The sequence below is a fragment of the Olsenella sp. oral taxon 809 str. F0356 genome (assembly GCF_000233535.1).
In the GTDB taxonomy this organism is placed as follows: domain Bacteria; phylum Actinomycetota; class Coriobacteriia; order Coriobacteriales; family Atopobiaceae; genus Olsenella_I; species Olsenella_I phocaeensis.
Genome location: NZ_JH376563.1, coordinates 815,668 through 873,338, shown reverse-complemented (window position 1 = coordinate 873,338; position 57,671 = coordinate 815,668). Strand labels below are relative to the sequence as shown.

Genomic DNA, 57,671 nt, shown 5'->3' with positions numbered 1-57,671 from the left:
ATATTCATCGCGCACGCCGTTGCGCACAACGACGAGGCTTGCCAACTGGACAAACGTCGAACGCCATGTGCGTTATGACGTGCAAGGCGAGAGGGGCGTGCGTTCATGCGTGGAGGACGTGCCGCTCCGGACGGCAGCACATCGGCCGTGCCCCAGTCGCCCCGCACCCCCATGCGCCCCAGCCACCCGCAGCCGCCGCCATGCACCGCCCATCCCGCAGCCGCCACTCACCATGCGTTCCGGCCCCTCCATGCATCCGACGCAATTCACCCTTGACTCCCCTTTCCAAGCTCCCTACAATCCAACTCAAGTTATGAGTGATTGCTCATATACGCATCATCTAGGGAGCGCACCATGGAAGAGAAGGAAAACAGGGTCAAGCTCGCACGCATCCTGACGTCTGCGGGGCTCCTCGTGGCAGCGGCGATAGCCAGCCGCCTCGCGAGCCTCGGCCTCTGGCAGCAGCTGCTCCTATACCTGCCTGCCTACCTCGTGGCGGGCTACGACGTGGTGCTCGAGGCGCTGGAGTGCGTCGCGCACGGCGAGCCCTTCGACGAGGACCTGCTCATGACCATCGCCACCGTGGGTGCACTCCTCATCGGCTTCCTCCCCAACGGAGAGCCCGAGTTCGCCGAGGCAGTCTTCGTGATGCTCTTCTTCCAGGTAGGCGAGCTCTTCGAAGACCTGGCCGAGGACCGTGCACGAGACTCCATCAGCGAGCTCATGGACATCCGACCCGACGTGGCAAACCTCGAGCGCGACGGCGAGCTCGTCTCGCTCGACCCCACGGAGGTGCACGTGGGCGACGTGGTGCTGGTTCGCCCGGGCGAGAAGGTCCCCCTGGACGGCATCGTCCTGGACGGCCGCTCGAGCCTCAACACCGTAGCCCTGACCGGCGAGAGCCTGCCCCGCGACGTGGCGCCCGGCGACGACGTGGCCAGCGGCGTGGTCAACGTGAGCGGCGCCCTGCGCGTACGCGTGAGCAAGGAGTTCGACGAGTCCACCGCCTCGCGGATCCTGGACCTGGTGCAGAACGCAAGCGAGGGCAAGTCACGGAGCGAGAGCTTCATCAGCCGCTTCGCCCGCGTGTACACCCCCATCGTGGTCTTTGCCGCCATCGCGCTGGCCATCGTCCCGCCCCTACTGTCGGGCGACTTCGCGGCGAGCCTCTCGGTCTGGCTGCTGCGCGCGCTCACCTTCCTGGTGGTCTCGTGCCCCTGCGCGCTGGTGATCAGCATCCCGCTGACCTTCTTCGGCGGCATCGGCGGGGCGGGCCGGCGCGGCATCCTGATCAAGGGCTCCAACTACATGGAGGCGCTGGCCAAGGCCCAGACCGTGGCGTTTGACAAGACAGGCACCCTGACCCAGGGCAGCTTCGAGGTGGAGGCCGTGCACCCCGACGCCATCGACGCCAACAGCCTGCTGCACCTCGCGGCCCACGTGGAGCGCTACTCCATGCATCCCGTCGCCGTGACGCTGCGCAACGCCTACCCCAACGAGCATGATGACTGCGACGTGAGCGACGTGGAGGAGGTTCCCGGCCAGGGCGTGCGTGCCATGGTGAACGGCAGGCAGGTCGTGGCGGGCAGCTCTCGCCTCATGGAGAGCGTCGGCGCCCAGTGGAGGCCCTGCGACCATAAGGGCGCCATCATCCACGTGGCCGTAGACGGCGTCTATGTGGGTCACATCGTGGTGGCCGACCAGGTCAAGGCAGGTGCGAGGGAGTCGTTGGCCCGTATGAGGGCCGAGGGGGTCCAGCGCCTGGTGATGCTCACGGGGGATGGTGGCGAGGTGGCCGAGCAGATCGGCGGCTCGCTGGGCATCGACGACGTGAGGGCAAACCTCCTGCCAGGCGACAAGGTGGCCGCCGTCGAAGGGCTCATCGCGAGCAAGCCCGAGGGCACGACCGTGGCCTTCGTGGGCGACGGCATCAACGACGCACCGGTCCTGGCGCGCGCGGACGTGGGCATCGCCATGGGAGCCATGGGTTCCGACGCTGCCATCGAGGCTGCGGACGTGGTGCTCATGGACGACGGCCTGGACAAGATAGCCGAGGCCATTCGCATCGCCCGGAAGACCCTGGCGATCGCGCGGCAGAACATCGCCTTCGCCATCGGCGTGAAGCTGGCGATCCTGGTGCTGGCAGCGCTGGGGCTGGCCCCCATGTGGCTCGCGGTGTTTGGTGATGTGGGCGTCATGGTGCTGGCGGTACTCAACGCGAGTCGGACGCTTCGGATCTGAGGGGCGATGACGCACTCGCGCGTGAGTCCAACAGAAGGGGCCAACTGACAGGAACCGCAGGTGAACCGGATGGGTTGCCTGCGGTTTTCTCACTTATGCCGCGGCAGCCGCCCTCGCTTGTCTACCTTTGTCTGTCCCCGCTACCGTTCTCTATGCCGATTCCTGATTCCGGCATCGGTGACGACCATTCTCTATGCCATCTCCTGACCCTAGTCGCATTCTCTATGCATTTCCCTGAAGCCGTCCGACAAAAGCCCAGGTAGATTTCTGTCGGGTTCAGGAATCGGCATAGAGAAGAGGATGGAATCAGAGAGATGCATAGAGAACAAACGAACGGGGGGAGAAAGGGACGGGGGCGCGGGGGGACGGGGAGGCGCAGGGGGATGACTCCGGAAAGGCGAGAGATGCCAGCGGAGAGAAGCCTCCCTACCGGCGCCTGTCGCGCCGTCCGCGCAAGCCCACGACCAGCGCGACCACGCCCACGACGCAGATGGCAGCGCTCAGCTTGATCATGCCCCAGCTGGCGTCGCCGGTCTTGGGCAGCCTGAGCCCCAGGACGGTCGGACCCTCGGGCTCCTTCTCCCCCGGCCGGCTCGGCTGGCCTGGCTCCACCGCCCCCGCAAAGCTGTGACGATAGGCGATGGCGTCGGGCTTCTCTCCCTTGGAGTCCCTGACCTCGACCCAGCCGATGCGCAGACCTGAGGCGAAACCGGGGTCGCTCTGGACGCTCACGCGGATGTCGTACGTGCCATTGCCCACGCTCAGGCCCTCGGCGGAACTGGAACCAGCGACGCCCAGGCAGCTCAGTCTGTAGGAGTACTCGCCCACGTGGTCGAAGGCAATCCTTTCCGGAGCGGCGGAGCCCGTGGCAGAAAGCGCGATCGACTGGGTCGCGTCGCCCGTGAGCGCGAAGCCGTACCTTCCGCCGTCCGCATCCGCGGGCAGGGGCGCGCCGTCGACGGCAGCCAGCTCGTACTCGAACGTCCCGTCGACGCCTTCGGGTACCCGGCCCGTCACCACGAAGCTCTGCGCCACGTCAATCGAAAGCGGCCCCTTGGCCAAGGCCACACGCACGGGCAGCAGGGAGGCCACGAGCGCCAGCAGGCAGGAGGCAAGCGCAAGCATGGAGCGAGAGAGACCCCGCGTCGGGTCCGTAGCGTTCTTCCTCACGAGCGATCACCCTTCCTTGCGCCTCGGCTCCCCTTGCGTCCCCGCGAGGGAGCGCCAACCACCCAGGCCAACAGCAGGAACACCAAAAGTCCCAGGCCGATCTTCGCCCAGAGCGCGAGCCCCTTACCCACCGTGCCCGCGAGCGTGCGGTCGACGGACTCCTCCGTGAAGTCGTTCTGGAAGGTCTGGTCGACGACCTTCGCCACCACGATGTGCCGGTCGTTGGTACCAGACCCGCAGGTGGAAAGGACGAGCATGTGGTCGTCCGGAGTCAGCGCCCCATCCACCCACTGACCCGCATGGGACTTGAGGTAGGCAAGGAACTCCTCCGTCGAGGGAGAGCTCCCCACCGATGTGCTGTACACGACCTCGTCGTACGCGTCTACGAGCAGGTAGGCGCATACCTCGACGCCGTGGTTGGCACCCCCGTAGTAGATGTTGCCATGGCGGTGCCGGTTGAAGTACTCACCGTCCCCGAAGCGGTCCAGGTCGCCAAACATGAGGGAGTTCTCCATGTGGTGGCCAAAGACGATGGTGCTGGGCGCGGAGAAGTCCTTTGGGCTGCGATAGTCCAGGAAGAGCGAGCCTGAGAGGGCAAACTCCCCCATGGGGTTGACGTTGAGGTACTGGTCGTTGTCCTTGCCCTGCACCAGGGGGTAGTCGATCCCCGTGCCATAGAGCGTGAGCCAGCCCAGCACGTCGGGGTTCCTGGCTTCGAGCTCCTCGAAGCTGGGATCGTCGTTGGAGCTGGGGCGGTAGGACTCGAACTGCTCGCGGTCCGCCTGCTCGACCACGCGGTTGTTGTCGAGCACCGCGTAGGCCGTGAAGCAGACGATGAGCATCAGTACGGAGAGAACCACCCCGTCGACCAGCCAGTTTGTGAGTCGGATGGCACCAAGGGCCAGCCGACGGGGCAGTTGGCGATTCATCTAGCGCTCGAGCTTCCTCTTGGCTGCGCCATAGAGCACGACGCCGGCCACGGCCACGCCGCCCATCAGGACGAAGGGCAGGTTGTTGAGGACGATGCCCGTGGGGGTGACGGACTCCTTGTTGTTGGTGACGGTGGCGCCGTTGGCAGCGTCATCGGCAACAGCCTTCGCCTCTGCGAAGACGCCCGTGGTAGTGTAGCCGTCCTTGTTGGCCTCGGACTCCTCCACGCTGTACTTGGTGCCGATGACCACGTTGTCAAAGGTGACGGTCTGGCCATGCTTCAGCTTGAAGGTGACGGTGCCGTCGGCGTTCTGGATGCCCTCGACGCCACTGGCGGTGATCTGACCCACGCTCCAGCCGGCAGGAACGTTCGTGGGCGCGGTGAACTTGACCGTGAAGTTCCAATCCTTGTTGTGGTCGCCAGAGCCGCCCGTGACGTTCTTGGTGACCTTTACGGCATTCTTGGAAGGTTGGCCCGGAGTGTCTGGGGTGGTCTTCTCGGTGAAGGTGTTTTCGAACTTTACATCGCCCTGGGAAACCTTCGTGCCAACCGCGCTGGTGGTGGGATTCTTCTCGAAGGTCACGCTCTTGACGGCGACGCCAGAGTTCCCGTTCTCCACGTAGACGCGCATGAGGTACTTGTCGGTGCTGTCCACCATCGTGCCACTGGCGCCGTCGGTGTTGGTGATGTCTTCCGCCTTGGTGGCATTCTCGCTGATCAGGTAGGCATAGACGCCAGCGTGGGTGTAGGTCGGAAGGGTGACGGCCTGCGCCTGGGACTTGTCTGCGCCATCACCAGTGGCCTCGAGCGTGATGTCGCCGATCGTGGGGATGAGCCCGTCGGTCGACTCCGAGCTGCCGCCGTTGCCCGTGTCCACCGTAACGCCCTCGACCTTGAAGGTGAACTTGGCCTTGACGTGCGACCCCTCGTTGGTCTTCAGCACCTTGGTGATAGAGACGTTCCCGCCGCTGATGACCTTGCCCGCCGCATCCCCGCCGACGCCATAGCCAAGCTCCGCCGCCAGCGCGGGCGTGATCCCTCCGAGCGCGAGAGCGGCCGTCAGGGCCACTGCCGCAAGCCTGCTCTGCATCCTCATGTTCAAATCCCTTCTGTTCGCGCCTGCTAGACGCGTCCTACCCTTGCTATGTACGCGGCCGCTAGAAGTTCCTCCTCCTGACGACCGTCATTACCTCGCCCTCGGTGCCCGTGTCGATGTCCACCAGGCCGTAGATCCTGCTGTCCTTCGACTCGGGGCGGTTGTCTCCCATGACGAAGACCTGTCCCTCGCCCACCGTCACCGGGTACGTGATTCCGGCCGAGAACGGCAGCGTCTGGGTGTAGATGCCGTCCTCCGCCTGGCGGTACCCGTTGAGGACCAGCCCGTCCTCAGAGAACTCGACCTTGTCACCGGCCACGGCTATGACACGGCGGACCTCCTTCTTGCCCTCGTCGTTGACCACTATGAGGTCGCCTGCGGAGTAGTCCTTCTGCAGGCGGTAGTACACGATCAGGTCACCCTCCTTGAGGGCTGGGCTCATGCTCTGGTCCGGGGCCTGGAACAGGCCAAAGAGGAAGAGGAACACCATGGCCACGAAGCCCAGGACGAAGGCCAGCTTGAGCACCAGGAGGACGAGCTCTGCGACCAGGGGCGCCTGAGGCTCGGACCCGGCGTCGGACGTGGAGGCATCGGCACCTTCCACGGGCTGCGCGGCAACGGTGACAGCCGCGCCCTGCGTCGTGGGCTCGCGTCGCAGGTGCGCCTCCTCGCCTGGGAGGGGACTCTGTGCGTAGTGCCTCGGCATCACGCACCCCACCCGGCATTCCTGCGACGGGTGACGATCACTCCGGCGATGGCGATCGCCCCGCCAACGCCAAGTGCCAGGGGGAGAGAGGCCCGGCCCAGCGTCGCCGCAGCGATGCCGGTGACGGGAATCGGATTCTTGGTGTTGGTGAAAGTGACCTTCGAGGTAATTGTGTTATCCGAAGTGTTGTTCACCGTTACATTAGATTCCGTCAACTTGTAACTGCAGATTATTCCGTCTCCAGCAGTGACATCCTGGATAGTCCACCTAGCCGTATAGCCAGGCGCCTCCGCTTCCTTAACAGTCACCTCGTCTCCGTAATGGAGGTCATAGGTAAGCCCATTCGAATCAGCAAGCTTTGCGAACTTGCCGGCTTCGCCATTGCTCAGTTGTGCATTGGCAGAATATGTCTTGCCGTCGTGGGTAACGCTGACCACAAAGTCGAACTTCTTGGTGAGGTCAGCCTGCTTGCCCTCAATCTCCTTTTGAACAATTAACTCGACCGGCCTTGGCTCCCACACTGCATAGAGAACGTTGGCATCCTGCCCCGCGTCCCACGCCAGACCAGAGAGATTATCAGCGGCATAGCCCTTTTCGGATGCGAGCTTGGGATCGGACGCAACCGCGAAAGCAGCCGAATCGGCAGAGGCGCCCCAGCCTACGAAGTCGTAGCCCGTACGCGTCGGGGCGGCGGGGACGGTAATTCTGTCGTTGAGGTTGGTCACACCCTTGATTTTGGTTCCCTCGCTGAAGCTTCCGCCGTTGGCGTCAAAGATGGTCTTTACCGTCGAAGGACTGCCCTTGTCGCCGTACTCAGCACGCAGCTGCACGGTATAGGTGTAGCTGGGATGCTCTGGGGTGTTGTCATCGTTTTCAGTGACTCTCGCGTTGTCCTTGAGCACCGTGAACGTGTCGCCGGGGAACACCGTCTGCTTTGTGCCAGACACGTCCGTCACGTCGACATACCTACCCTGGCCCTCGTCCCACGTCTGGATGACCCAGTACATGAACAGCTTGCCGGCGGGTGCCGTCGACGCTGCACCGGCGACGGCCATGGAATTATCGAGGTAGAGCATGGTGTCGCTGGGAGCATTCTCGCCGCCGTTGCTGTCGTATGTGACCCCGATGCCGTTGGCGCCCGTCAAAGTCTTGCGCCACTTGGCATACAGGTCGAGCTTGCGCATGACCCAGGGACTGTCGACGTCCTCGTTGGTCGTCGCGCCATTGCCCCACTTGTCCATGGGGTCGGTCATGTCGACGTTCTTGTCGTAGGGGATGGTCACGGCATCGCTGAGCAACGTATCCGCACTGAACACCTGGGTGCAGCCGGGGTCCGTATACCAGCCCACGAAGTCGTAGCCCTCGCGGATGCCCGTAGGCAGCGACACCTTTTCACCGTATGTGATGAGCGAGGTCATGGGGACGTCAGAACCCCAGTCGAGCGTGTTGTCCGTTCCCGCGTTGGGATGAAGGAAGACACGATAGCGGTTCCTGACCCACTTGGCATAGACGGTAACGCCGTTCTCAGGCATCGTGCTGAAGGTGTAGGGGCGCGTGCACTGCTCGTCCAGGTACCACCCAGCAAACGAGTAGCCCGCATGGGCAGGAGTGGGCTGGTAATAGTTGCTTCCACCCGCGTTGTAGGAGCTGAGGTCGTCACCGTAAGACATGGAGTCCGTGACTCTCAGCAACGTGTGACTGATGTTCTCGAGCACGATGTTGTTGCTATCCACGTACACGCCATCCATGTACTGGACGTTGTAGGTGTCACGGGAGTAGTAGAAGCGTATCGAGTAGCCGTTCGACACGTTGAGGGACACTTTATCGCTGCTGCCGAAGGACGGGTCGGACGTGAGTTGGGTGAATCCAGCAATGTCGTGGAAGTCCTCCGACTTTGTGGAGTACAAGGTCACTCGGCTCGCAATCTGCAGGTGCAGGTGCTGGTTGTACTGCTTGCCCCGATAGGTAACGTCGCCCGTCTCGCCGGGAGCCACCTCGGTGTAGTAGTACAGGTGATTCATGTGGCCCGCACCGTAGTTACGGAGCCTTAAGGTCGTGTTCTCGGCCGGCATGATTTCGAGCGAGTGAACGTCGCCCGTCGTGAACACCTGACTGTTCTGTGGCGTCCAAACGTATCCGTCATAGCTCGTCCCGTCATTCCCAACAATGGGGAAGTTCTGCGAGATGTCCTGCCCGTACAGGGCCGTGATGGTCTTGACCGTCTGGATGCTGTTCTGGCGGACATAGCGCTGGCCGGTGTAGCGGTAGGTGTTGCCGCCTTCCGTGTATGTCCAGATATAGCCGTAGTAGGGGTAATAAGGGTAATAATCGTAGGTCAGAGGGACATAGCTGCCGTTCACATAGCCGTACTGCTCGCCGTAGGCGCCGAAGGTCGGACTGTAGGTGTCGACGGGAGCTTGGAACGACAGGGTGTACTCCGTGCGGTCGTAGTACACGTTGAGAACCGCGGTGCCCTCGGGCGTTATCCTGACGCCCTGGTCGAAGTGGTCCAAATGAAAGCCGGCATAGGTTTCGGGGTTGCCATCGATTGTCGCGTATGCCGCGTTGCTGCTACCCCCCTGCACGACCGTGTCGATGACACTGCCCACGCTTCCGTTGAGCATGACGTACTTGCTGAAGTCATAGCCATTTCCCGCCACGTTCTGCTTCCACACGACCACGGTGTAGTCGGCCGTGTCGCTGTGGTCCCACTTGGCATAGATGGTCGTGTTGTCCTCGATGGAGCTACCGAAGTGGAACTCGTTTCCGGGAGTGCAGTCCTTGTCCGTGTACCAACCGGAAAAGGTGTAGCCGGCACGCTTGGGTGCGATGCCCGGTTCCTGGGTTGGCTCGCCGCTCTTCACGAACTGGGGTGCGTTGTAGGTGGCATCCTTGCCGTTCTCGTCAAAGACGAGCCAGTGACCTTCGGGGGCATTGACGGAGAACACCACATCGCCGGTCAACGTGAGCGGCGAACCGTTTGGATAGCAGGCACCCGACGTATAGTCCGCGATGTACGTACTTCCGGAGCTCACGTCCCAGCCTTCGAAGTTCTGAGAGGAGCTTGCCGGCGTGTACGCCATGTTGACGGTATAAGAGAGGGAGTCCTCATTGCGGTCGAGGTAGGTCGTCGTGGAGCCAAGCGACACGTTGTGCTCGTCGAGGTACGAGACGCTGATGGACTTGAGGACGATGGGATACAAATCTAAGGTGTCACCGTCTTTGAAGGTCTCGCTCGCGAGTGCACTGGTCGCAAGCGAACGCACGTCAGCGATGGTCTGGGGCGCCGTGTCCTTCGTGTAGTTGGCATCCGTCGTCCAGCCGCGGAAGCTCTTGCCCTGCGGCACCGTGCCCGCGCCCGGATCGTACACGACGGAGTCCACGTCATCGGTCTTCTTGACCAGAATGGACGTGACGTCATCGGAATCCGCCTTATGGAACCTCACCTCGAGACGCGCGACGTCGCCCGTGTCCACAATCGCATAGATCGAGAAGTGGTTCGCCTCGAAGACCTGCTCGTCAGCGTCGGCCTTGATGGTCTTGACCTCCTCGACCTTTAGGGATGCCTCGGCCGTGGGTCCAACAGTCGAACCCGTGGGAGCGGGATCCTCGGTGCTCTCGCGCTGCTGGCCCTCGCTCTGCGGACTCGCGGGCGCGGTACTCTCGCCTCGGTCATTTCCTTGGTCCGTGGCAGCCGTATCGGCTGCACTGGTCGCGTCAATCGCACCGGCCGAGGCTGTCGTGTCGTTCACATCTGTCGCGTCAATCGCATTGGCCGAACCGGCCGCGTCGGTCACGTGGTACACCAGGACGCCATCGTTCTGCATGCCAGTCTTCGAGAAGGTCACCTTCACGCTTCCGTTGGGCTGGACCTCGTTGCCATTGGAATCGCGCAGGGTGACGTCGATCGCCTTGATGGACGTGGCGCTGTTGCCGCCGTCCTGGAGCTTGCCGTTCACGACGTCGATGACCTTCTGGTCGTCAACAAGCCGCGCCTCGACGGTGGTTCCCTGCGGCAGCACGTCTACCTGGGCCTCGATGGTGACGACGGTCTCGTCGTCCATGGTGGTGCCAAGCGTGTGTATGCCGGTCTCCTCCGCACTTGCGAGCGTCGAGACCTGGCGGCCGAAGCCCAGCGCCGCCACGAGGCAGGCGATGATGACCGCGGCAAGAAGCCCGGGAGCCCTCTTGTTCGAAACCATATCCACCGTCCAAGCATCTGCATATATGCTGTGGCAGACGGTATACGATCATTACAATATGCTCTACGCGAACACTTTAAGGTACTTTATAGGTACTCCCATATTAGCCATACGAACTGCTGTTTTGCTGCATTTTTTCTCAAACTCATAGTAAGTGTCACTTAAATAGTAGCATTTACGCTGCTTACCTTTGACAAAAGATTATAAGAACAATATTCATTGACTTCGCAACGCGAGTCAGGACTTGGCCGTATGACTGGCCCAGAAAGTCGTCTGCGCACCTGCGTCATGCGCAAACGACGCATGAACTGCACGCCACGTCACAAGAGGCCAGGTCAAACGAGAGTGGCGCGCATGCCACGGATCGTTTGCGCGCCGCATGCCGGACCCGAACACGGCCCCGCGCCCCCGTCCCAGCAAGCGTTCTCTATGCCGATCCCTGACCCAGCATCGTTGGCGGCCGTTCTCTATGCCTTCTCCTGAACCTGCCTGCGTTCTCTATGCCTTCTCCTGAACTCGGCAGAAATCTACCTGGGCTTTTGTCAGAAAAAGTCAGAGAAATGCATAGAGAACGCAGGGTGAGAGGGGTGAGGCAAAAAGGCAAAGAGGCAGAGGAGCGAAGCAGCGGAGAGGCGAGGAAGCCGACGTCGGAGCAATCTTCGGCTATGTCGTCTCGGTCGCGACCAGCGCCCGAACCAGCTCCTCGCTCACCTGGTAGCGACGTGCGACGTCGGCGTCCCCCTGCACGGCGAAGCTCACGTCGCGACCCGAGGCGGCGGCATCATCGACCAGCGCTCGGCAGGAGGAGTGCAGCTGCCCCACGCCCGTGAACTCCCTCAACTCCCGCGCGTTCCCCGCATTGACGCCGGACCCGGGCAGTATCTGCAGCTCGTCTCCCAGCTGCACCTGAAGCTCGCGAATCAGCTCGCGCCCCTCCCAGGCCGTATGCCTCTGCCCGCTGGTGAGCAGGCGGTCCACGCCCAGCCCAACCAGCAGCCGGGCCGCAGCAAGCGGCTCGTCCGCCAGGTCGAAGGCCCTGTGAAAGACCGCCGTCGCCCCATACGAGTGCACCAGGGACACCATCTGCGCCGTTCTCGCCTCGTCAAGGTGACGCGGCGCGTCCAGCGCCCCGAAAGCGATGCCGTCCGCCCCCTCCTCGAGCAGCATCGTGGCCTCGTCCAGGAGCTGCCGCCACTCAAGCCCCCCATAGCAGAAGCCCCCGCCTCGTGGCCGTGCCATCACCACGACCTCGAGGCCCGTGGACTCCCTCACCAGCCTCAGGCTGGCCACGCTGGGGGTGAGCCCACCCAGCTCGAGGGCCGAGTTGAGCTCGATGCGCCGCGCGCCCCCGCGCCAGGCGGCAAGGGCGTCCGACGCGCTCCCGCAGCAGACCTCGATCATGGCAGCGACAGCCCCTCTCCCCTAGTCCCTCGTCAGCTTGCGATGGATGCGGTGCGGACGAGCCGCGTCCGGCCCCAGGCGTGCGATGCGGTCGCGCTGGTAGTCCTCGAAGTTGCCCTCGAACCAGGTCCAGGCGCCGGGGTTCTCGTCCGTGCCCTCCCAGGCCAGGATGTGCGTGGCAATGCGGTCCATGAACCAGCGGTCGTGGCTGGTGATCACCGCGCAGCCCGGGAACTCGAGCAGCGCCTCCTCCAGCGACTCCAGGGTCTCGGTGTCGAGGTCGTTGGTGGGCTCGTCAAGCAGGAGCAGGTTGCCGCCCTGGCGCAGCGTGAGGGCCAGGTTGAGGCGGTTCCTCTCACCGCCAGATAGCACTCCCGAGGGCTTCTGCTGGTCGGTGCCCTTGAAGCCGAAGGCGCTCACGTACGCGCGGCTGGGCACCTCAGTCGTGCCCACCTGGATGAAGTCGTTCCCGCCCGAGACGACCTCCCAGACGTTCTTGTCGGGGTCGAGCCCCTCGCGCCCCTGGTCGACGTACGAGAGCTGGACGGTCTCGCCCAGCTCGAGGGTGCCGGAGCTGGGCCGCTCCTGACCCACGATCATCTTGAAGAGCGTGGACTTGCCCACGCCGTTGGGGCCAATGACGCCCACGATGCCGTTGCGGGGCAGGCTGAAGCTGAGGTCGTCGATGAGCACTCGGTCGCCGAAGGCCTTGTGCAGATGCTCGACCTCCAGGACCTTGGAGCCCAGGCGCGGGCCCACGGGGATGTGGATGTCGGTGAAGTCGACCTTGGTGGCGCGGCGCGCCTCGGCCTCCATCTGCTCGTAGGCGGCGAGACGGGCCTTGCTCTTCGCCTGGCGGGCCTTCTGGGAGCTGCGCACCCACTCGAGCTCCGACTTCATCTTCTTGGCGCGGCGGGCGTTCTGCTTGGACTCCATCTCGAGGCGGGCGGCCTTGGTCTCGAGGTAGGTGGAGTAGTTGCCCTTGTAGGGATACAGCGTGCCGCGGTCCACCTCGCAGATCCACTCGGCCACGTTGTCAAGGAAGTAGCGGTCGTGGGTAATGGCCAGGACGGCGCCAGGGTAGCCCTTGAGGAACTGCTCGAGCCAGAGGACCGACTCGGCGTCGAGGTGGTTGGTGGGCTCGTCGAGGAGCAGCAGGTCGGGCGCCTCGAGGAGGAGCCTGCAGAGCGCGACGCGCCTGCGCTCGCCGCCCGAGAGGTGGCTCACGTCCTCGTCGGGGTCGGGGCACTGCAGGGCGTCCATGGCCTGGCTGAGCTGGCTGTCGAGGTCCCAGCCGTTGGCGGCGTCGATCTGGTTCTGGAGCTCTCCCATCTCGGCCATGAGGGCGTCGAAGTCCGCATCGGGGTCGGCCATCTCGTTACCGATCTGGTTGAAGCGGTCTACCTTGGCGATGATGTCGCCGAAGGCCTCGCGAATGTTCTCCCCCACGGTCTTGGACTCGTCCAGCGGCGGCTCCTGCTGCAGGATGCCCACGCTGAAGCCAGGCGCCAGGCGTGCCTCTCCGTTGGAGATCTCTTCCATGCCAGCCATGATCTTGAGCAGCGTGGACTTGCCCATGCCATTGGGGCCCACGACGCCGATCTTCGCGCCGGGATAGAAGCCCATCGTGACGTCATCGAGGATGACCTTCTCGCCGTACGCCTTGCGGACCTTGTACATCTGGTAGACGAACTCTGCCATGGGGACTCCTTGGGTTGGGGGTGGGGACGCGGCCTGCCGGCGCGTGCGCGCGGGACGGCGCATGTCTTTCTTGCGCGACCGCCTGCGGTCGACCGGTCGGTTGCTCGTTCACCATTCTATGTGAGGTCGGCCATCCGGGCGAGAGGGGCGCGGCGCACGGGGGCGCAATGGGCGCAGCGCACGGGGGCGAGAGGCCGGCACTGGACGGGCGCTGGAAGCGGGCTACTGACGAGGTCGCGCGCCGCCCTCGCCTGCGGCCACTCGGGCCTGCGGAAACCGCTCGCCTCAGCCGCTGCGGTAGTCGAGGTAGCCGAGGAAGCGCTTCGCCGCCAGGGGCAGGCGGTCGAGGTCGCGATAGACCACGTTGATCGAGCGGTGCGCGACCGGGTCGAGCTGCCGCACCGCGACGTGGTAGGGGTTGCGGCGCAGGATGAGCGCGGGAAGGACGGCCAGGCCCAGGCCGCTCTCGACCATGGACATGATCGCGTAGTCGTCGAAGGTGGTGAAGCGGACGCGCGGCGTGAGGCCTGCGCGCGCGAAGACGGAGCGCACCTCCTCGTCGCCCGACTGCTCCAACATGATGAAGGGCTCCTCGCAGAGGCGGGCGAGCGGCACGGGGGCGGAGGTCGTCGCGAGCTCGTGGCCCTCGGGAAGGACGGCTAAGAGCTCGTCATCCTCGAGCCAGCGCGCGCCCAGCGACGCGGGGGCGGGCGCGTAGGGCAGGAAGCCCAGGTCGACGCGGCCCTCCTCGCACCAGCGCTCGATTTCGGGGAAGTCGCCCAGGAGCATCTCGTACTCGATGTTGGGGAAGTCCCGCTGGAAGCGCTTGATGATGCGCGGCAGCCAGTGCGTTGCCACGCTCGAGAAGGTGCCGATGCGAACGGTGCCCGTCTCGAGGCCGTTGATGTCGTCCACCTGCATGCTCAGGCGGCGCGCGCCCTCGCAGACCTCCTCCACGAAGGGCAGGAGTCGCTCGCCCTCGGCGGTGAGGCGCACGCCACCATGGCCTCGCTCGAGCAGGCTCACGCCCCAGGCCCGCTCGAGGTCGGCGACCATGCGACTGACGCCCGACTGCGAGTAGTCGAGCGACCTGGCTGCCCGGGTGATGCTGCCCAGGCGGACGGTCTGGAGAAAGGCCTGGTACTTCTGGATGTTTGACTCCACGGCGACCCCGTTTCCGGCACTCGTCCATGCATCACAAACCTGCATGCCAAACATGATAAACATTCGCTTTTAATATGTTTCGACGCGTGCGAAAGTTTGATGGCTGATTTGTTCGCACGAGCTCGGAGGACCCTTCCACTATGTCGCGAGATTTTGGGAAGTACCTGGCATCGCTTCTGCTCTTTGGGTCCAACGGGATCATAGCCAGCCAGATAGACCTGCCCAGCGGACAGGTCGTCCTCCTGCGCACGCTGCTCGGCTCGCTCGCCCTGTGCGCGGCACTCGGCGCGAGCCTGTGGCGGCGGCGCTCCGGTGCGGATGGTGCCGCGAGCCAGGACGCAGCACCTCTCGCCTGCCTGGAGCACCCCCGGCAGGCGGCGGCGCTCGCGCTCTCCGGGGCCGCGCTGGGAGTGGGCTGGATCTTCCTCTTTGCGGCGTATCGCCTGGTGGGTGTGGGGGTGGCGTCGCTCGCGTACTACTGCGGGCCGGTCATCGTGATGCTGCTCTCCCCCCTCCTCTTTGGCGAGAGGCTCACTGGTCCCAAGCTCGCGGGCTTTGGCTGCGTGGTCTTGGGGGCCTTTCTCGTGGTCGCGCAGTGCGGCGGCAGCGCGCCCGACCCGCGCGGCCTCGCTCTGGGCGGGGCCTCCGCCCTCATGTACGCGGTGATGGTCGTGTTCTCGAAGCGGGCGCCCGAGGTGGGCGGCATGGAGGCGGCATGCGTGCAGATGCTGGCGAGCTTCGCCGCGGTCGCCGCCTGGTCGATCGCGACGGGCGGACTCGTGACACCCGGCCAGGTCGCGGGTGCCAACCTGCCGGCCGTGCTCGTGCTGGGACTGGTCAACACCGGGCTGGGCTGCTACCTGTACTTCTCCTCGCTGGGCAGGCTGCCGGTCCAGCGCGTCGCCGTATGCGGATACCTCGAGCCCCTGAGCGCGGTGGCGCTGGGAGCGCTGCTCCTGGGAGAGTCCCTGACCCCCGGTCGCATGCTCGGGGCCGCGCTCGTGGTGGGCGGTGCCGCGGCGAGCGAGCTCGTGGGCGGCGCAGCGTTGGGCGGCGCCGTCGATGCGATGCGCGACGCAGCTCGTCTGGCGGCGACGCGTGGCAGGCACGCACTCGTCCGCAGGAGGGCGGTGCTCGCGCGGTAGGCCCGTCGCTGGCAGGCGCCAACGACAGCGACGGCGCGTCCCTCTCGCCTTCCGCTACCATGACCCCGTCGGCTTGGCCCAAGACGGGAGCATGCGCGCCATGAAGAGGATCCTGATCGTCGCCACGGGAGGCACCATCGCCTCGCTGCCCCAGGGCGGCGGGCTCTCGCCCGCGCTCAGCGGAGAGGAGCTCGCGGCCTTCGTCCCGCAGCTCGACGACCTCTGCGAGCTCAGCATCGTCCAGCCGATGAACATCGACAGCACCAACATGCGGCCCATGGACTGGCTGCGCATCGCCTCCATGATTGAGGGCGCCTACGACGACTTCGACGGCTTCGTCGTCCTGCACGGCACGGACACCATGGCCTACACCTCTGCGGCGCTGAGCTACCTCGTGCGCGGAAGCAGGAAGCCCATCGTGCTCACGGGATCCCAGCAGCCCATGTCGAACCCCTTCACCGACGCCAAGCTCAACCTGTACCAATCCGTCCTGTATGCCTGCGACGACGGGTCGCGGGACGTGAGCGTGGCGTTCAACGGCAGCGTCATAGCCGGAACGCGGGCGCACAAGCAGCGGACGCTGAGCTTCAACGCCTTCACCAGCGTGAATTACCCTCCCCTGGCCGTCATCAGGTCGGAGCGGATCATACGGCAGGGCGGTGGAGCGAGCGATTGCGCGGCAGTGGGCGGGGACAGGCGTGCGGCAGGCGACTGCCTGGCAGTGGGCAGGGGCGAGCGTGCGGCGGCCACGGACGGGAACGCGACGGCAGCGGGCGTGCCCGCACGCCGACCGGACTTCTACCACGAGCTAGACGAGAGGGTCATCGTCCTCAAGCTGACCCCCGAGCTCAGGCCCAGCATCTTCGACCTGCTGCGACGGGACTACGACGCCGTGGTACTGGAGACCTTTGGCATCGGCGGGATACCCGAGTACGACGGGAACGCCTACCAGCGGGCCATCTATGGCTGGGTCGCATCGGGCCGGACGCTGGTCATCACCACCCAGGTGCCCGAGGAGGGGCTCGACCTGGGGGTATACGAGGTCGGTCGAGCATACGCAGACCACCCGGGCATCCTGCGAGCAGATGACATGACCACCGAGGCCCTGGTGGCGAAGACCATGTGGGCCCTCGGCCAGACGCGCGACCAGGACGAGGTGGCGCGCCTCTTCTACGCGCCCGTGAACCACGACCGTACGCTGGGATAGGCGGGCGGACACACGACGGACATCCTGGCGGGCGACGCGAGGGCGATTGGGAGGCAGGACGGGAACCGTCCAGAGGGCTGCTGCACGAAAAGTGCGCACGATTCCTGGTATGCCCTTCGCGTAACTGGGCTTTTGTCGTTTCTCTCCACAATTCGGAGCTTCCATGCGCAGTTTTGCACCACAGTGCGCAATTCCTCAAGTTTACTTGTGTAAACTCAGATGAGACACGACGCAACAGCTGGAGGAACCATGGCCAGGCGCTTCTCGAAGACCAACCACACCCACCCACGTCACCTGAGGGCCGCCGCGTTCTCGGCCGTCGCCGGCCTCTCGCTCGTGGCTGCGCTCGCGATGCCCGCGACCGCCCTCGCGGCAGGAGGCACCAGCATCGACAAGAACGAGACGGTCTACGTCTCTGCGGACAGCAGCGGAAACGTGCGCGAGACCACGGTGCGGGAGACCCTCAGCAACGACGGGAAGGCGGCGACCCTCCCCGACCGCAGCAACCTGAGCGACATCAGGCCCTCCGACGACAAGCAGGGCTTCAGCACCAACGCGGACGGCAGCCTGAGCTGGACGGCGAACGGCAAGACGGTCTCGTACAGCGGGCGCAGCGACAAGCCGCTGCCCCTGGCCATCAGCGTGAGCTACACGCTGGACGGCAGGCCGATCGAAGCCAGCGAGCTCGCCGGCAAGAGCGGCCACCTCGTCATGCGCTTCGACTACCGGAACGAGTCGTCCGCGACCCGCTCCGTGCAGGGCAGCCAGCGGGAGCTCTTCACGCCCTTCGCGGCCATCACCACCGTCGACCTCGACGAGGACGTGTTCCACGACGTAAAGCTCACCAACGGGCGGCTGATCTCGGGCGACACGCCCATGGCGGTGGGCTACGCGCTGCCGGGGCTCCAGGAGAGCCTCGACCTCAGCCGCGACCAGATCGAGCTCCCCGAGCACTTCGAGCTCGAGGCGGACGTGACGAACTTCAGGCTGGGATCCGTGACCACCATCGTCACCCCCAGCCTGCTCTCGGACCTCGACACCAGCAAGATCGACGCAGGAGACAACAGCGAGACCGTCGACCTGCTGCGGAGCTCCATGAACCAGCTGGTGAGCGGCTCGGACGAGCTTGCTGGCGCCCTGCAGAGGATCTCGGACGGCAGCACCGCCCTCTCGAGGGGCGTCGACGTGTTCCGCGCCGAGGCGGGGCTCCTGCCGCAGGCGACGGGACAGCTCGCTGACGGAGCCAGCAGCCTTGCCCAGGGAGTGGGACAGGCGCGCGTCGGGGCGGAGTCCCTGGCGGCAGGCGGACAGGCGTTGTCGGAAGGCCTGGGCAGGCTCAACGGGGGCGTCACCGGCCTGCAGGGCGCCGCGGGCGCGCTGGGTGCCTCCCTCGGCGACGCGCGAGACGTGCTCTCGCGCGCCCAGGAGCAGGCGTCCTCCGCGAAGGAGACCGCGGCCGAGGCGGCGGACATGGCGACCCAGGTGGGCAAGTCTGCCGGAGACGCGCGGGCGGCGGCCACTGCCGCAGGCGACGCGGCAAAGTCGCTCGACAGCTCGGCCGACGCCCTCAAGGCCTACGCGAGCGCGCAGGAGGGCGTGCAGGCCCAGGTCTCCGAGGCGCGGGAGGCGCTCGCGGGCATCGACCAGACCGGCATGACCGACGCGCAGAGGCAGGCCGTTGCCTCCGCACTCGAAAAGCTCAACGATGCCGCGGGCACCGCGAGCACCGTCCCCCAGCCCGAGGACGTCTCGGCACAGGTCACGAAACTCGAGGAGAAGGCCACGTCCCTCTCCTCCGCCGCGACGTCGGCACAGTCGATTGCACAGAGGTCCGGCGCCGCTTCCGCGGCAGCAGACGCATGCGGCGACCTCGTGGCCGCGGCACGTGGGAGCGAGGAGCAGGCCACGGGGCTGGCGGGCGTCGCCGCCCTGGCACACCAGCTCGACCAGGGCATCGTGAGCATCCATGGGGCGCTGGGGAGCGCGGAGGACGCGGGCAGCCTCCTGGGTGGCGCCGCCGCAAGCAGCGCCGGGGCACAACAGCTAGCCCAGGCCCTGGGCCAGGCCGCCAGCGGTGCGGGCGAGCTCGCGACGGGAGCGCGCCGGATCGACCAGGGCGCCGGACAACTCGTGGGTGGCATCGAACAGCTGCAGGACGGCGCCTCGGCGCTTGCGACGGGCTCGTCCGCTGCCGCGGTGGGCTCCGACCAACTGACGGATGGCCTGAGGGCCTTCGACGAGAAGGCCGTCTCCAAGATGGTCGAGGCACTCGACGGCTCCTCGATGAGGAAGCTCGTCGCACGCCTCGACGCCGTCAGCGAGCTCGCCGACGAATACGAGAGCTTCGCCGGCATCGCCGAGGGACAGCATGGCACGACGAAGTTCGTCATCCGCCTGGACGCGATTGGGGACTGACGACGTCGGGACACGCCGCGCGAGATGCCGTTACCAAAAACTGCGCATTGGATTTTGCGAGGCGATGGCCCAACTGGGCCTTTGCCTCACCGTCTCCACAATTGGACGCTACCGTGCGCAGTCTTTTGACGCGCTCCCCCCCGGGGGGGCAAAAACCGCGTCCGGTGACGTGCGTGCCCCGCACGACCGGCACACGGGCCCCGCACGCCCGTCACGCCAAGCCCACGCGCCCCAAGACGCCTGCGTAGTGGCACAATTCAGGGTGAACGTTCCGACTCCCGCGCCCACGAGCGCAAGTTCCAAGGAGAAGTCCATGCCCGAGACCATCCGCAAGGTCAACGTCATCGGCCACCTGCATCCCGACACAGACAGCATCTGCTCGGCCATCAGCATGGCCTACCTCAAAAACCAGACCGAGGACGTGCAGTACGAGGCGCGCCGCGCCGGCACCATCAACCGCGAGACCGCCTTCGTCCTGAGGCACTTCGGCTTCGAGGAGCCACAGCTCATCACCAGCGTGCGCCCCCAAATCAAGGACATCATGATCCAGCGCACCGACGGCATCGACCGCGAGATGAGCCTCTTCGCCGCCTGGAACCTCATGGGCTCCAGCAAGGCCGACACCCTCTGCATCACCAACGAAAAGGGCGACCTCGAGGGCCTCATCGCCGTGAAGGACATCGCCAACGCCAACATGGACATCTTCGACACGCGCGTCATCGCAGAGGCGAAGACCAAGTACTCCAACATCATCCAGACCCTGAAGGGCAGCATGGTCCTGGGCGACCCCGAGGCCCGCGTCGAGACGGGCAAGGTCGTCGTGGGCACCACACCCGAGATGATGGAGGGCGCGATCGAGCACAACGACACCGTGCTCGTCACCAACCGCTACGAGACTCAGCGCTTCGCCGTCGAGTCCGGCGCCGGGCTGCTCATCGTGTGCAACGGCGCCCAGCTCTCCAACGTCGTCGTGGACGCGGCCCGCGCCAACGGCTGCACCGTGATCACCACGCCCTACGACACCTACGCCGCCGCCCGCCTGATCAGCATGTCCATCCCCGTGCGCGCCAAGATGCTCGACGCCCAGGACGTGCTGCGCTTCAGCGTTAACACCACCGTGGACGACGCGCGCAAGACCATCACCCAGTCGCGCCACCGCTTCTTCCCCGTGCTGGACGAGGACGGCCACTACTGCGGCCTCGTGAGCACGCCCAACCTGCTCAACGTGACGCGCAAGCACGTGGTCCTCGTCGACCACAACGAGCGCTCCCAGGCGGTCGACGGCCTCGAGCAGGCCGTGATCATGGAGATCGTCGACCACCACCGCATCGGCAGCATCGAGACCTCCGCTCCCGCGCGCTTCCGCAACGAGCCGGTGGGCTGCACCTGCACCATCCTCTACAGCATGTACCAGGAGCAGGGCGTCGAGATTCCCAAGAACATCGCCGGCCTCATGATGAGCGCCATCCTCTCTGACACCCTGGCGTTCCGCTCCCCCACCTGCACCCCCCGCGACAAGTATGCCGGCGAGCAGCTCGCGAAGATCTGCGGCGAGGATATCGACGAGTACGCCGACGCGATGTTCGACGCCGGCGCGGAGCTCACGGGACGCACGGCCGAGGAGGTCTTCCACCAGGACTTCAAGGTCTTCTCGCGCGGCAACGCCCGCTTCGGCGTGGGCCAGGGCAGCTTCATGACCAAGAACAGCCGCAAGGCGGCCGAGGCGCTGGTGGGTCCCTACCTCAAGGAGGGCGCCGCCGCTGACGAGCTGCCGCTGGTCTTCTACATGTTCACCGACGTGAAGAGTCAGACCACCGAGATGCTGTACTACGGCGCCGGCGCGGAAGAGATCGTCGCGCGTGCCTTCGGCGTGGAGCCCGTCGACGGCATCGCCACCCTGCCAGGCGTCGTGAGCCGCAAGAAGCAGGTCATCCCAGCGCTCATGACCACCCTGCAGGACACCCAGGAGGACTAGCTCCCAAGCGAGAGTGGCGCGCATACCCGGCAGCGGCAGGGCCCCGCGGCAGACGACGCCGCGGGGCCCTTTCGTGGCTGCGGTTTGAGTGGCCGCCCACAGCCCGACTGCTCGGCACGAGCTTTTCGGGCATGGGGCAGCCAGACGCAAGGCGGCGCGCCATGGGAGACTGGAAGTCGCGACGCGAGGCGGCACCATGGGGACGCTCACGTCCGAGGAGGGCAGCCTATCTGCATGCGGTTCAAAGATTTTGTATGCGGTTTTTTCTCTCCTTGTTGGCGTATTACAAAGTTAGAATCCATATAACAGCAGGTAGATGAAGCGCATGGAAATCACGTTGTGTGCGGAATCCGCATACAAGTGCGGGAGTCCACGCAAGAGCCTAGCGGCAGGGCCCGCGGCGAAGCTGACTCTCCCCCACCCCGTGTACCTGGACACCCTGGCTGCAGTACCTCTGACGACCGTACCTAGAGGAGCTGGTCCAGGGTGTGTCCGTAGGAGGGCAGGAACTCGTCCATGAAGTCCCGGAGCTCGGGGAGACCCTCGGCCATCCGCTCGAGCGAGGCGCGCGTCGAGGCCTCCGCCGTCACGAACTCGGAGTTGCCGGCAGAGCGCTCCTCCAGGCACTTGATCAGTGCCGAGAGCTTGTCCGCCGCCTTCACGAGCTGTCGCAGATGCGCCTCGCCCTCACGCTCGACCGCATCCGGCTCGCCCTCCCCTGCCAGGCCGAACGCCGACCGAAAGCTACCCTGCAGGTCGGCGGGCAGGGTGGAGAGGAGCGTCTCCTCCGCTGCGGACTCGACGCCCTTGTAGGCGTCGCGAATCTGGGGGTTGAAGTACTTCACCGGCGTGGGGAGGTCTCCCGTGATGATCTCTGACGCGTCGTGGTACATGCCCATGAGCGCGGCACGGCCTTCGTCGAGCGAGCGGCCGTAGCGCACGTTGGCGATCACGCAGAGCAAGTGGGCAATCATGGCGACCTCGAGCGAGTGCTCGCTGAGGTTCTCTGGCCGGGAGCTGCGCATGAGGGCCCAGCGCTCGATGTACTTGAGCCGCGCCATGATCGCCGTGAACTGAGACATGCTGCCTCCCTCGTCGAAACCTACGAGGACCATCGTAGCCAAGGGACGGGACGGATTGCCCGGAGAGGGGAGCCGCGCTGGCAGCAGGTGCGACATGGATGGCGACAGCGCGAACGGCGGCGTAGGTGGCGACGAGGCCGATGCGGCGCGGACGCAGCGTTGGCGATGAGCGAGGACGGCGGCGCATTAGTGTGCACAAACTCGCAATCACCCTCCAAAACCCACACATAACGGTGTTCTGGCGGGCAGATATAGCAGTTTGTGCACACTAAATCGTTCGAGCGCGCCATGATGCCATAATGCCAGTCATCGTACGCTCGCCAGCACGAAGAGGTCTCATGCACGGACTGCACGCACGTCTCCCCAAGAACTTCGTCCTCGAGGAGCGCCTCGAGCGCTACGCCGACGCCATCGAGCTCGAGCCGCGCCGCCTGGCTGGGCGCTGGCTCGAGGCCTGCAGTTCCGTGGGCGGCCCTCGACTCCGCGAGCTGCGGCTTGACCTGGGCTGCGGCAAGGGCGGCTTCGCGGCCGAGTCCGCCGCGCGCGAGCCCGACGTGCTCTTCGTGGGCATCGACTCCGAGCCCGTCTGCATCGCCTACGCCGCGCAGAAGGCCGTCGAGGACGGCCTTGCCAACCTGGTCCTGGTACCCGCCCTGGGACGCGACGTCGCCGAGCTCTTCGCCCCGGGCGAGGTGGGCCGCATCATCCTCAACTTCCCCACGCCCTTCCCCAAGAAGAAGGAGGCGGCGCGGAGACTCACCCACCTTGACCAGCTGCTCCTGTACCGCCAGGTCCTGGCCCCAGGCGGAAGCGTCGTCTTCAAGACCGACAGCCAACCCCTCTTCGCGTTCTCGCTCACGCAGTTCGAGCTCGCGGGATTCGAGCTGACGTGGAAGAGCGAGGACGCCCGTGCCGACAGGCCCGACGACCCCGTGAGCTGGTACGAGGAGCGCCTGGGCAGGCAAGGTGCCACCGTGTTCGGCCTGGAGGCGACGCCAGGCCCGCTGACGGGGCAGGTGGAGCAGACCGCCGAGCTGAGCCTGGCGGAGTACCTGCCCGAGGACCTGGCCCAGCTCTCCTACGTGCCCCACGGGATGCAGGGCACGGTCACCAACCTGCGGAACCTGCGCGCCAAGCAGGGCGCCCGCGACTAGGTGCCACCCCGGGGGGCAGGGCGCCCACGGGCGAACGGCTGCCAGCTCGCATGCGGGCACATGACCGCTGGGTTGCTGTGGGCACGGCAGCTGGGCTGCTGCGGACAAACGGCCACCAGCTTGCACGTGGTTCAATAATTTGTGTGCGGTTTTTTCTCTCCCTATTGGCGTATTACAAAGTTAGAAATCACATAACAGCAGGTAAAAGCATCGGACGAGAATCGTGTTGTGTGTGGAATCCGCATACAACTCTGGGATGAGAGGCGGGGACGGCACCGGAGCGAATGCGGCCCCACGGGCGAGGCGCGTGTCGGCGTCGCCATGTCGGCACGTCGGCGTCGCCTTGTGTAGACCTGCCGTCCGCAGACGGGCCGACATGCCTCATGCACGCTTCTGGGTAAACTGGAGAGCATGCCTCACGCAGATGAATCGTTGTCCCAGGTAGGAGGTTCCCCATGAAGGACTCGCACAGGAACGCGCTCATGGCCGCCGGCATCGCAGCGGGAACGGCGGCTGCGGCAGCCGGCTTCTCCGCCTTCTCCAAAATCAGGTACGGCCGCAGCGCCCAGGCGTCCGTGCTCGCCGGCGCCCTCAGGGCCTTCGCCGGAAGGGGCGTCCTCCTGGGCAAGAACCTCGGCCGCTTCGAGGACTTCGTCGAGGCCTGTCGCCAGGAGAACGAGGTCGAATACCACATCCCCAGCTGGCTGCGCCTCAGGTCCCTGGTCTTCGAGGAGACCTGCGACGGTATGAAGACCTTCCACCTGGGCACCACGGGCAAGAACGCCCGTGCCGTGCTCTACCTGCACGGTGGCGCGTACGTGAAGCAGATCAGCTGGGTCCACTGGCTCTTCCTGGACGACCTCTGCCAGCGCACCGGAGCGGAGGTCTTCGTCCCCATCTATCCCCTGGCGCCCGCCCACGACCACGACGAGGCCTACTCGCTGCTCACCGACCTCTACGAGGGCATGCTGCGCCGCTACGAGGCCAAGGACGTCACCCTGATGGGGGACTCCGCGGGCGGCGGCCTGGCGGCGGGCCTGGCCGAGAGCTTCTCCCACTACGACCTGGAGCAGCCAGGGCAACTGGTGCTGCTCTCTCCCCAGCTTGACATCACCATGCGCAACCCCCAGATCCACGACTACTTCGACGTGGACCCGGCGTTGGCACCCTGGGGCCTGGCGCAGCTCGGCGACCTCTGGGCCGATGGCGACGACGTGACCGATTACCGACTCAGCCCCATCAACGGGGACGTTCGGCCGCTGCGCAACGTGACCACCTTCGTCGCCACGCGCGAGATCTTCTATCCCGACTGCGTGGCCTTCGACGCCAAGCTGGGCGAGAACGGCGTGAGCCACGAGTTGGTGGTGGGCACGGGGCAGGCCCACATTTGGCCCCTGTATCCCACACCCGAGGGTCGCAAGGCACGTCGCCTCATCGAGCAGCTGGTGACCAAGGAGGTCCCGCGAGGCTAGGCGACGCGGCGTCCTGACGCTTCGCGTTGGCGCCTGGCCAGCGAGCGCTAGATCCTCCTGACCTCGACCTCTCCCAAGAGCGACTCCACGAGCTCCCGCGGGGCGGCCTGGGTCCCCGACTGCATGACGTTGGCGGCACCGGTGGCCATGGCCAGCCGAAGCGCGTCCTCCAGGCCAAGCCCGCGCTCCTCGGCGAGGGCGAGCGCCGCGACCACGGAGTCTCCCGCGCCGACGGTCGACCCCACGGGCACCTTGGGCGAGCTCGCGCGCCACGCCCCGTCGCCGCCGAGGTAGATGGCACCGTCACCACCCAAGGACACCATGACCCGCGCCACGCCGCGGCCTTGCAGCTCGCGAGCGGCGTCCAGGACGGCATCCTCGTCAGGCAGCGCGCGGCCCACGAGCTCGGCAAGCTCCGCGTCGTTGGGCTTCACGAAGTCGGGGCCGGCCTCGATGCCGCGGGCCAGGCGCTCCCCGTCCGCATCCAGGAAGACCGTGGCGCCGGCCGACTTGCAGGCGCGCACCCACCCCGCGTAGCAGCCCGTCGCGACCCCGCGCGGGAGGGACCCCGCAAGCACCACGACGTCACCTGGCCGCACGCCGTCCACGAAGTGCTCGAGCATGTGGGAGAGGAGCCCCTCCTCCGGCAGGGGGCCGGGCTCGTTGACGTCGGTGTGCGTGCCGGCAGTGGGGTCTATGAGCTTGAGGTTGCTGCGGGTCTCTCCCCCCTTGGACCAGAAGGCGTCGACCTCGATGCCCTGGCTGCGAAGCAGGCCCTCGAGCGCGCGGCCCGCCGACCCGGCGAGCAGGACGCAGGCCACGCTCGTTCCGCCCAGGGCCCGCACGACCTTGGACACGTTGACGCCCTTGCCGCCGGGATCGACGCGCAGCCCGCTGATGCGGTTGACGGCGTCCAGCGTGAGCCCGGGCGCCATGGCGGTCTTGTCCAGGGCGGGGTTGAGCGTGACGGTGCGGATCATGGGGGTCTCCTTCTACGTGGGGTCGGGGAGCGCCTGGGTGGCGTGGCGCGGGCGTCAGCGGCAGACGGGCGGGGCGGGACCGCTGCGTCGCGAGCGGCAGGCGTACGCGGACGCGCCTCGTCGATTGCCCTACTCCACCCGACCCGCGATGACGTCGAGGAACTGCTCCCCGTAGCGCCTGAGCTTGGTCTGTCCCACACCCGAGACCTGCAGGAGCTCGTCCTCCCCCTGGGGCCGCAGGCGAACCATGCCCCTGAGGGTAGCATCCGAGAAGACCACATAGGGCGGCACGCCGGCATCGTCGGCAAGTTGCTTGCGCAGGGCGCGGAGGCGCTGGAAGAGGCGCTCGTCCTCGTCGGTCACCTCGCGCTCGCTAGGAAGCTCGCGCGTGCGCGCGCCTCGGCCGAAGGAGCCTGGCGCGCGTCGGGTGCGCAGGTAGCGCTCGGGCGTGCGGCCGCAGCAGACGGAGCAGGAGCCGCAGCCCTCCCGCCCCTGGGAGGCGGCGGGGACCGAGGCGCCGACGCCGCTCTCGCCTGGGCGTGCCACATCGACGTGCGTCCCCGAGCCCTGGCCGAAGTAGCCCAGGATGCGGGCGCGCAGACAGGAGTCGCTCATCGCGTAGCCGATCATCTGGCCCAGGAGGCGCTCGCGGCTCTGGGTGAGCGCGGCGCGCTCGGCCTCGTCCAGCTCGGGCGGGAAGTCCCCGGAGTCGATGAGGTAGTGGCAGGTGCGGATGTCACCCCGGCTCCAGAGCAGGTAGCACTCGGCGGGCTCGCCGTCGCGGCCTGCACGGCCCGCCTCCTGGTAGTACTCCTCGAGCGAGAGCGGCAGGCCGCAGTTGATCACGTAGCGGACGTCCGACTTGTCGATGCCCATGCCGAAGGCGTTGGTGGCCACCATGACGCGGGCGTCGTCGCGCACGAAGCGCGCCTGGGCCTCGCGGCGCAGGTCGTTGTCGTAGCCGGCGTGGTAGGCGACGGCGGGGACCCCGGCCTCGCGCAGGGCCTCCGCAAGGGAGTCGACGCGCTTGCGGCTGGTGGCATAAACGATCCCGCTCTGCTGGGCGTGGTCGCGAACGTAGCCCAGGACCCAACGCTCGCGTTCCTTGGGCGTGAGCTCGAAGCTGTGAAGGAAGAGGTTGGGACGGTCGAAGCCGCTCACCTGCGTGAGCGGGTCGCGGAGGCCCAGGAGGCCCACGACGTCGGCACGCACGCGACTGGTCGCCGTCGCCGTGAGGGCCACCACGACCGGACGACGGGGCAGGCGTCCCACGAAGTCGGCGATGCCCCGGTAGGCGGGACGGAAGTCCTGGCCCCACTGGCTCACGCAGTGGGCCTCGTCCACGGCGAGGAGCGGGACCCGTGCGCGCGCCGCGAAGTCAAGGAAGCGTGGGGCCTGCAGGCGCTCGGGCGCGACGTACATGAGGTCGTACCAGCCGGCCAGCGCACGCGCCATGACGACCTCCTGCTGGCGCGGGTTGAGGCTGGAGTTGAGGTAGGAGCCGCGAATGCCGGCGGCCTTGAGCGAGCGGACCTGGTCGCCCATGAGCGAGATGAGCGGCGACACCACGAGCGTGAGGCCGCCCAGCAGCATGGAGGGAACCTGGTAGCAGACGGACTTGCCGGCGCCGGTGGGCATGACGGCGAGTGCGTCCCGACCCTGGAGGATGGCCTCGACGACCTCGCCCTGGCCAGGCCGGAAGCCCTCGTAGCCAAAGTAGTGGCGCAGGGCCTCGCGGGCGCCGTCCATGGTGGGCGGGAAGGATGGGCCCGGCGCGGGTGGGATGGGGGCATGGCGGGAGGGGATGGACGACCTGCGGGAGGGGGTGGCGTCTGTCATGTTGCGTTGCTCCTCTCCCCCGGTCATGCCGGACACGAGTGGCCCGTAAGTGGGTCTAACCGCGCCGTCTGTCGCGCTGGCCGCGCGGAACGAGCGCAAGTCAGCAGAATTTCAAATTCTGCTGACCGGATTTTATCTACCTGCAGTTTTGCCAATGAAGTCAGCATTATCTCAAATTTTGCCGACTTGGCGCCTTGATCACAGCACGACGTGCGGCCATACCCTCCCCAATGGCAGGGCAATTGGGGACGCTTGCCGTTGACGCGCCACCTTCCGCGCGCGGCCTGCTACAGTCCCACTTACGTACGCGCACGGGCGCGCACACCACCCAGGGAGGTACCCATGAGCGAGCACGAGCACGACGAGGAAGAGGTCGACTTCATCGAGATCGACTTCGACGACGGCAGCACGGTGCGCTGCGAGGTCCAGGGCATCTTCGAGCTGGACGGCGACGAGTACATCGCCCTCCTTCCCGATGACGACAGCGACGAGGTCTACCTCTACGGCTACAAGGAGTATCCCGAGGAGGGGACCTACGAGCTGGTGGACATCGAGTCCGACGAGCTGTTCCAACGCGTCTCGGACCGCTACGACGAGGCGGCAGCCGAGGAGGAGCTCGAACTCGCCGAGGCCGAGGGCGACGCCGAGGAGGAAGACACGGAGTAGCGTCCCCTTGAGGCACGGCGGCATGCAGGCTCTGGCCCGGCAGCGGCTCGTTCCGCTGTCGGGCCTCCTCATGCCGTGCGCGGTGGCACGCCCCTCTCGCACAAAACTGAATTCGTGCGAGAGGAAATCGCGTCGTCCCAGTTGCCGCCTTGCTTCGCTCGCACGCCAGGACGATCGTGCGAACGCCGCATGGCACCCGCGAGCGCGTGGACGCCGGGAGCGGAACCCTCGGGTAGTAAGCTAGGACGGAACACGAACGCCCCGCCGGCGCCCACATAGGAGTCCAAACATGCCAAAAATGACCGCAGGCAACCGCCTGTACTTCTACCAGCTGCTCTCCACCAGAATCGGCACCCTCAGGCAGGTCCCGCTCGCACAAGTCGAGGAGCTCTTCGAAGCGGAGGACCTGCGGCCCGAGGACGTGGGCGCTCCCGACATCCAAGGCGTGATGGAGCTCCTCCACGACTTCGTCCGCCTCACCGTATTCAAAAAGGGTCGCGTCTACGTGACGGTCCAGCCCCAGGAGGATTGGGACGCCGTCCTGGCACGGGCGGCAGGGCAGGTCGCGGGCGAGAAGGCCGCGCCGGTGGCGGGCGCGAGGTCTTGGAAGCACAAGAAGAGCAACAAGGACCCCAAGCCAGCGAAGCCGTGGCACCAGCGCGCCAAGAAGAAGTCCACGGCAGGGCCGGAGCCGGAGGTCGCGGCAGCTGAAGGGCCCACGAACGAAAGCATGCCCGCAGCCATGGCAAAACCCGAAGTCACGGTGGCCACAGAGCCCGAAGGCGTGACCACGGCAGCACCAGAGGCAGCGACGAAGTCCATGGATGCGGCGGAAGTCGCAGGCAAGGACGAGGTGCGCCTCTCCGTCGCGGACCCAGGGGCAGGCGAGAGGCCCGTCGCCCCCTCGCCCGAGCCCACCATCAGGCTCACCATCACCTATGACCCCTACGACGGCCTGGAGGAGGAACTTGCCCGGACCGCCGACACTGCGGAAGGACAGGGCGAAACGGAGCGGGAAGGCACTACGATGGCAGCCGAGTCGCAGCCCGACCCCGCTGCCGTAGCAAAGGCCGAGCCAGTTGCGTCGCGGATAGGACACCCGGCCGAGCCCTCAGCTGTGCCCGCACGGCCTGCCGCCGGCGCTTCCGCAGTCACGCAGCCTGCGACACCCGCACTTGCGCCCAGCCACCCCGTCGCCGCCAAGCCCATCGTCGCACCCCGACCGACGCCCGCGGCGGTCGCAAGCCCTGCCCCCGTCCAGCCCGTACCCGCACGCCCCGCGCCGACACCAAGCGAGCCCGCAGGTCCCGTCCGCGTCAACCCGCTGCCTCCCGTCCAGCTGCAGGCAGACCTCCCACGGGACTTCCAGGCCGAGGTGAGCTGCAAGCTCGAGGCCCTCGAGCGGCTCTATGCCCTGCTTCCCACCGACGTGGACGTGCTCGCGACGCTCGACGAGGACTGGCGCGTGGCCCGCTCCACCGGAAGCGTCCACGGCAGCCGCAGCCAACTGTGCTTCCCCCTGCGCTACCTGCGCGCCGACGGCTCGGCACCACTTGAGGTGACCCTGCGTCGCAACACCCGCACGCCCTCGGGCAAGCGTTGGAGCATGACGGGGGTGGACGACGGCGGCTTCCAGGAAGAGCTTCCCGACGTCGGCCTCGAGGGTCTCTCCCCCGCTGAAGAGGGTGCCTGGCAGCTGCTTGACTTCGCAGCCGCCACCAGCGCGAACGTGAGTCCCGAGCGCGAACTCGCCCAGTTTGCCGTCATCGGACCTTGGGAGCCCCTGCTCGCCCAACTTGCGGCAGCGGCTGAAGACGAGCCCTGGAGCCTTGCCGGCAAGGAGGACCTCGGCGTCCTGCGCGAGTACCTCTGCCTGACCTTCTGGCGCGCCAGGCATGCCGGCCTCGTCGTCGTGGCAGACGACGGGAGCCTCGCCGGCTTCAACACGGGCCTCCTCACCGCATGCGGGCAGTACCTCTGCATGAGCTTCGTGCCACACGAGGGAGACATCCCCTGGCAGTTCGCCGGCTGGGTCGTCGATGGAGACGAGCGTCTCTCCGCACTCGAGCCGGCGGACGCGACGGGTGAGAGGCACGCGCTGCCCCTGCCGGAACCACTCAGCCTGCCCCAGACGCTCCCCACGCTCGCAACCCTGGACCTTACCCCCGGGCTCGGTGCGAGGCTGGCGGAATCGGACGACGACCTGCTTGAGCGCTCGCTCAGACGGGTGAGGCAGAGCCCATGCCAGCTTGCAGCGGCATACGACCCTCGCCGTGACGGAATCGCGCTGTTGCTGCCACTCTGGCCCGCGAGCGGGTCTACGCCCGAATCGGCGCTCGCCCTGGCACCTGAGGGTGACGGTCGCTGGCGCGGCTGCGCGATCCTCTCGCTTGCGAACGCATACACCTGCGCTCGCAGCCTGAGCCGTGACATGCCCTCCTGGCTGGCAGGCGCACTGGGATAGAAGAATTCGGCCATCGACGAGGCCTGTTCGCCGATGGCCGAATTGACCTTGTGCCTTGGTGGCTGTACACAGCAAATAAAGGGGAGACACGTGGCATCTTCAACCCATATAACTCCCCTTACTCCGTTCTACTCCGTTCTACTCCGTTATTTTGGGAGGGAATAGAACTGGGATGGGTCGTTTTTGCTATTGCCATGCCACTCAAGGATTCCTTTTGCGGCAAGTCCCCTCAGAGTTTTTGAGCTAAGAGTAAGGCCCTTGCCAATAAGTGATGACAGTTCACGAGTAGTGATTTTTCCCTTCCCGTATATCCATTGCACAGCAGCCAACTCATACTCGCCCAGCGAACCATACGCGTCCCCGACCCTATCTTGCATGGATTCGCTCCGCCTAAGCACGCGTGATGTAATGCTGTTTTCGAGCACCATCCTCACTGCGGCAGAGTTTGGCTCAGAGAACTTAGGATCGTTCAAAAATAACGCCTGCATTTCACTATAGATACGTTTGACGCCTTCATTGAGCTCCCTAACCCAGCCAAACTCCACCAGGGTTCGCGCAATCCTGGGATTGCGCGAATAACGAGTGGAACGCATGTTATCGAGCGTCACGATGTTGGGAAGTCGTCCAGGGCTCTGGATTTCAAGCCTGTCGTCATACATGGAGACACGAACGTAGTCTCCCGAAAACGCATAGTCCCTATGCGTTACCGCGTTCACCAGGCCTTCGAACCAAGCAAACTCTGGATACTCCGGTATCACCCTAAAGCGTCCGTCGGAACCCAGGTACTGAAACTCTCGAAGCATGCTCCCGATAAGAGCCGAGGCGCCATCAACGGTCTTGGGTATCGGTCCGTCGAATGTGACATCCTTCACCACGTTTAATCTCTGCCCCGTGGCCATTTCCGTGCCTTCATATCTAAGGACGCGGACGCGAGCCTGAGGCATAAATCGTGAAGGATTTTCTGAAAATAAGAGGATGCCCGCATTCGTCAGATAGCCGCCTATCAGAAAGCCACGACTCTTTAGGACCTGTTCACCCGATGCATCGGTTCCCAGGGCCTGTCTATAACGATTGACCACCTCTTGGTCAACATCTTGAATCGTAGTCTGCCGCGACACCTCATCCTCAAAGAGACGCTGGTTCTTGTCATACTCAAGCGCACGAATCTCACGATCGCCCAGCCGGAGACTCTTGTCCCCCTGCCGCAGGAAGACTGCATCATCGCCCTTGCGCCTTATTACAGAATCCGTCGATGGGGAAATGTCCAGGACGAGCACAACGTCATCTTCACCCTGGATATTCTTGATATCAATCCGCTCACAGCTAACAACCGGTGCCGGAACGCACTCAAAGATGACCAGCTTGCTCGAACTCTTCCATCGAGCCCGCGCCGACGCACTTGAAGCCAGTTACAGCACCATCGTCCTCAATTCCCACAACAAGCTTGCCTCCTGCCGCGTTGGCGAAGGCGATGACGGTCTTTGCAAGGTCTCGGACTTTGATGCGAGCGCTCTTGCAATCAAAGTAATGATTCTCGTTCGAGCTGCATAGAACATCAATGTTGTTTGATGAAACTGGAGTCTGCATGCAAATCCATTCGGTGTCGTAGCGCTCAGTACACGCATGGTGAGTTTACATGCCCCTGAGCCACATTGGCGCCAATTGTCGCCTACAGCCCCAGTTCGGCCAGGACCCCGTCCGTCGCCGCGAGGAAGGCGTCCATCTCGTCCCGCGTACCGATGGTCACGCGCAGCCAGTCGCGCGTGCGCGGTGCGTCGAAGTGGCGGGCCAGGACCCCGCGCTCGCGCAGGCCGGCGTTCCATGCCTTGGCGTCCAAGCCGTCCCTGCGCGCAAAGACGAAGTTGGTGTGCGAGTCGGTGAGCTCGAAGCCGCGCGCACGAAGCCCGTCCGTCACGCGCTCGCGCTCCGCGATGACGCGGTCGCAGCACTCCTGCAGGTAGTCGGTGTCCCCCATCGCCGCCACGCCAATCGCCATCGTCGGCGCGCTCAGGTTGAAGGGGTCGAAGCTGGACTTGGCGTCGTTGAGGTCGCTCACGACCTCGGCGCTCGCCAGCGCGTAGCCCACGTGCGCGCCCGCGAGGTTGCGGGACTTGGACATCGTCTGCACCACGACGAGGTTGGGGCACTCCCCCAAAAGGCAGGCGCAGCTCCGGTTGCCGTAGTCGACGTAGGCCTCGTCCACCACGACAAGCCGGCCGGGCTGAGCCTGCGCGATGCGTCGGACGTCGTCCACGCCCACGCAGAGGCCGGTGGGGGCGTTGGGGTTGGCGATGACCACGTTCTCCTCTGCCTCGGCGAAGGCGTCCACGTCCAGCGTGAAGTCATCACGCAGGGGAATCTCTCGATACCCCACCCCGAAGGTCGAACAGTAGTCGCGGTAGAAGCCGTAGGTGACGTCCGGGAAGCACGCGCGCGTCCCCTCCGAAGAAGGCCAGGAAGACGAAGCCCAGTACCTCGTCGCTGCCGTTGCCGGCGAACACGCGGTCGGGCGTGAGGCCGAAGTGCCTGGCCACCGCCTCGCGCAGCGGCATGCAGTGGGGATCCGCGTAGCGACCCAGGCCGTTCACCAGAGCATCGCTCAGGGCCGCGCGCACGGCTGGCGAGGGAGGGAGGCTCGTCTCGTTTGCGTTGAGCTTCACGTAGGCGCGGTCGTGTGGCTGCTCCCCCGGGACATAGGGATGCATCCCCGCGTAGCGCGCGTTGAGAAACGAGCTCATGACAGGCCTTCCTCCCAAAGACGGGAATCGATGCTAGAGCAGGACCATCGCGGCGGTCAGCACCACGGCGAGCGCGTCCTGGAGCGAACGGGCCTCGGTAATGTAGCCAGGCGTCTCTCGCCTACTCCAGCGTGCGCAGGTAGGCGCTGATCGCGGCGAGGCCCTCACGCAGGTCGTCCACGTTGTCGCTGTAGGCGTAGCCGATGCGCATGCTCCTGGGCTCCTCGAAGCAGTCGCCCGGAGTCACGAGGGCACCCGTCTCCTTGATCATGCCGATGCAGAAGTCGTATGAGTCGACGTCGTAGTCGTAGTAGACCAGCGCCGTGGTGCCCGCCTCGGGCCTCACGACGGAGAGGTGCGGCTCAGACTCCACCCACTCCATCAGCGCGGAGAGGTTCTGGCGCACGATCTTGCGGCTGCGCTCCAGGATCTTGTCCGCGTGCTCGAGCGCGTAGGCGGCCACGGCCTCGTCGAACATGCCGCAGCTGATCAGGTTGTAGTCGCGATGGCTCAGGAGGGCGCGCCTGAGCTCGGGGCTCTTGGTGACGCACCAGCCCAGGCGCAGGCCCGCCAACGACCAGACCTTGGACATGGAGCTCGTCACGACGCCCTTGTCGTAGAGGTCGACGACTGACTCCTGGTAGGAGCCGTCCTGCGTGAGCAGGCGATAGACCTCGTCGCAGACCAACCACGCATCGTGCTTGCGGGCCACGGCCACAATCTCTTCGAGCTTCTCCTTCGAGAGCAGGGCACCCGTGGGGTTGTCGGGGTTGTTGATGCAGATGACCTTGACGTCGTCACCACAGAGCTCGTCGAGGCGCTCGACGTTGACGTGGTAGCCCTCGTCCTTCTCGAGGTGCAGGATGTCCACCTTGGCGCCGCACATCTCGGGGATGGAATAGAGCTGCTGGTAGGTGGGCATGATCGAGACCACGTGGTCGCCCGGCCCCACCAGGGTGGAGAGCACGAGCGCGTTGGCGCCGGCGGCACCGTGCGTGGGGACGACGTGCTCGGGCGCGACGGTCTTGTACAGCCCGCAGATACCTTCGAGGAACCTGGGCTGGCCCTCGATGTCGCCGTAGGTCAGGCGGCGGGAGGCGAACTCGTCCATGAACTTCCTGCGGTCACCCCCGCAGATCTCGAAGAGCTGGTCCAGGGTGACCGAGTAGGTGCAAGTCTCGGCCACGTTGTACCTGCACTTGGTCTCCCACTCGTTCATCCACTGCTCGACGGCGAAGTCCTTGATCTCCATGTCGGTTCCTTCCTTCTGCTCGTGCCCCGCCCTGCTTGGACCGTGGCATCACTGCCCCTGCGTTCGTGCGAAGGCGAGAGGAGCGTCCCCTCTCGCCCGTCGAGCTCTCGTACCGCCGCGCCGCCCCTAGAGCTCGACGGTCGTGCCCAGGCCGAGCTCCACCGCGCGGTCGTAGGCCATCTTCGACGCGGCAAGGTCCTGTGCGGCGATGCCCGAGGTGTCGAAGAGGGTGACCTCGTCGTCGGAGGTGCGGCCCTGGGTCCTGCCGACGATGACCTCCCCCAGCTCTGCGACGATGTCTGCCGACGCGATCACGCCCTCCTTGCAGGGGACCTCGAGCTCGCCGGAGGCGACGGACTGCGCGCGGGCGTCGCAGAAGAGGCGGGCGCGAGCCGCGAGCGCGCTCTGGACCTCCTGCTTGCCCTCCATGTCGGCCCCCACGCACGAGAGGTGCGTGCCCGGGCGCACCCAGTCCGCCTGGACGAAGGGCGTCGTCGCCGGCGTGATGGTGACGATGGCGTCTGCCACGCGCACGGCCGCCTCGCCGTCGGCCACGGCCTCGATGGTGGCGTCGCTCGTCAGGCCTGCCGCGGCGAGGAGCGCCTTGACCTCACGCGCCACCTGCGCCACGCGGGCGACGGGAGCCTCTGCGCTGGTGGGGTCCCACATCTGGACGCAGCCGATCTGGGGGCAGGCGGCGAGCGCCGCGGCAACCTGGAAGCTGCTCTGGTGGCCACAGCCGCAGACCAGGAGCCGACGCGCGTCCTTGCGGGCGAGGTGCTTGACGCCCAGGGCACCAGCGGCACCCGTGCGCAGGCCGGTCACCGCGCTGGCGTTGACCAGCGCCAGGGGACGCCCGTCGCGGTCGTCGCAGAGGAGGGTCGTCCCATAGATCTCTGGCTGCCCCTGGAAGGGATTGCCGCTGAACCACGCGGTGAGCTTGAGACCGAAGAGCCCCACGCCCTTGAGCTCCCCCGAGCGGATGTCCATGTCCGACTCGCCGGGAACGAATTGCTCGTAGACCATGGGCCAGGCGCTTGCCTCGCCCGTGGCCTTCTGCCCGTACGCGTCCTCGACCGCATCGAGCGCGTCCTTGATGGTCAGGACCTTCCTGACGTCCTCCGCCGAGAGCACCAACAGCCGTGACATCCGCAACCTCCCCTTCCGGGATTCTCACTCGTATGCCCCAGAGCTTAGCGAGGCGTCAGAGACAGCTCCAAGGGCACTCGTTGTGAAAACCTACAACCACTTGAGGAAGGCATTCTCACCACTTATCTCTTTTGGACCTTTCCATCTTGTCTTTCTGTACGTTTTTCCATCTATAGTTGAGAAAAACTGTTGATTTCAACAAGATTGGTGGCCATGCTCTACACGGTTTCCGACTTCCAGCGCCTCTATGCGGACTCGCTGCGGCTCGTGGCGGGACAAGGCGGGCTCGCGCGCACCATCGATGAGGTGGGGATCCTCGACTACGAGCTCATGCCCGGACTGCGCGACAAGTACCAGCGCAAGAACCTCGCGCCTCGCCAGCTCGTGCTCTCGACCTTCCTCTATGCCAAGGACGACCCCTACCTCATCGGCGAGGCAGTGCGCACGCTGGTCGCCGAGGGCGCGAGCGCGCTGGTCATAAAGAACGCGCTGCACCTGCCCCTGCCGGAGTCAGCCCTGCGCTACGCCAGCGCGCGTAACCTCCCCCTCTTCGTCGTCCAGTCGGACGGCTTCTTCTTCGACCAGGTGATCGTGGAGGTGACCGGTCGCATACGCGACCTGGGGTCGGCGTCGTTCGCCGCAAACCAGATCGACCTCGCCCTGCGGGAGGACGCGAGCCCGCGTGAGGTGAGGGAGTGCGCGCTGACGATCAACCCCTCCTTCGAGGAGCGCGTCGCCTGCCTGTACCTGCGTCTCGACGAGGAGCCTGACCCCCAGGAACTGAGCCGGATCGAGGGCGCCTTCCTTCGCAGCTCGCTCGCAGGGGTGGGCAGCGCCCTGGTCTGCTACCACAGGGGAATCCTCGCAATCGTGACGACGGACCCGGAGGAGAGGATCGACCTCGCCGGTTGCATGGAAGTGCTTCGCTCCGAGGTCCTGGCCGGTGCGGGAGCGTCCGCTGGCGGGCGGCCGCAGCCACTGGGGGTGACGGCGGGCGGGTCGCTGCCGTCAGAAGCGACGCCCGGCAACGGGCGGCCGCAGCCGCTGGGGGCGAGCTCCGTCCACCTGGGACTCGAGGACTTTGCCCAGGCGCTCCACGAGGCACTGTGGGCGAGCGCCTTCGCAGGACAGGACGACATGCACGCGGGCAGGAGCCTCCGCTTCGACGCGCTTGGAGTGGAGAAGGCCCTGCTTCCCTTTGTGGGAAGCAGCCAGATGGCGGGTTACTCTCACTCGCTGATGGAGCCCCTGAAGGAGTTTGACGCCGCCCACGAGGGGCAGCTCATGGCCACGCTCGCCTGCTTCCTGAGGGAGGGGCAGAGCGTGGGCCGTTGCGCTCAGGAGCTGGGACAGCACCAGAACACGATACGCTATCGACTCGACCGGATTGCCCAGGTGACGGGGCTCTCGCCCCGAAAGTCAGAGCAGATGGAGCAGCTCGCGCTCGCCTGGCGCGTCATGCGCTGCCGAGAGGTGCTGGGCCTGGACTGAGGATGCGGCGCCTCTCGCCCGCCGAACTGTTGCCAGCCACCCACTTCGCGGTCCTTGCGCAGGAAGCTCGATGTGGGTTGGAGATGTACCGCGGGAAGCGCGATGTGGGTTGGAGATGCGTCGCGGGAAGCGAGATGTGGGTCGTTTCTCACCTGCACGACCACCGTGAACCACCCACTTCGGCACTCCCGCGCGAAAAGGTCGAAGTGGGTGGACAAGCTGCCATGGCAGGCGAGAAATGAGTGAATTCTCACCCGCACGCACCTCGTGAACCACCCACTTTGCGGTCCTCGCGCGGGAGGGGCGAAGTGGGTGAGAGGAACCGCCGCCGCAATCACGAAGTGGGCGATTGAGCCGGCACCGCGGGCGAGTAGCGAGCGGATTCTCGCTCGACTCCACCGCAGCCGACCCCTCATCCCATTGCTACCATCGCGCAACGTCACCGCCGCACGCCGCGACCCTCTCCCCCGCTGCGGCTACACTGGGAAGCAGCCCGCACGCGAGGGCGCTCGCAACCCCTGCCCCGCCCCTCGCCCGGAACCATCACAGCCCACGCGCGAAGCCCCCGGAGGCAGACATGTCCAAGATCCGCATGACCACCCCCCTCGTAGAGATGGACGGCGACGAGATGACCCGCATCATCTGGCAGATGATCAAGGACGACCTGATCCTGCCCTTCGTGGACCTCAAGACCGAGTACTTTGACCTCGGCCTCAGGAACCGCGACCTCACGGACGACCAGGTGACCATCGACTCCGCCGAGGCCACCAAGCGCCTGGGCGTGGCCGTGAAGTGCGCCACCATCACCCCCAACGCCCAGCGCGTCGAGGAATACGGCCTCAAGAGGATGTGGAAGAGCCCCAACGGCACCATCCGCGCCATGCTGGACGGCACCGTGTTCCGCGCGCCCATCGTGGTGCGCGGCATCGAGCCAGTCGTCCGCAGCTGGAAGCGCCCCATCACCATCGCCCGCCATGCCTACGGTGACGTCTACAAGAACGCCGAGGTCCGCGTGCCCGGGGCCGGCCGCGCCGAGCTCGTCTTCACCGCCGCCGACGGCAGCCAGACCCGCGAGCTCATCCACGAGTTCGAGGGGCCCGGCGTGATCCAGGGCATGCACAACCTGGACTCCTCCATCACGAGCTTCGCCCGCAGTTGCTTCGAGTACGCGCTGAGCACCAAACAGGACCTGTGGTTCGCCACCAAGGACACCATCAGCAAGACCTACGACCACCGCTTCAAGGACGTCTTCGCCGAGCTCTATGAGGACGAGTACCGCACGCGCTTCGAGGCGGCGGGCATCGAGTACTTCTATACCCTGATCGACGACGCCGTCGCACGAGTCATGAAGGCCGAGGGCGGCTTCATCTGGGCCTGCAAGAACTACGACGGTGACGTGATGAGCGACATGCTCTCCAGTGCCTTCGGAAGCCTTGCCATGATGACGTCCGTGCTGGTCAGCCCCCACGGATACTACGAGTACGAGGCCGCCCACGGCACCGTGCAGCGCCACTACTACAAGCATCTGGCAGGCGAGAGGACCTCGACCAACTCGGTCGCGACGATCTTCGCCTGGAGCGGGGCGCTGCGCAAGCGTGGCGAGCTGGACGGGCTGGACGGGCTCTGTGGCTTTGCCGACCGCCTGGAGGCGGCCACCATCGAGACCATCGAGGCAGGCCAGATGACGGGCGACCTCGCGCGCATCACGAGCCTGCCCGAGCCCGTCACGATGGACACCGAGGAGTTCATCCTCGCCGTCGCCGAGAGGCTGCGGGGGCTGCAGGAGTAGGGGTTCTGCGGCCTATGCCGCCACCAGGCGTTTCTCTCTAATCCACACCGATCGGCCGCAGATGTCTGCGACGAGGTCGCTGTGCGAGGCAACGACGACGCGCACGCCCTCGGACTGCAGGTCGACGAGCAGGTTCAATATGACCCGCTCCGTCTCCTCGTCCAGCGAGCCCGTCGGCTCGTCCGCAAGCAGGATCCGCGGCCTCCTCACGAGGGTCTGGACCAATGCCACGCGCTGGGCCTCGCCACCAGACAACCTTCCTGCCCTCTTGCGCTGATAGAGCGGGAGCCCCACGCGCTCCAGCAGGAGCCCCGCCTCCTCCACGGCATGGCTGGCATGAGACAGTCCGAGCAGCACGTTGTCCAGCACGCTGCGGTCGGTCAGAAGACGCGGAACCTGGGTGACGTAGCCAATGGTGCCCTGGCGTATCCGCACCAGCTCCCTGACGCTCTTCGGCAGCAAGATGCCATCAAGGCGGTACTCGCCATCGTAATCGGCGTCTAGGCCAGCCAACATGCGCAACAGCGTGGTCTTCCCCGCACCGCTGCGCCCACGGATAGCCACGGAGCCGTCCCGCTCCGTCAGCACGAAGCGACTGTCCGCAACGAGAGTCCTCCTGTCTCCGTTCGGCTCCCTCACGCGCTTCGCGTCGACGCGAAGGCCGACCAGGGGACGTGCCGCAACCATATCCAGGTCCATCAAGGGGCTTGCCGCGACCACATCCGCGCCTCTCAACGTCATTTGACCAGCACCCTCCTCAACAGCGCCCCATCCAACAGGTCCTCGAGAATGCCAAGGACAATCGCGACGACCAGACACAGTCCAAGCGCCGCAAGGCTGCCACCAGGCATCGCAAGAAGGAACAACAGGAACAGCGCCATGGACAGGATCCAATACACCAGATTCGACACGACCACGACGCCTCTGACATATGCCCAGCCCGAGCCAAGGTGCCACAGGGCCGCATCTCGCCTCTCCCTTTGCGACGAGAGCTGCCACGAGACCACCGTCGCAAGCCCCAGGAGCACTGCCGCGAGGAGTGCCAGCGTGCAGACGACCAGGGACACGTTTGACAGCACGAGGTTTCTAATGAGCCTGAACTGGATGAGGTACTCCGGTGTGCCAAGCAACGCATAGCTCGTGAAGCCCGTCCTCTGGCCGATGAGCGCAAGCTCGTTGGCTACGGAATCGGGCGAAGAGCCCTCGTCCAGGGCGATGTCACCCGATACCATGGCAAAAGCGAGTGCTCTGTTGAAGTCCTCGGGGTCGCCCACTCCCCTTTTTACCGAGTCGAGTCTGAGGGGATAGGGGATGACCACCATCTCGTCCAACGAGTAATTGAAGTCTCCCTTGTAGAAGACGGCCGAGCGCTCCTCGAGGAAGCCGACGACCTCAAAGGTGAGAGGCCTCGTATAGAACCGGGCATCGATCCTATCGCCCACCTTATACAGACGAGAGTACCCGGAGCCCAGCACCACCGGCTGGCACGTATCGGCCTCGTAGGTCACGGTGGCCCAATCGACCTTGCCAGAGCCGTCCGCAAGGCGAAGGCCATAGAAGTCCCACGCGTTCTTGTCCAGTTGGACTGCAGGGACGTCGTAGGCCAGCCCGCCAAGGATCTTGTCCTCGTACGGACAGGGATCCCAGCTCCACCCAAACGCAACCACGGCAAAATCGCGAATCGGCTCCGAATGCCTGACGGCGATGGGCTGCCCGAAAATGGACAGATACGTGCCACCCGACAGGTCATGGGACAGGGCATTGTAGAAGCCTTGCACGCGTCCGATCCCGTCGAGGTCACCCTTGTAGCCCTGGAACTCGGCCGTCCCAAGCGTGTCCGTTATCGACACGAACTCACGCTCGGCACCATCCCGCAAGCTCGTCTTGAACAACCCGACGGCAGAGGCGGAGAACGACGCGAGGCAATAGGTGACCGCCAAGAGGGTGCCAAGAAGGACGCTCCTCGCCACGCGCGGGAACAATCCCAGACGCAGGTCATAGAGCAGCTCACGCACGAAGGCCCTCACCATGGCAGAGCCGCCTTAGACGAGACGCAGAAGGAGGCTGCAAAGACCATACAGACGGCGAGGGCGGGAGCCAGGGCGGCCACGTCCCTCCCCGAGACGCGCATCACAGGCAGCAAGACGAGCGCCAAGGCCGCGAGGCAACACATGAGCAAGGTCCCCACAACCTGGAGAAGAACCCTCCGCCAAGATACGCCCAAGACGATGCACGAACGCACCCATGGCGCTACGAAGCGCGCCATGGGTGCGCCCGCCACGACGGAGCCAAGGAACTCTCCCACGACGCCAAGCCGAATCAGAACCGGCGAGATGACGTCGACGTTCGTGCGGTCGGAGGCTCCGGCCGCCATGGGCGCAACCCTCACGTCCGGAGCAATCTCCCTCAGTCGCCTTACCGCCCTCGCCCCATCGATGACAACCGTCCCGCCGACGCCGCTCCTTGCGAAGACCTCCTCGTCGGCAATGAGGACGGAGCGGTCAAGGAGCGACTCGCTCCCCATGCCAAGCCGTCCCACCAGGGAAAACCGCTCAGATCCAAAGAGGACGAACTGGCTCCCGCCAATCGTCGTGGCGCCCACCCTGTTTCCCGCCACTGCGGAATGGGCTGCCAGTGGCTTCGTCTGGCTGCCGAGCGGATGCGGGTAGTCAAAGGATTCGGGATGCGCGGCGACGAACGCACGCACGATGCCGAAGTCGTCCAGGTCGACGAATGCACGCGCGTCTCCGCCAATCTCGTGCACGATCCGGACGGCGGTTGCGGGAGTGACGTCGACCCGCAAGGCAGACGTGGAGCAGAGGTTTCTTCCCTCGAGGCTCAGCTGCCGCTGCACGACCCAATAGACATAGAGGGAGGCCGAGCCCAGCATGAACAGGGACAGCACGAACGCGAGCAAGGCGACGCGCGGTTTGGTCAGCGGCATATGTGTCACCCGACAAGAACGGGCCCGCCTTTCATGGGCGGGCCAGCTTCAATAAAGCTGCTTTTCATAATAAGTTGATTCACGTATACACAATCTACCTAATTTTAAAGATATTTTCAATTTTCTACTTAAGCAAATGGATTTTCAAACTGTACGTGGCCAATCGTTCGTCGGCATATTTCTTGGGAGGAGGTACCGACAAACCGAATGCCGAAGCCGAATTTGTATTACGACAGGCGGATTGTCGGCACTTCCACCTTGGCAAAGCACCGACAAATCGGCCCGGAAGAAGGACTCCCCCTCCCGGGCCGACGCGTCGCTACCAATTTGCACTAGCCTTCCGCCCAGGCAAGCCGTCGAGCATGGCACCTATCAGACCGGCAGGCCGGACGCCCGCCGCGACACCAGCCCGCCGCAACGCCGGCCCGCCCCTCTCGCCTAGATGGCCCAGCCCTCGCTCTGCCGCTGCAGGCCCACCATGTGGGCGAACGTGCCACCCGCCGCCAGCAGATCCTGGGGCCTCCCCTGCTCGCTCACGCGGCCGCCCTCCAGCACCACGACCTTGTCCGCGTTGGACACGGTGCGCATGCGGTGCGCGATCACCAGCGTGGTCTTGCCCCTGAGCAGGGTCGAGAGCGCCCTCTGGACCTTGGTCTCGTTCTCCACGTCGAGCGACGCCGTCGCCTCATCCAAAAGCACGATCGGCGCACCCTTGAGCATGGCGCGGGCGATGGAGATGCGCTGGCGCTCGCCGCCGGAGAGACGGCTGCCGTTCTCGCCGATCATCGTGCCGTACCCCTGCGGCAGCCTGTCCACGAACTCGTCGCAGTTGGCCGCGCGCGCCGCAGAGAGGACCTCCTCGTCGGTGGCCCCGCGGCGTCCCAGGCGGATGTTCTCCATCACCGTGTCGTCGAAGAGCATGACGTCCTGGAACACGACGGAGCAGTGCCCGTAGAGCGTCTCGGGGTCGACCGTGGACACGTCGACGCCGCCCACCCTCACGGCACCGGAGTCGGCGTCCCACAGGCGGGCAACCAGGCGCGCGCAGGTGGACTTGCCGGAGCCCGAGGGCCCGACCAGCGCCGTGACCTCGCCCTCGCGCGCGATGAAGCTCACGTCGTCCAGCACGCTCTCCGCGCCGTCGCCGTAGCGGAACGCCACGTGGTCGAACTCGATGTCGTGCCCTGCGGGCGAGAAGTCCTCGCTGCCCGTGGCGAGCGGCTCGTCAAAGAAGCGGCGGAGCCTGTCGGACGAGACCTTTGAGGCGAGCAGCTCGTACACCAGCGCGAGCGACTGGTCGAACGGCGCATAGATGCGCGAGATCGCCAGGAGGAACATGAAGAGGGTCAGGAAGTCGGTGCCGCCCGAGGCGATCAGCATGGCGCCCACGAGGATCGTGGTGGCGATTCCCAGGCGCAGGGTGATCGAGCACCCGTTCACGAAGACGCCGCCCACGAGCTCGGACCTGAGGTTCGCCGCCTCGGACTCGTCGACCTTCCGGTTGACGGAGCGGAGGTAGCCGTCCACCTGGTTGGTGGCGTGGACCTCGCGCACGCTGTCGAGCATCTCCTGGATGGCGTCGGAGACCTCGACCCCCTTCTGGCGACCGACCACCTGCAGGGGGCGCACCCAGCGCTGCGAGGCGAAGAGCAACCAGAACGCGACGGGCACGGTCCAGAGCGCCGCGATGGCCAGCTGCCAGTTGAAGGCGAGGAGGCCCACCGCGACGATCGCCGTCGAGACGAACGAGCCATAGAGGTAGCCCAGCACGTGCGACCACACGTGCTCCAGCTTGTCCACGTCGCCCATGACCGTCTCGGTCAGGTCCGCCAGGTCATGGCTGCCGAAGAACGAGAGCGGCAGCTTGCGCAGGCGCTCGGCGAGCGAGATGCGGATCTTGGACACCTCGTCGTACACGGTGCCGTAGGTGTTGTTGTACTGCTGCATGTGCGTGACGAACGAGAGCACGAAGAAGGCGAGGCAGCCCACGAGGTAGGGAATGGCCGACGGAAGGCCCGCCTGGCCCTGGTAGGTCGCCATGAGGTCGCGCATGAGGAAGTAGAGCAGGCTCATGCTGGACATGACCACGAGGTTCACGACCACGGTCCAGAAGATCCCCTTTTTCACGTTTGCCGCCCCCTGCTCGGAGAGGCCGTGGCGCTTCTGAAGGTCGAACATCTCCTACGCCTCCCTTCCGGTGGCTGCGGCGTCCGCGCCTGCGGCCGCCCCTCTCGCTGACGGCGCGGCCCCGGAGGACCCGCCCCGCGACCCCGCTATCTTCCAGTCGACGGCCGTCTGGTAGTCGGCCCACATGCGCGCGTACAGGCCGCCTGCGGCCACCAGCTGATCGTGCGTGCCCCTCTCCACCACATGACCTGCGTCGAGCACCACGATCTGGTCGGCGCCCCTCACCGTCGAGAGGCGATGCGCCACCATGAGCACCGTGCGACCCTTGGCGAGACGCGCCAGCGCGCGCTGGATGAGAGCCTCGTTCTCGGGGTCGGCGAAGGCGGTTGCCTCGTCCAGGACCACGATGGGAGAGTCCTTGAGGATCGCGCGGGCGAGCGCGATGCGCTGGACCTCTCCGCCGGAGAGGTCCGTACCGCCCGTGCCTATGAACTCGTCGACCCCGTGGGGCATCTTGGCGACGATGTCGGAGCACTGGGCCGCCTCGAGCGCGGCGAGCGCCTGCTCGCGCGTCGCGTCCGGCCGCGCGGCGCGGACGTTGTCCAGGATGGTCCCCTTGAACAGGCGGTCGTTCTGGAACACGAACGCGACCTGGTCCATGAGCTCGTGCTGGGCGATCTGGCGCACGTCGACGCCGCCCACGCGCACCGCGCCGGAGCCGACGTCCCAGAAGCGGGGGACCAGGCTCGCGGCCGTGGTCTTGCCGCCGCCGGAGGGGCCGACGAGCGCCACGGTGGAGCCGGAGGGAACCTCGAGGCTCACGTGGTCGAGGGCGGGCGTGGCCGCACCCTCGTAGGAGAAGGACACGTCGTCGAAGGCTATGGAGGCGTCCGCCGGGTGGCGGGGCTCGGCGGGCTCCGCGAGCGTCGGCGCCGCGAGGACGCCGGAGATGCGGCTCATGGCGTTGCCCGCCTGCTGCGTGTAGGCGGCGACGAACATCAGCCGCTGCAGCGCGGTGGATATGACGGCCGAGAAGATCGCATAGAACGCGTAGTCGGTGAGGAACTTCGCCCAGTCGGTGACGCCGGGGGCGATGAGCAGCACCGCCGGAACCAGCAGGACGACCACGCCGTCCACGAAGGTGAGGTTGAGCGACTGCGGGACGCGGCAGAGCGTCACGGAGTACTCGTGCGCCATGTCCCCGTAGTCCTTGATGGCGTCGTGGAACGCCTTGAAGGAGTAGACGGTCTGCTGGAACACCTTGACCACGGGGATGCCGCGCACGTACTCCGTCCCGGCCTTGTTCATGCGGTCCATGGCGGCCTGGTACTTGTTCATGTAGTCCATGCGGTCGCCGCTCATCATGCTCATGAGGCAGCCAACCGAGATGACGGCGGCGAACAGGCAGGCGAGGCCCATGCGCCAGTCGAACACGAAGAGCATCACGAGCATGCCCACGACCATGGCCACGGTGCCGCCCATGTCGGGCAGCTGGTGGGCGAGGAGGGTCTCGGTCAGGCCCACGGAGCCGTCGATGATGCGGCGTATCTCGCCGGACGCGTGCGTGTCGAAGTAGCCCAGCGGCACGCGCATGAGGTGCTCGGCGCAGGCCTTGCGCATGTTGTTCGCGGTGCGGAACGCGGCAATGTGCGTGCACATGAGGGCGCCGAAGTAGACCAGGATGCCCACCATCGCCGTGACGAAGGCGACCCATCCGTAGGTCGAGAGGCTGGTCGCGGCCGACCAGTCGGGAGCGACCGCGACGAGGTCGCGGACGACCAGCCAGATGCAGACGTAGGGCACGAAGCCCAGCAGCATCGACACCGCCGAGAGCACTATGCCCAGGTAGGTGAAGCGCCTGTGCCCTCCCGCGAAGCTCAGGATCTGGGACAGGCCGCCGCCCTGCCGCGACGCGCCGCCCTTCTCCCGTGCCTGGGAGGACTTGCCCCCCTCGGCCTTCTTCTCTTCCATGAGAACCTCCTTGCTCGCCCGGGCGGGCCCCTGCGGCACCGTGCGCCGGGCAACGGGCACCAGGCGTCGGACGCCGGGCGCGGTCGCGCCGGCTCCCCGGATCACAAACAGTTAGTTTGAGTAAACTGTATTTTGCAGGTGAGGGAGAGGTCGCCCACCACATGCGGAAGAAATCGAAAGTGCGGGGCGGCGGGCGGCGACGCTGGCGTGGATGCGAGCCAGCAGTGACGAAGCACGGGAAGAAGGCGAGAATGGACCAGAGCCTGAGGCAGCTCTTCGAGCCACAGCTGGCCCAGATGCATGCGCGGAGTTGCCATCACTGCTCCGACGGCCTGGTTGCCGAGGCGTACGACGGCTGGAGCCGCGGACGCATGGCGAACGTCTCCCCCACCGAGGGCTGCCTGGTGAACTTCCTCGACCTCGTCGTGAGCGAGGACTACGTGCTCAGGGAGTACCCCATCGAGTCGATCTGCCTCTGCGTGGGGTCGCGCGACTCGGCTGCGTACTCGCCTGTCTCCATCACCAATCTTCGCGCGTCAGGGAACGTGGCCGCGTTCTCGCAGGACCCGGGCGAGACCAAGTCGTTCCTCGGCAGGGGCGAGCGGATCCGCTCCACGAGCCTCTGCCTCACGCCCGACTTCTTCAGGCGCAACGCCGCCATCTACGGGCGCGACTTCTCGTCGGTGAAGGACGAGCTGTCACTTCTCGACCCCAATGACGTGAACGAGGAGCTGAGGGGACTCTTGGCGCGCATGGGCACGTGGAGGCTGGGTCGCACCGACCAGCGACCGACCTTCGAACGAGACGTCCATGAGGAGGTCGGAAGGTTCCTGAGCTGGGCGGACGAGACGGTCTCTGCCCAGTCCGGAGGGCTCTCGTGGGAGGACCTCTCCCTCGTCCGAGAGGCCCGGCACATCATAGACACCGCACCCTCCGGGCCGCCCTCCGTGGAGCAGATCGCCCGTGCCACCCACTGTGGCCACACCCACCTCTGTGCCGTGTTCAAGCACGTCACAGGACAGACGCTAGGCAACTATGCGCGCTGCTCGAGGATGCGCCGGGCGCGCAGCCTCCTTGCCGAGGGCCGCATGCCCGTGGCGGAGGTCGCCCGCGCGGTGGGCTACTCCACCCCGGCAGCGTTCTCAAGCGCGTTCAGGAGGGAGACGGGCCTCTCCCCCACCGCCTGGCGCGCACGGGCATGACCTCGCGGTGCCGCTCGCCGCGCTGGCGGTCGACCCCACCGCCTGGCGTGCGCGGGCATGACGCCAATTCGTCTCCAGCGGAGGCGAGGCGTGCGCCCGCCACCCGGCATGCACGGGCCCGAACGCGAGACTCTGCCGCAACGGCAGCTCGCCCCTCTCCCCTAGAGCAGGGCCAGGGTCACGAGGGCGACCATCGCCAGGCCGCCCTGCTTCCAGATGATGGAGCGGCTGCTGGTCATGCCGCCATAGATGGCCACGAGGACCACCAGGACCAGGAGCATGCCCACGACCTCGCGGGGGCTTCCGCTGAGGAAGGTGCCCCAGAGGATGGCCAGGCCGATGAGGCCGTTGTAGACGCCCTGGTTCTTGAAGAGGGTGCTCACGGTCTTGCCCTCGAGCTCGCCCACTGGGATCGAGAATACGCGACTCGTGGACTCCGATGCCGTGGCGAAGGTCTCGAGGTACATGATGTAGAGAAACTCCAGGCCCACGAGGGTGGCCAGGGTGGTGGTGACGATGCTCATGACGAACCCCAAACGATTCGTGGCCGCAGGACGCATCCCGGACCTTCTGCAATGCCTTCGTACCTTGGCCTTGTACCCAACGACCACCCGCCACGGACCAAATAAATTCGCATTGTGTGGCATTTCGGCGTGTTAGTGGGAATACTGCGCCTAACGGTAGCGCCCCAGGCGCGCCAACCCCCTGCCGCAGCCAATGGCGCTGCGCGCAACAAGACACTCCGAAGGGAGAACCAACATGAACTTCAAGAAAGTCGTAGTCGCCGGTGGCGGCGTCCTTGGCAGCCAGATCGCCTTCCAGACCGCGTTCCGCGGCTTCGACGTCACCGTGTGGCTGAGGAGCGATGCCTCCATCGAGCGCGCCAAGCCCAAGTTCGAGCGTCTGCGCGACATCTACCTGCAGACCCTTGAGGCATCCAAGACCAACCCCGCCGCGTGGGCCCACGGCTTCGCAGCCGAGAGGCCCGACGACACGGGCATCGACGCCCTCAAGGAGCAGGTCACCAAGGCATACGAGGGCCTGAAGCTCACCACCAGCTATGCCGAGGCGGCCGAGGACGCCGACCTCGTCATCGAGTCCATCGCCGAGGATCCCGCGCAGAAGACCGCCTTCTACCAGGAGCTGGCCAAGCACCTGCCCGAGAAGACCGTCATCGCCACCAACTCCTCGACCATGCTGCCCAGCAGCTTCGCCGAGGCAACCGGCCGTCCCGCCAAGTACCTGGCCCTGCACTTCGCCAACGAGATCTGGCGCAACAACACCGGCGAGGTCATGGGCCATGCCGGCACCGGGCAGGAGTACTACGACATGGTCGTCGAGTTCGCCGAGGCCATAGGCATGGTGCCCCTGCAGCTCCACAAGGAGCAGCCCGGCTACATCCTGAACTCGATGCTCGTGCCCTTCCTCAACGCCTCGCAGGCGCTGTGGGCAAACGACGTGGCCGACCCCGAGACCATCGACAAGACCTGGCAGCTGGGCACCGGCGCGCCCGCCGGCCCCTTCCGCATCCTGGACATCGTGGGCCTGACCACCGCGTACAACATTGCGGTCATGGACCCGCGCGCCAAGGACCCCTCGACCATCCAGGGCAAGATCGCCGCCAAGCTCAAGGAGAAGATCGACGCAGGCGAGACGGGCGTCAACGCCGGCAAGGGCTTCTACGACTACCGCAAGTAGAGCTCGATAGTAGGTATCGCGGGGCAGGTCGTGGCTGATGGACGACAGGAGCCTGCCCGGAAACGCGGCGCGCCCGCAGCTGGGTTCGGCTGCGGGCGCGCCTCTTCGTGCACATGCGGCTGGGCTGATGCGAGAAGGCGGGTTCCTCTCGCCTGCCCTGACGAGGTGCAGGTCCCTCACCTGCTGGGAGCGAGACTACTTTGCCGGCTCGGCTGCAGGAGGCTCCACGAGGATGTCGGCATATTCCGGGTGCTTCTGGAACCAGCGGATGGCGTAGGAGCAGGTCGCACGGGCCTTCTTACCCACGAAGCGCACGTGACGGACGGCCTGGCCCATGAGGCGGCCTGCCATGCCACTGCCGCGCTCGCTGGGCGCGACGTAGGTGTGGTTGAAGTTCAGGATGCCGTCCTCGTCCTCGGGAAACGAGACCTCACCTAGCACGTCGCCGTAGTCTCCCACGAAGCTGAGCTTGTCGTCATCGGTCTGCATGTTCATGCCAGACTCCCTTCTGCTGGTGGCCTGCGCCGCTACCCACACCGCATGGAGCAGAGGGGCGGGCGGTTCGAGTTATGTAAAGCTATGTACCCAATGGCGCGACATGGGAGCCGTTGGGATTCGGCGAGCGTGCACGCTGGGTGAGCGCCTCTGCGAACGCCACTCTCATTCGTGTGCCGCTGAGCACGCCCCTCTCACCCGCACGCCGCTGCGCACATCTAGCGATGCACACGCCTATCTCCTACGCGAAAGCGTCCAATGCGTCTATCTCCTGTACGAAAACGTCCGACGCGTCTGGCTCCTGCGCGAAAGCGTCCAACGCGTCTAGAGACAAAAACTAACCTGGGGTTTTGCTGTCGATTAGACGCGTTGGACGTTCTCGACGATTCGGTGGACGCGTTTGGCGCTATCGATGACGCGGCAGACGCATTGGGCGTTGTCAGTAGATGCCGCAGCCGTCGCGCACGCCGTTGCGCACAATTGGCTCGGCGAACACGCTGTTGCGCACGCGACAGGCAGCGAGCACGCTGTTGCGCACATGCACGGCTCCCAGCATCTGGACAAATGCAATCACACATGTGCGTTCGCGCGTGTTGGATGACACCAGCGTGCGTTCGCGCGTGTTGGATGACACCAGCGTGCGTTCGCGCGTGTTGGATGACACCAGCGTGCGTTCGCGCGTGTTGGATGACACCAGCGTGCGCTTGCGCGTGTTGGGCGTCGACGGCACGCGTTCGCTCGCGCTGGGGCCGTCGCCCCGCCACTTGCGCATTCGGCGGAATCGGGTCGAAGGCGCCGCCACGACACCGCGGCGGGCAGATAATGGCACCCGTCATATGCAGACAACGCCAGCAGCAAGGACCATCGCATGCCCTCCAGCGTCCCACGAAAGCCTATCAGCCCCAGCTCGCGGAGCATGGACCTCGTCCGCCGACACTGCCAGGACATCCTCGACTCCGAGGGCATGCGCATCGAGCGGCGCTGCATCCAGCACGGCACCACCACCGTCTTCGCCCACTCGCTCTCCGTCACCCGGCAGTGCGTGCGCCTCGCGCGCAGCTGGCGAATCCCCGTGGACGAGCGCGCCCTCCTGCGCGGCGCCCTCCTCCACGACTACTTCCTCTACGACTGGCACGACCCCGACCCCAGCCACAGGCTCCACGGCTTCAGGCACCCTGGCTTTGCCTGCGCCAACGCCATCCGCGACTTTGGCATCGGCCCCATCGAGCAGAACATGGTCCGCAGGCACATGTTTCCCCTCACACCCATGCCGCCCAGCTGCCGCGAGGCAGCGCTTCTCTGCCTTGCAGACAAGATGGTCGCCACGTCCGAGACCCTCGACGGCTTCTGGCTGCGCCTGCGCGCGGGCCTCGGCGCCTCCGTCCGCGACGACGCCTAGGAGGCACGCCTTGCCACATGCCATCCATCAGCTCATGGTTGCCTGGACCTACTTCTTCTTCTACTGCGTCGGAGGTTGGGTGGTGGAGAGCACCTACTGCTCCGTCGCAGAGCGCCACTTCATCAACCGTGGCTTCCTCAATGGACCCTACCTGCCCATCTACGGCTGCGGCGGCATCGCCTCCGCCCTGCTGCTCTCGCGGATTGGCAGTCCGCTCGGAGTGTTTCTCACGGGCGGCGCGCTCAGCTGCCTCTTGGAGTACGTCACCTCATACGTGATGGAGCGGATGTACCACGCCCGCTGGTGGGACTACTCGGACAAGCCGCTCAACCTGCAGGGGCGCATCTGGGCGGGCGGATTCCTGCAGTTCGGCTGCTGCTGCCTGCTGGTCACCTACGTCACGCAGCCGCCCCTCGCGGCGGCGGTCGCCTCGCTCAGGGACACGCAGCTCGTGGCGGTCTCGTGCTCGAGCGCCACGCTCATGCTCGCCGACCTCGTCGTGACGCACGTGGGCATAGCAGGCCTACGCGCGAAGATGGACTCCCTCAAGCAGGAGACCGCATCGCGCCTCGAGTCCATGCGAGAGCTGCTCCCCTCCCGCCCCGAGCTCGCCCGCGTGAAGGACTGGGGCCAGGTCATGGAGGCCTCGCTCAGGCGCCGCCTGGCAGGGCGTCTTGCCGACCGCCTCGCCGGCGCGCGCGACATGCTGCGCGAGGCCACGCCGGAGCTCCTCGGCATGCCCAGCCTGCCGCAGGTGCCCTCGCTGGACGAGCTCGCCTCGAGCTTCTCGTCTCGCCTGACCGACCAGGAGCTCCGCCTGCTCAGGGCCTTCCCGAGCCTGAGGCCCAGCAACTACCGCCGCGTCTTCGACGAGTACTACCAGAGGGTGCAGGGCGTCGCGCGCGCGACCGCCGAGCGCGTCCACGACGCCATGGAGGAGCGCCGGGGAGAGTAGCCCCCCGCACCCGGCTGCAACCGGCGACCGGCGCGGCGACCGCCGGCCGGCCCCGACCCTGGCTCGGAAGCCACCGACGGTGACGCGCGCGGGAACCTCTCCCCCGGAGCTAGAGCTCCAGGTCGCGGAAGCGGAAGCGGCTCCTGCCCTCGGCGTAGTCGGCGACCACCTGGCCGGAGCCACGCAGGCGGTACTTGTAGGTGACCAGGCCGTCCAGCCCCACCGGCCCGCGCGCGTGGAGCTTCCCGGTCGAGATGCCCACCTCGGCGCCGAAGCCGTAGCGGAAGCCGTCGGCGAAGCGGGTCGAGGCGTTCTGGTACACGCCGGCGGAGTCGACCAGCTGCATGAAGCGCTCGGCGATGGCGTCGTCCTCGGTCACGATGGCGTCGGTGTGGTGCGAGCCGTGCCGGTTGATGTGGTCGATCGCCTCGTCCACGTCCCCCACCAGCCTGGCGGATATGACGAGCGAGAGGTACTCGCGATCCCAGTCGTCGTCCGTCGCGGGCGCGCAGCCGACGATGTCCCGGACCTCGTCCGTGCCCCTGAGCTCGACCCCGGCGGCGCGGTAGGCGTCCGCCAGCAGGGGAAGGAAGCCAGCGGCGACGTCGCGGTGCACGAGCAGGGTCTCGGCCGCGTTGCAAGCGGCAGCATACTGGACCTTGGCATCAACGCAGATGCGCACGGCCTTCCGGAGGTCCGCCGCGGCGTCCACGTAGACGTGGCAGATGCCGTCAGCGTGACCCATCACGGGAATCCTCGTGTTGTCCATTATGTGGCGGACGAAAGCGTTCGAGCCGCGGGGGATGAGCAGGTCGACGTCGCGGTCGCAGGCCAAAAGCTCGTCGACCTGGCTGTGCGCCTCGACCTGGAAGAGGCAGCCCCCGGGCAGCCCGGCCTCCAGCGCGGCGCCGTGGATGAGGGCGAAGAGGGCGCGATTGGTGCGTGCGGTCTCGGACCCGCCCTTGAGGATGGCGCAGTTGCCGCTCTTTATGCACAGGGCGGATATCTGCACGAGCGCGTCCGGGCGCGCCTCGAAGATCACGCCGATGACGCCGATGGGGCAGGTGACGCGCTCGAGCAGCAGACCCTCGTCCAGCTCCCGGCGCAGCGTCGTGCGACCGACGGGATCCGGGAGGCCTACGAGGCCGTCGATGCCGGCGCAGACGTCGTCGAGCTTGTGCCGGTCGAAGCGCAGGCGCTTGACGACCGCAGGAGAGACCCCCGTCCCCTCGGCCGCGCGCACGTCCTCCTCGTTCGCGGCGAAGACGTCGTCGGCGTTGGCGACGAGCGCCTCCCTGATGCCCGCGAGGGCGGCGTTCCTCAGCTCGACGGACGTCGCCGCCATCTCCGGGCTCTGGAGCTTCATGCGCGCGGCGACCTCCGCGATGCCGGTCCCGACTGCCGCACCGTTCGTGCTGACCATGTCGCCCATCCCGGTCGCGCCGCCCGTCCCCGCCACGTCGACCCTGCCGATGCCGTCAGACATGCTTCCTCCCCCGCCGTCCGTGTTCGGACCAGTATACGGGCCTGCCAGCCCACCCGGACGGCAGGCGGCGCAGACGGAAACGCTTTGGTATATTCGCTCCAAGAGCCGTCTACGCTCCAGGAGCCGTCCGAGCCCGTCGCCATCGTCACCCACCCCACACGTCGTCGAGGAGGTCCCATGAAGGCGAGAAGGTCCCTTGCAATCGTCGTGGTCGCAGCGTGCGCGATCGTCGTCGCCGCCATCGCCGCCCCGCTCGCGTGGAAAGCCGCTCACACTCCCAGCGACGACGAAAGGCAGATCGCTCCCCGTCGCGCCGACGAGGCCGGCGTGACGCTCGTCGCCGCGGACACGCTGCCGGTCCAAGGCAACGCCGCCTGGTGCGCCCCGCTCCAGCTGTGCTGGGACGAGCTTCTCGCCTACCACAACGACGGGAATCCTCTCGAGCCGACCGCCGGACCGAACGAGCTGGTGGACGCCCTGAACGGGAGCCCCTTCGAGGCGGGCATGGTCTCGGACGACCACTATTACAGCTACGCCGGCCCCATGACCAAAGACGCCCGCAGCACCATGGAGGAGGCCATCGACCGGCGTTTCGGCCAGCGAAGCGACCTCCTCGACCTGCTGGACTGGGAGAGCGCGGAGCCAGACACCACGCTGTTCTACGCCATGCTCTATCGCCGGTTCTCGTTCGAGCGCCCGTTCGCGCTCCTACCCTACGACGGCACCTTTGGCCCCAGCCACACGGAGGGAGCCAGGTACTTCGGGACAGTAGAGACCGACGGGGCGGAGCGGAGCGACCTTCTCGCCCAGGTCACGCCCCTCTACTACGACGACTACGCGCACTGCGCCTGCAGGGTCTCGACCAAGGAGGGCGACGAGCTCGTCCTGGTGAAGTCGCCCGAGGGCCAGAGCTTCTCGGACATGTGGGACAACGCGACGTCGAGGACCGAGTCGGCGGGGGCGCAGAGGGCGCTCGGGGCCGACGACGAGTTCGAGTGCCCCCTGCTGAGCACCGACGTGTTCAAGGAGTACGACGAGCTCGAGGGCCTGGAGTTCGCGCTTCCCAACGGAGGTGGTCTCCGCATCGCCCAGGCGGTGCAGACCCTCAAGTTCGACCTGGACAACGAGGGTGGCAGGGTCAAGAGCGAGGCAGCCATCACCGCCGTTACATCAGCTGCGCCTCCACTCGACGTCAACCAGCCGCGCCACTTCGTGTTCGATGACAGGTTCGCGCTCTTCCTGGTGGACGGGAACGCCCCCGAGGGCTCGCGCCCCTACCTCGCGGTGCTCGTGGACGACGTCCGCGCGTTCCAAGGTCAGGACGCCTAGCGACGAGTGACGGACGCCCGGCGGTGACCGCATGGGACAAGGCGGGCGAGAGGACCAGACGGTGCGGGCGTACCCGGGCGTCGCCCCTCGCGTGCCCCATAGCACTTCGGTGCAGCCCAATCATCATCCGAACGTAATCTATGCCTAAGGGTCGGTTAATCTTGGCCTGTCACCATGCAATCATCGGATGGCAGCGGTTGCCACCCACGCGACACCCGCAAGAGGAAGGGACGCATGGTCATGGACGACCTCGAGAAGGTAGAGCTCATTCGCGAGAAGACGGGCGTGGGCTACGCCGATGCCAAGCTGGCGCTCGACGCAAGCGGCGGCAACGTGCTGGATGCCATCGTCTACCTGGAAAACGAAGGCAAGGCGAGGCCCCAGACGGCAAGCTACTCCACCGCCGGCAGCGAGCAGGGTGGCATATCTCCCGAGATGGCGGAGGCCCAGGACGCCTACCGGCAGGCAAGCGAGGGAGGCAGGTTCGAGAGGGGCTTCGAGCGCTTCTGCGACGGCTGCCGCCGCGTGCTGAGGAAGGGCATCGATGTCACCTTCGTGGTGGATCGACACGGGCGGCGTATCCTGGCCGTGCCCGTCCTGGTCCTGGTGCTCGCCCTGTTCGCCTGGGCGATCACGCTGCCCGTGCTCGTCGTGGGCCTGTTCCTCGAGTGCCACTACCACTTCGAGGGGGTGGGCAGGGTGACCGTCGACGTCAACGAGGCCATGGACAAGGCGGCATCGGGCGCGGAGTCCCTCAAGCGCGACGTCATGGGACACGAGAAAAGATAGGATTCGCGGTCGGGCCCGTGCGTTCGGGCCCGACCGCAAGACACGTCCGAACGGAAGCGGTGCATGAGCAGGATTCTTGTGGTCGAGGACGAGGCGAAGATCGCCCGCTTCGTGGAGCTCGAGCTGACACACGAGGGGTACGAGGTGGACAAGGCCGCCGACGGCAGGTCGGGGGTGGACGCCGCCCTCTCGGGTGACTACGACCTCGTCCTTCTCGACCTGCTCCTTCCTCAGCTGAACGGCCTCGAGGTGCTGCGCCGCATCCGCAGGGAGCGTGACGTCCCCGTCATCGTGCTCACCGCGCGAGACTCCGTGATGGACAAGGTCGCGGGGCTCGACGCAGGGGCCGACGACTACGTGACGAAGCCCTTCGCCATCGAGGAGCTGCTCGCTCGCATCCGCGTGGCGCTCAAGCGCCGGGAGGCGACCGCAGGCGCCGCCTCGGCGGCCGACGCGCCTGTCGCGGCTGCTACCGCGACGACGAGAGACGAGACCGGCCCCGCCGGGGACGACACCGACGGCAGCCCCAGGGATCCCGCGCGCCACGTGCTCAGCTCCAACGGCGTGACCCTGGACGTGGAGAGGCACGAGGTCACCGTCGCGGGCGAGGAGGTCCAGCTCACGAACCGCGAGTTCGAAGTCCTGCGCGCCCTCATGGAGAACGAGGGCATGGTCATGACGCGCGATCGGCTCCTGCAGCTGGCGTGCGGCTACGAGTACGCGGGCGAGACGAACGCCATCGACGTCTACGTGCGGCACATCCGCTCCAAGATCGACGACCGCTTTGGCATGAGGCTCGTGACGACCGTCCGCGGGGTGGGGTATGTCATCCGGGAGGGGTAGCGCCAGGGCGGTCAGGCAGGGCATGCCCTCCACCGCCCGTTCAATCAGCTGGAGCTTCTGGTGGAGAAGGCTGGCCGGGATGATTGCCTTCGACCTGTTCGTCTGCGTGGCGCTCGTGGCAAGCTTCGCAGTGCAGTGCGCCGGCAAGCTCCCCGAGGGGGCCCTGCGGGCCGGCTCCCCCAATGCCATTGCCTCCCTCGAGCTCGCCACGGACGGCGACAGGCCAGAGGCCCTGAGCCTGGACGTGTTGCTCGGCGACGGAACGAGGACGAGCTTCCCCATGGGAGACCTCTTCCGCCTCATGGGACCCGTCGCCGTCGCCGCCGGCTCATGGCAGCTCGTCTCGCTCCTCAGCCTGCCGGAAGACACCAGGCGCGTGCGGCGCAAGCTCCTTCCGCTGAACCAGCTGGCGTTGGACGCCGAGGCGATGGGCAGCGGCGCCGGCGGGATCGAGGCGGACAAGATGGAGAGCCTCGAGCAGGCCATCTCGCGCGCGACGGTCGACTCGCCGCGCGTCACCACCGGCGACCAGGACCTACAGCCCATCGAGGTCGCGCTCAACGGGCTTCTCAACCAGATGCAGAAGTCCCGGCAGCAGCAGACGAGGTTCGTCTCGGACGCCTCGCACGAGCTGCGCACGCCCATCGCCGTGATCAAGGGCTACGTGGACATGCTCGACAGATGGGGCAAGACGGACGAGGCCGTGCTCGAGGAGTCGATCGAGTCCCTGAAGGCCGAGACGGACCACATGCAGGAGCTCGTCGAGCAGCTGCTCTTCCTGGCCCGCGGGGACTCGGGCCGCAACGCGCTCCAGATGGCCCCTCTCAACTTGGCCGAGGTCACGGCAGGCGTGTGGGAGGAGTCGTGCATGATTGACGACGCCCACCGCTACGCGCTCGAGAACCCCGAGGGGGCGGAGGGAGACCCCCGCTACCAGATGACGGGCGACCTGGCGATGGTCAAGCAGTCGATGAGGGTCATCGTCCAAAACGCGGCGAAGTAC

44 protein-coding genes (1 of these 44 running past the window's edge) are annotated in these 57,671 nt (G+C 66.1%); 19 read left to right on the top strand and 25 right to left on the bottom strand.

Features of this window, described 5'->3' with window-relative positions:
* Positions 1-354 precede the first annotated feature (354 nt).
* Entirely contained in the window at positions 355-2,241 is a 1,887-nt protein-coding gene (locus HMPREF1008_RS03975) for a heavy metal translocating P-type ATPase (RefSeq protein ID WP_009278548.1), read from the top strand.
* Between the two features lie 426 nt (positions 2,242-2,667).
* Here HMPREF1008_RS03975 and HMPREF1008_RS03970 read toward each other — a convergent pair whose 3' ends face one another.
* The 8 genes from HMPREF1008_RS03970 to HMPREF1008_RS03935 form a co-directional block, all read right to left on the bottom strand.
* Positions 2,668-3,366, bottom strand: coding sequence for a hypothetical protein (locus HMPREF1008_RS03970; RefSeq protein ID WP_156797594.1), 699 nt, complete (start codon positions 3,364-3,366; stop codon positions 2,668-2,670).
* 41 nt (positions 3,367-3,407) lie between these two features.
* Positions 3,408-4,340 carry a class B sortase gene (srtB, locus tag HMPREF1008_RS03965; RefSeq protein ID WP_009278546.1) on the bottom strand — a complete coding sequence of 311 codons (933 nt, stop codon included), beginning with the start codon at positions 4,338-4,340 and terminating at the stop codon, positions 3,408-3,410.
* Positions 4,341-5,438, bottom strand: coding sequence for a DUF5979 domain-containing protein (locus HMPREF1008_RS03960; protein WP_009278545.1), 1,098 nt, complete (start codon positions 5,436-5,438; stop codon positions 4,341-4,343).
* Between the two features lie 61 nt (positions 5,439-5,499).
* Complete coding sequence (lepB, locus tag HMPREF1008_RS03955; RefSeq protein WP_009278544.1) at positions 5,500-6,144, bottom strand: signal peptidase I; 645 nt, start codon at positions 6,142-6,144, stop codon at positions 5,500-5,502.
* On the bottom strand, positions 6,144-10,346 hold the full coding sequence (locus HMPREF1008_RS03950) for an InlB B-repeat-containing protein (RefSeq protein ID WP_009278543.1): 4,203 nt from the start codon (positions 10,344-10,346) through the stop codon (positions 6,144-6,146). The genes lepB and HMPREF1008_RS03950 overlap by 1 nt, the downstream gene beginning before the upstream one ends.
* A gap of 663 nt (positions 10,347-11,009) precedes the next feature.
* Complete coding sequence (locus tag HMPREF1008_RS03945) at positions 11,010-11,747, bottom strand: copper homeostasis protein CutC (protein WP_009278542.1); 738 nt, start codon at positions 11,745-11,747, stop codon at positions 11,010-11,012.
* Positions 11,748-11,768: 21 nt separating this feature from the next.
* Complete coding sequence (gene ettA, locus HMPREF1008_RS03940) at positions 11,769-13,448, bottom strand: energy-dependent translational throttle protein EttA (protein ID WP_009278541.1); 1,680 nt, start codon at positions 13,446-13,448, stop codon at positions 11,769-11,771.
* Between the two features lie 285 nt (positions 13,449-13,733).
* Positions 13,734-14,657, bottom strand: coding sequence for a LysR family transcriptional regulator (locus HMPREF1008_RS03935; protein WP_232202829.1), 924 nt, complete (start codon positions 14,655-14,657; stop codon positions 13,734-13,736).
* Positions 14,658-14,752: 95 nt separating this feature from the next.
* Here HMPREF1008_RS03935 and HMPREF1008_RS03930 point away from each other — a divergent pair, with 95 nt between their 5' ends.
* The 4 genes from HMPREF1008_RS03930 to HMPREF1008_RS03915 all read left to right on the top strand — a co-directional run bounded on the left by HMPREF1008_RS03930 (position 14,753) and on the right by HMPREF1008_RS03915 (position 21,354).
* A complete protein-coding gene (locus HMPREF1008_RS03930; RefSeq protein WP_009278539.1) occupies positions 14,753-15,757 on the top strand; it encodes a DMT family transporter in 1,005 nt (334 codons plus the stop codon).
* A gap of 100 nt (positions 15,758-15,857) precedes the next feature.
* The gene (locus HMPREF1008_RS03925) at positions 15,858-16,964 is read left to right on the top strand and encodes an asparaginase (protein ID WP_009278538.1); all 1,107 of its coding nucleotides are present in this window, start codon (positions 15,858-15,860) and stop codon (positions 16,962-16,964) included.
* Positions 16,965-17,213: 249 nt separating this feature from the next.
* A complete protein-coding gene (locus HMPREF1008_RS03920) occupies positions 17,214-19,379 on the top strand; it encodes a hypothetical protein (RefSeq protein ID WP_009278537.1) in 2,166 nt (721 codons plus the stop codon).
* Positions 19,380-19,692: 313 nt separating this feature from the next.
* Entirely contained in the window at positions 19,693-21,354 is a 1,662-nt protein-coding gene (locus HMPREF1008_RS03915; protein ID WP_009278536.1) for a putative manganese-dependent inorganic diphosphatase, read from the top strand.
* 467 nt (positions 21,355-21,821) lie between these two features.
* Here the strand turns inward: HMPREF1008_RS03915 and yfbR are convergent, their stop codons facing one another.
* Positions 21,822-22,436, bottom strand: coding sequence for a 5'-deoxynucleotidase (gene yfbR / locus HMPREF1008_RS03910; protein WP_009278535.1), 615 nt, complete (start codon positions 22,434-22,436; stop codon positions 21,822-21,824).
* Between the two features lie 338 nt (positions 22,437-22,774).
* On the opposite strand from yfbR, the gene HMPREF1008_RS03905 reads away from it, so the two are divergent.
* Positions 22,775-23,590, top strand: coding sequence for a tRNA (guanosine(46)-N(7))-methyltransferase TrmB (locus tag HMPREF1008_RS03905; RefSeq protein WP_009278534.1), 816 nt, complete (start codon positions 22,775-22,777; stop codon positions 23,588-23,590).
* A gap of 455 nt (positions 23,591-24,045) precedes the next feature.
* Positions 24,046-25,062, top strand: a complete 1,017-nt coding sequence (locus HMPREF1008_RS03900) for an alpha/beta hydrolase (RefSeq protein WP_009278533.1) — start codon at positions 24,046-24,048, stop codon at positions 25,060-25,062.
* Positions 25,063-25,109: 47 nt separating this feature from the next.
* Here the strand turns inward: HMPREF1008_RS03900 and pfkB are convergent, their stop codons facing one another.
* Positions 25,110-26,042 carry a 1-phosphofructokinase gene (pfkB, locus tag HMPREF1008_RS03895; RefSeq protein ID WP_009278532.1) on the bottom strand — a complete coding sequence of 311 codons (933 nt, stop codon included), beginning with the start codon at positions 26,040-26,042 and terminating at the stop codon, positions 25,110-25,112.
* Positions 26,043-26,171: 129 nt separating this feature from the next.
* Complete coding sequence (locus HMPREF1008_RS03890; RefSeq protein ID WP_009278531.1) at positions 26,172-27,881, bottom strand: ATP-dependent DNA helicase RecQ; 1,710 nt, start codon at positions 27,879-27,881, stop codon at positions 26,172-26,174.
* 342 nt (positions 27,882-28,223) lie between these two features.
* Here HMPREF1008_RS03890 and HMPREF1008_RS03885 point away from each other — a divergent pair, with 342 nt between their 5' ends.
* Both HMPREF1008_RS03885 and HMPREF1008_RS09835 read left to right on the top strand, forming a co-directional pair.
* The gene (locus HMPREF1008_RS03885; RefSeq protein ID WP_009278530.1) at positions 28,224-28,547 is read left to right on the top strand and encodes a DUF1292 domain-containing protein; all 324 of its coding nucleotides are present in this window, start codon (positions 28,224-28,226) and stop codon (positions 28,545-28,547) included.
* A 289-nt stretch (positions 28,548-28,836) separates the two neighbouring features.
* The gene (locus HMPREF1008_RS09835) at positions 28,837-31,011 is read left to right on the top strand and encodes a DUF3825 domain-containing protein (RefSeq protein WP_009278529.1); all 2,175 of its coding nucleotides are present in this window, start codon (positions 28,837-28,839) and stop codon (positions 31,009-31,011) included.
* Between the two features lie 146 nt (positions 31,012-31,157).
* Here HMPREF1008_RS09835 and HMPREF1008_RS03870 read toward each other — a convergent pair whose 3' ends face one another.
* From HMPREF1008_RS03870 to HMPREF1008_RS03855, 5 genes are all read right to left on the bottom strand, one after another.
* Positions 31,158-32,288, bottom strand: a complete 1,131-nt coding sequence (locus tag HMPREF1008_RS03870) for an ATP-binding protein (protein WP_232202828.1) — start codon at positions 32,286-32,288, stop codon at positions 31,158-31,160.
* 70 nt (positions 32,289-32,358) lie between these two features.
* Entirely contained in the window at positions 32,359-32,598 is a 240-nt protein-coding gene (locus tag HMPREF1008_RS10610) for a helix-turn-helix domain-containing protein (RefSeq protein ID WP_009278527.1), read from the bottom strand.
* Between the two features lie 82 nt (positions 32,599-32,680).
* A complete protein-coding gene (locus tag HMPREF1008_RS03865; RefSeq protein ID WP_198003189.1) occupies positions 32,681-33,574 on the bottom strand; it encodes a histidinol-phosphate transaminase in 894 nt (297 codons plus the stop codon).
* A 296-nt stretch (positions 33,575-33,870) separates the two neighbouring features.
* Positions 33,871-35,001 (bottom strand): aminotransferase, encoded by a 1,131-nt coding sequence (locus HMPREF1008_RS03860; RefSeq protein ID WP_009278524.1) that lies wholly within the window; start codon positions 34,999-35,001, stop codon positions 33,871-33,873.
* A gap of 126 nt (positions 35,002-35,127) precedes the next feature.
* Positions 35,128-36,150, bottom strand: a complete 1,023-nt coding sequence (locus tag HMPREF1008_RS03855) for an ornithine cyclodeaminase family protein (RefSeq protein WP_009278523.1) — start codon at positions 36,148-36,150, stop codon at positions 35,128-35,130.
* A 213-nt stretch (positions 36,151-36,363) separates the two neighbouring features.
* Here HMPREF1008_RS03855 and HMPREF1008_RS03850 point away from each other — a divergent pair, with 213 nt between their 5' ends.
* Positions 36,364-37,641: a PucR family transcriptional regulator gene (locus tag HMPREF1008_RS03850; RefSeq protein ID WP_009278522.1), complete on the top strand. Its 1,278-nt coding sequence runs from the start codon at positions 36,364-36,366 to the stop codon at positions 37,639-37,641.
* A gap of 577 nt (positions 37,642-38,218) precedes the next feature.
* Positions 38,219-39,430, top strand: coding sequence for an NADP-dependent isocitrate dehydrogenase (locus tag HMPREF1008_RS03845; protein ID WP_009278521.1), 1,212 nt, complete (start codon positions 38,219-38,221; stop codon positions 39,428-39,430).
* 12 nt (positions 39,431-39,442) lie between these two features.
* Here the strand turns inward: HMPREF1008_RS03845 and HMPREF1008_RS03840 are convergent, their stop codons facing one another.
* The 5 genes from HMPREF1008_RS03840 to HMPREF1008_RS03820 form a co-directional block, all read right to left on the bottom strand.
* Positions 39,443-40,129: an ATP-binding cassette domain-containing protein gene (locus HMPREF1008_RS03840; RefSeq protein WP_232202876.1), complete on the bottom strand. Its 687-nt coding sequence runs from the start codon at positions 40,127-40,129 to the stop codon at positions 39,443-39,445.
* Between the two features lie 38 nt (positions 40,130-40,167).
* Complete coding sequence (locus HMPREF1008_RS03835; protein WP_009278519.1) at positions 40,168-41,460, bottom strand: hypothetical protein; 1,293 nt, start codon at positions 41,458-41,460, stop codon at positions 40,168-40,170.
* The gene (locus HMPREF1008_RS03830; protein WP_156797593.1) at positions 41,454-42,233 is read right to left on the bottom strand and encodes a hypothetical protein; all 780 of its coding nucleotides are present in this window, start codon (positions 42,231-42,233) and stop codon (positions 41,454-41,456) included. Before HMPREF1008_RS03830 ends, HMPREF1008_RS03835 begins: the two co-directional genes overlap by 7 nt.
* A 579-nt stretch (positions 42,234-42,812) precedes the next feature.
* On the bottom strand, positions 42,813-44,552 hold the full coding sequence (locus tag HMPREF1008_RS03825; protein ID WP_009278517.1) for an ABC transporter ATP-binding protein: 1,740 nt from the start codon (positions 44,550-44,552) through the stop codon (positions 42,813-42,815).
* A 3-nt stretch (positions 44,553-44,555) separates the two neighbouring features.
* Positions 44,556-46,472: an ABC transporter ATP-binding protein gene (locus HMPREF1008_RS03820; protein WP_009278516.1), complete on the bottom strand. Its 1,917-nt coding sequence runs from the start codon at positions 46,470-46,472 to the stop codon at positions 44,556-44,558.
* Positions 46,473-46,723: 251 nt separating this feature from the next.
* Here HMPREF1008_RS03820 and HMPREF1008_RS09830 point away from each other — a divergent pair, with 251 nt between their 5' ends.
* Complete coding sequence (locus HMPREF1008_RS09830) at positions 46,724-47,674, top strand: AraC family transcriptional regulator (RefSeq protein ID WP_009278515.1); 951 nt, start codon at positions 46,724-46,726, stop codon at positions 47,672-47,674.
* 161 nt (positions 47,675-47,835) lie between these two features.
* Here the strand turns inward: HMPREF1008_RS09830 and HMPREF1008_RS03810 are convergent, their stop codons facing one another.
* Positions 47,836-48,198, bottom strand: a complete 363-nt coding sequence (locus HMPREF1008_RS03810; RefSeq protein ID WP_040656930.1) for a DUF1304 domain-containing protein — start codon at positions 48,196-48,198, stop codon at positions 47,836-47,838.
* A gap of 235 nt (positions 48,199-48,433) precedes the next feature.
* On the opposite strand from HMPREF1008_RS03810, the gene HMPREF1008_RS03805 reads away from it, so the two are divergent.
* Positions 48,434-49,372 (top strand): 3-hydroxyacyl-CoA dehydrogenase, encoded by a 939-nt coding sequence (locus HMPREF1008_RS03805; protein ID WP_009278513.1) that lies wholly within the window; start codon positions 48,434-48,436, stop codon positions 49,370-49,372.
* 195 nt (positions 49,373-49,567) lie between these two features.
* Here HMPREF1008_RS03805 and HMPREF1008_RS03800 read toward each other — a convergent pair whose 3' ends face one another.
* Positions 49,568-49,867, bottom strand: a complete 300-nt coding sequence (locus HMPREF1008_RS03800; RefSeq protein ID WP_009278512.1) for a GNAT family N-acetyltransferase — start codon at positions 49,865-49,867, stop codon at positions 49,568-49,570.
* Between the two features lie 439 nt (positions 49,868-50,306).
* On the bottom strand, positions 50,307-50,639 hold the full coding sequence (locus tag HMPREF1008_RS03795) for a hypothetical protein (RefSeq protein ID WP_009278511.1): 333 nt from the start codon (positions 50,637-50,639) through the stop codon (positions 50,307-50,309).
* 96 nt (positions 50,640-50,735) lie between these two features.
* Here HMPREF1008_RS03795 and HMPREF1008_RS03790 point away from each other — a divergent pair, with 96 nt between their 5' ends.
* Together HMPREF1008_RS03790 and HMPREF1008_RS09825 are read left to right on the top strand one after the other, a co-directional pair.
* Positions 50,736-51,266: an HD domain-containing protein gene (locus HMPREF1008_RS03790; protein WP_009278510.1), complete on the top strand. Its 531-nt coding sequence runs from the start codon at positions 50,736-50,738 to the stop codon at positions 51,264-51,266.
* Positions 51,267-51,276: 10 nt separating this feature from the next.
* A complete protein-coding gene (locus HMPREF1008_RS09825) occupies positions 51,277-52,221 on the top strand; it encodes a putative ABC transporter permease (protein WP_009278509.1) in 945 nt (314 codons plus the stop codon).
* Positions 52,222-52,330: 109 nt separating this feature from the next.
* On the opposite strand, the gene HMPREF1008_RS03780 is transcribed toward HMPREF1008_RS09825, so the two are convergent.
* The gene (locus HMPREF1008_RS03780; protein ID WP_009278508.1) at positions 52,331-53,707 is read right to left on the bottom strand and encodes a glutamate-5-semialdehyde dehydrogenase; all 1,377 of its coding nucleotides are present in this window, start codon (positions 53,705-53,707) and stop codon (positions 52,331-52,333) included.
* Between the two features lie 177 nt (positions 53,708-53,884).
* Here HMPREF1008_RS03780 and HMPREF1008_RS03775 point away from each other — a divergent pair, with 177 nt between their 5' ends.
* The 4 genes from HMPREF1008_RS03775 to HMPREF1008_RS03760 form a co-directional block, all read left to right on the top strand.
* Positions 53,885-55,036, top strand: coding sequence for a hypothetical protein (locus HMPREF1008_RS03775; RefSeq protein WP_009278507.1), 1,152 nt, complete (start codon positions 53,885-53,887; stop codon positions 55,034-55,036).
* A 234-nt stretch (positions 55,037-55,270) separates the two neighbouring features.
* Positions 55,271-55,825: a hypothetical protein gene (locus tag HMPREF1008_RS03770; protein ID WP_009278506.1), complete on the top strand. Its 555-nt coding sequence runs from the start codon at positions 55,271-55,273 to the stop codon at positions 55,823-55,825.
* 63 nt (positions 55,826-55,888) lie between these two features.
* On the top strand, positions 55,889-56,668 hold the full coding sequence (locus HMPREF1008_RS03765; RefSeq protein WP_009278505.1) for a response regulator transcription factor: 780 nt from the start codon (positions 55,889-55,891) through the stop codon (positions 56,666-56,668).
* A 79-nt stretch (positions 56,669-56,747) separates the two neighbouring features.
* A protein-coding gene (locus HMPREF1008_RS03760; protein ID WP_009278504.1) for a cell wall metabolism sensor histidine kinase WalK crosses the window boundary here: on the top strand, positions 56,748-57,671 show its 5' portion. The gene runs 294 nt beyond the window's last position; only the first 924 of its 1,218 coding nucleotides appear in the window; its start codon is at positions 56,748-56,750; its stop codon lies off the right edge, out of view.

Excerpts from the sequence above, each read along its gene's own strand:
- HMPREF1008_RS03975 (WP_009278548.1), top strand. The coding sequence starts at position 355 with ATGGAAGAGAAGGAAAACAGGGTCAAGCTCGCACGCATCCTGACGTCT.
- HMPREF1008_RS03970 (WP_156797594.1), bottom strand. The coding sequence starts at position 3,366 with ATGCTTGCGCTTGCCTCCTGCCTGCTGGCGCTCGTGGCCTCCCTGCTG.
- srtB (WP_009278546.1), bottom strand. The coding sequence starts at position 4,340 with ATGAATCGCCAACTGCCCCGTCGGCTGGCCCTTGGTGCCATCCGACTC.
- HMPREF1008_RS03960 (WP_009278545.1), bottom strand. The coding sequence starts at position 5,438 with ATGAGGATGCAGAGCAGGCTTGCGGCAGTGGCCCTGACGGCCGCTCTC.
- lepB (WP_009278544.1), bottom strand. The coding sequence starts at position 6,144 with ATGCCGAGGCACTACGCACAGAGTCCCCTCCCAGGCGAGGAGGCGCAC.
- HMPREF1008_RS03950 (WP_009278543.1), bottom strand. The coding sequence starts at position 10,346 with ATGGTTTCGAACAAGAGGGCTCCCGGGCTTCTTGCCGCGGTCATCATC.
- HMPREF1008_RS03945 (WP_009278542.1), bottom strand. The coding sequence starts at position 11,747 with ATGATCGAGGTCTGCTGCGGGAGCGCGTCGGACGCCCTTGCCGCCTGG.
- ettA (WP_009278541.1), bottom strand. The coding sequence starts at position 13,448 with ATGGCAGAGTTCGTCTACCAGATGTACAAGGTCCGCAAGGCGTACGGC.
- HMPREF1008_RS03935 (WP_232202829.1), bottom strand. The coding sequence starts at position 14,657 with ATGCAGGTTTGTGATGCATGGACGAGTGCCGGAAACGGGGTCGCCGTG.
- HMPREF1008_RS03930 (WP_009278539.1), top strand. The coding sequence starts at position 14,753 with ATGTCGCGAGATTTTGGGAAGTACCTGGCATCGCTTCTGCTCTTTGGG.
- HMPREF1008_RS03925 (WP_009278538.1), top strand. The coding sequence starts at position 15,858 with ATGAAGAGGATCCTGATCGTCGCCACGGGAGGCACCATCGCCTCGCTG.
- HMPREF1008_RS03920 (WP_009278537.1), top strand. The coding sequence starts at position 17,214 with ATGGCCAGGCGCTTCTCGAAGACCAACCACACCCACCCACGTCACCTG.
- HMPREF1008_RS03915 (WP_009278536.1), top strand. The coding sequence starts at position 19,693 with ATGCCCGAGACCATCCGCAAGGTCAACGTCATCGGCCACCTGCATCCC.
- yfbR (WP_009278535.1), bottom strand. The coding sequence starts at position 22,436 with ATGTCTCAGTTCACGGCGATCATGGCGCGGCTCAAGTACATCGAGCGC.
- HMPREF1008_RS03905 (WP_009278534.1), top strand. The coding sequence starts at position 22,775 with ATGCACGGACTGCACGCACGTCTCCCCAAGAACTTCGTCCTCGAGGAG.
- HMPREF1008_RS03900 (WP_009278533.1), top strand. The coding sequence starts at position 24,046 with ATGAAGGACTCGCACAGGAACGCGCTCATGGCCGCCGGCATCGCAGCG.
- pfkB (WP_009278532.1), bottom strand. The coding sequence starts at position 26,042 with ATGATCCGCACCGTCACGCTCAACCCCGCCCTGGACAAGACCGCCATG.
- HMPREF1008_RS03890 (WP_009278531.1), bottom strand. The coding sequence starts at position 27,881 with ATGACAGACGCCACCCCCTCCCGCAGGTCGTCCATCCCCTCCCGCCAT.
- HMPREF1008_RS03885 (WP_009278530.1), top strand. The coding sequence starts at position 28,224 with ATGAGCGAGCACGAGCACGACGAGGAAGAGGTCGACTTCATCGAGATC.
- HMPREF1008_RS09835 (WP_009278529.1), top strand. The coding sequence starts at position 28,837 with ATGCCAAAAATGACCGCAGGCAACCGCCTGTACTTCTACCAGCTGCTC.
- HMPREF1008_RS10610 (WP_009278527.1), bottom strand. The coding sequence starts at position 32,598 with ATGCAGACTCCAGTTTCATCAAACAACATTGATGTTCTATGCAGCTCG.
- HMPREF1008_RS03860 (WP_009278524.1), bottom strand. The coding sequence starts at position 35,001 with ATGGAGATCAAGGACTTCGCCGTCGAGCAGTGGATGAACGAGTGGGAG.
- HMPREF1008_RS03855 (WP_009278523.1), bottom strand. The coding sequence starts at position 36,150 with ATGTCACGGCTGTTGGTGCTCTCGGCGGAGGACGTCAGGAAGGTCCTG.
- HMPREF1008_RS03850 (WP_009278522.1), top strand. The coding sequence starts at position 36,364 with ATGCTCTACACGGTTTCCGACTTCCAGCGCCTCTATGCGGACTCGCTG.
- HMPREF1008_RS03845 (WP_009278521.1), top strand. The coding sequence starts at position 38,219 with ATGTCCAAGATCCGCATGACCACCCCCCTCGTAGAGATGGACGGCGAC.
- HMPREF1008_RS03840 (WP_232202876.1), bottom strand. The coding sequence starts at position 40,129 with ATGGACCTGGATATGGTTGCGGCACGTCCCCTGGTCGGCCTTCGCGTC.
- HMPREF1008_RS03835 (WP_009278519.1), bottom strand. The coding sequence starts at position 41,460 with ATGGTGAGGGCCTTCGTGCGTGAGCTGCTCTATGACCTGCGTCTGGGA.
- HMPREF1008_RS03825 (WP_009278517.1), bottom strand. The coding sequence starts at position 44,552 with ATGTTCGACCTTCAGAAGCGCCACGGCCTCTCCGAGCAGGGGGCGGCA.
- HMPREF1008_RS03820 (WP_009278516.1), bottom strand. The coding sequence starts at position 46,472 with ATGGAAGAGAAGAAGGCCGAGGGGGGCAAGTCCTCCCAGGCACGGGAG.
- HMPREF1008_RS09830 (WP_009278515.1), top strand. The coding sequence starts at position 46,724 with ATGGACCAGAGCCTGAGGCAGCTCTTCGAGCCACAGCTGGCCCAGATG.
- HMPREF1008_RS03810 (WP_040656930.1), bottom strand. The coding sequence starts at position 48,198 with ATGAGCATCGTCACCACCACCCTGGCCACCCTCGTGGGCCTGGAGTTT.
- HMPREF1008_RS03805 (WP_009278513.1), top strand. The coding sequence starts at position 48,434 with ATGAACTTCAAGAAAGTCGTAGTCGCCGGTGGCGGCGTCCTTGGCAGC.
- HMPREF1008_RS03800 (WP_009278512.1), bottom strand. The coding sequence starts at position 49,867 with ATGAACATGCAGACCGATGACGACAAGCTCAGCTTCGTGGGAGACTAC.
- HMPREF1008_RS03795 (WP_009278511.1), bottom strand. The coding sequence starts at position 50,639 with ATGCGCAAGTGGCGGGGCGACGGCCCCAGCGCGAGCGAACGCGTGCCG.
- HMPREF1008_RS03790 (WP_009278510.1), top strand. The coding sequence starts at position 50,736 with ATGCCCTCCAGCGTCCCACGAAAGCCTATCAGCCCCAGCTCGCGGAGC.
- HMPREF1008_RS03780 (WP_009278508.1), bottom strand. The coding sequence starts at position 53,707 with ATGTCTGACGGCATCGGCAGGGTCGACGTGGCGGGGACGGGCGGCGCG.
- HMPREF1008_RS03775 (WP_009278507.1), top strand. The coding sequence starts at position 53,885 with ATGAAGGCGAGAAGGTCCCTTGCAATCGTCGTGGTCGCAGCGTGCGCG.
- HMPREF1008_RS03770 (WP_009278506.1), top strand. The coding sequence starts at position 55,271 with ATGGTCATGGACGACCTCGAGAAGGTAGAGCTCATTCGCGAGAAGACG.
- HMPREF1008_RS03765 (WP_009278505.1), top strand. The coding sequence starts at position 55,889 with ATGAGCAGGATTCTTGTGGTCGAGGACGAGGCGAAGATCGCCCGCTTC.